Raw genomic sequence first — 57,671 nt, 5'->3', positions numbered from 1 at the left:
CCGTACGCGCCAGCGATGGGCTGCAGGTGACTCCTGATGCCTCTATGCAGACCCCGCTCTCGCTTGAGTGGGTGGTCGTTTGTGGCGGGGTAGGTCCGCAGCACAGCGTTACCCGTGACCACATACGCTGGCTTCAGTCGCAGTCACGCCAGTTAAAACGATTAGGCTCGGTATGTACGGGCAGTTGGGCGCTAGGGCAGGCCGGATTGCTGGATCACTATGAAACCAGTGTGCACTGGGAGTGTCTGGCCTCCATGCAGGAAGCGTTCCCCAACGTTATTCTGACCCCGCACCTTTTCTCTATTGATCGTGATCGATTCACCGCTTCAGGCGGCACAGCGCCGCTCGATATGATGCTCAACCTGATTGCTCACGACCATGGGCGCGAGCTTTCGGCAGGCATTTCCGAGATGTTTATCTATGAACGCGTGCGTAACGAGCAGGATCAGCAGCGGGTACCTCTTAAGCACGTGCTGGGCACCACTCAGCCTAAGTTGTTAGAAATTGTGGCGTTGATGGAATCCAACCTTGAAGAGCCCATCGAGCTCGACGAACTGGCAAGCTATGTGAATGTTTCACGGCGCCAGTTGGAGCGGTTGTTCCAGCGCTATTTGCTTTGTTCACCGTCTCGCTATTACCTCAAGCTGCGTTTAGTGCGCGCTCGTCAGTTGCTCAAGCAAACGCCTCTGTCGATTATCGAGATTGCTTCTGTTTGCGGTTTTGTGTCCACGCCCCATTTTTCCAAGTGTTATCGTGAATATTTTGGTGTGCCGCCGAGAAATGAGCGCTTGGGTGTGCACGACCGCCAAGGAAATAACCAAACTAAATCGCCATCGTTAATCAAACGATGGGGAGGCGAGCCTTATAAAAGCGAACCTCTTTCGAGTGCCCAGCAGGCGCTTGCCTATGCCCAGGGCGAGCCTACTTTTGCCAGCGTGCCGCTCTTGAACTGAGACTCACTGGGTAACCAACATTTGAAACGTGCTGCCCGCCTTCGGGGAGCGCGTTTTTTTATGAACACTACTCACTATTTTAATATTACTCCGCTGCAGTGCTTGCAGGAACATGTTTGCAGGAGCATGAGTAGTTGTCGTGTTCACGACACGATGACGCTTTTGGAATTTCCGCCGTCGTTTCCAAGAGCAGCTAAACCCAACGTCAGCGCTATGCTCGCTACATTAACCAATGTTGGAGCTTAGCTATGACCCCCTCTGAACTGCACAATGACGCTATCGTCATTGATGGCCTGATCATCGCCAAATGGAATCGTGAGTTGCTTGAGGACATGCGTCGCGGCGGTCTTACCGCTGCCAACTGCACCGTCTCCGTGTGGGAGGGGTTTCAGGCCACGGTCGATAATATCGTCAAATCCAACCAGCTGATGGCGGAGTGTAGCGACCTGGTGCGCCCTGTTCGTACCACTGCTGACATCACGCGGGCGAAAGAGGAGGGCAAGACCGGCATCATCTTTGGCTTTCAGAATGCTCATGCTTTCGAAGACCAAATTGGCTACGTAGAGATTTTCAAGCAGTTGGGCGTGGGCATCGTGCAGATGTGTTACAACACCCAGAACCTGGTGGGTACCGGCTGCTACGAGCGGGATGGCGGCTTATCCGGGTTTGGCCGTGAGATCGTCGCCGAGATGAACCGCGTGGGTATGATGTGCGACCTCTCCCACGTTGGTGCCAAAACCTCCGAGGAAGTCATTCTCGAGTCCAAAAAACCAGTCTGTTACTCCCACTGCCTGCCCTCCGGCCTCAAAGAACATCCGCGCAACAAATCTGATCAAGAGCTGAAGTTCATTGCCGACCACGGCGGTTTTGTTGGTGTCACCATGTTTGCGCCGTTCCTCAAGAAGGGCATTGACTCCACCATCGAAGACTACTGCGAGGCGATCGAGTACGTCATGAATATCGTCGGTGAGGACGCTATCGGCATCGGTACCGATTTCACCCAAGGGCATGGTCAAGAGTTTTTCGAGTGGTTGACCCATGACAAGGGCTACGCCCGTCGCCTCACTGACTTTGGCAAGATCATCAATCCCAAAGGGATCCGCACCATTGGGGAGTTCCCTAATCTCACCGAGGCACTTCTTAAGCGTGGCTTAAGTGAGACTCAGGTGCGCAAGATCATGGGCGAGAACTGGGTGCGTGTGCTTAAGGATGTGTGGGGCGCCTGAGGATACCGCCATAGCAAGGGACGGGCGCCAGAGGTAAAGCCGCAGTAGTGCCCTGACACGCGGCTTTACCGGCGATAGGCCTACGAGGGGGCGCTGTGAATCCATCCCTGGACGCTACTTTTGCCATCCATGGCAAAAGACCCCCTCTACGGCCTATCCCCGGCGTCGCTTCCCTTGCAGAACGGCTGCTTAGCTACTTCATAACAATCAGCAAGATTTGAGGAATACAACCGTGACCAAACTGGCCCCCGCACTGCCCATCGAAGTGGATAGCGAAACAGGCGTCTGGACGACCGATGCGCTGCCTATGCTCTATGTGCCACGGCACTTCTTTATCAATAACCACGTAGCCGTAGAAGAGGCGCTAGGTGCTGAGAAGTATGCCGAAATTCTTTATCACGCAGGCTACAAGAGCGCCTGGCACTGGTGTGAGAAAGAGGCCGAGCTACACGACATTAGCGGAGAGGCGGTATTTGAGCACTACATGACCCGCCTTTCCCAGCGCGGTTGGGGGCTATTCATTACTGAACAGATCGATCTCGACTCGGGCACTGCCCAAGTACGACTTGAGCACAGCGCTTTTGTTTACCAGCTTGGCAAAACCGGGAACAAGGAAGAGTACATGTTCACCGGTTGGTTCGCCGGGGCCATGGATCAAATCCTCGCTGCCTGCGGAAGTTCACTGCGTACCGTTGCCGAGCAGACGCAGAGTGCAGCCGAGCCTGGCTGTGATGTAGGCATCTTCGCCGTCCAGCCGCTGACCGACGCTGCCCGCTAACTGGGGTACGAGGAGAGACAAACATGGCATTCGACGCAATTTTCGAGCCGATAGAGATCGGTAAGCTGACCATCCGCAACCGTGTGGTCAGTACCGCTCACGCTGAGGTGCATGCCACTGACGGCGGTATGACCACTGAGCGCTACGTGGGGTACTACGAGGAGAAGGCCAAAGGTGGTTGTGGTCTATGTATTTGCGGTGGCTCATCGGTGGTGTCCATCGATAGCCCTCAGGGCTGGTGGAGCTCGGTAAACCTTTCCACCGATCGCATTATTCCGCACTTCCAGAATTTGGCCGATGCCGTGCATAAGCACGGCGGCAAGATCATGATCCAGATTACCCATATGGGACGCCGCTCCCGCTGGGACGGTTTCGACTGGTCGACCCTAGTATCACCCTCCGGTATCCGCGAGCCGGTGCACCGCTCGACCTGTAAGACCATTGAGGAAGAAGAGATCTGGCGTATTGTCGGCGACTTTGCCCAGGCCGCGCGCCGGGCAAAGGAAGGGGGCCTCGACGGCGTCGAACTCTCTGCCGTGCACCAGCATTTGATCGATCAGTTCTGGAGCCCACGGGTCAACAAGCGTGAGGACGAGTGGGGCGGTAGCTTCGAGAACCGTATGCGCTTCGGTATGGAAGTGCTTAAAGCCGTGCGTGCTGAAGTGGGCGACGACTTCTGCGTCGGCATGCGCATTTGCGGCGACGAGTTCCACCCGGACGGTCTTTCTCACGACGATATGAAGCAGATCGCCGCCTACTACGATGCCACCGGTATGGTGGATTTCTTCGGCGTTATCGGTTCTGGCTGCGACACTCACAACACCCTGGCTAACGTTATTCCTAATATGTCCTACCCGCCGGAGCCGTTCTTACATCTGGCGGCGGGGATCAAGGAAGTGGTGAACGTGCCTGTGATCCACGCCCAGAACATTAAAGACCCCAATCAAGCCCAGCGTATCCTCGAAGGGGGCTACGTAGACCTGGTGGGCATGACCCGGGCACATATTGCCGACCCTCACCTGATCGCCAAGATCAAGATGGGCCAGATCGATCAGATCAAGCAGTGCGTGGGCGCTAACTACTGCATCGACCGACAGTACCAGGGCCTTGACGTACTGTGTATTCAAAACGCCGCTACATCCCGTGAATACATGGGGTTGCCCCACATCATTGAGAAAACCGAGGGCGCCAAACGCAAAGTCGTCGTGGTGGGCGGTGGCCCTGGTGGCATGGAAGCGGCGCGCGTCGCCGCCGAGCGTGGCCATGACGTCACGCTGTTTGAGGCCGCTGACTCCTTGGGTGGGCAGATCACGATTGCCGCCCAGGCACCCCAGCGTGACCAGATCGCCGGTATCACCCGCTGGTTCCAGCTGGAGCTGGCGCGGCTAAAAGTCGACCTGCGTCTGGGCACCCGCGCCGATGAGGAAACGCTGCTCGATCTGCGCCCGGATATCGTGGTGCTTGCCACCGGTGGCCAGCCCTTCCTTAGCCAGCACCCCGAGTGGGGTTACTCGGAGAATGCTGAGGAGAGCCTGGTAGTCAGCACCTGGGATATTCTCTCTGGCAAAGTGGCACCAGGTAAAAACGTGTTGATTTATGACGCCATCTGCGAGTTCTCCGGCGTCTCGGTGGCGGATTTTATCGCCGATAAGGGCGCCAAGGTGGAGATCGTCACCGACGATATCAAGCCCGGTGCGGCGGTGGGCGGTACCACCTTCCCCACCTACTACCGCAGCCTCTACGAGAAGGAGGTGATCATGTCCTCCGACCTGATGCTGCATAAGGTTTACCGCGAGGGCGATGGCTTGGTGGCGGTGCTCGAAAACGAGTACACCGGGGCTCTGGAAGAGCGCGTGGTGGATCAGGTGGTCGTTGAGAACGGTGTACGCCCTGATGAGGCGCTTTATTACGCGCTTAAAGAGCAGTCCCGCAACAGAGGGCAGGTGGATCTGGAAGCACTCTATGCAATCCAGCCGCAGCCTTGTCTGAGCGAGTCAGGAGATGGTTTCCTGCTGTTCCGGCTAGGCGACTGCACGGCACCGCGTAACACCCATGCGGCCATTTACGACGCCCTGCGAATCTGCAAGGACTTTTGACTTAGGCGAAAGCCAACAATAATGCGGGGCGCCAGAGCAGCCCCGCCGCCGAAGCCAATGGCACCAAAGATGAGGTGAGCACCATGCTCGAAACGCTCTTGCCGATACTGATTTTTACTGCCCTGGCCCTGGCAGTAATCGGCGCTGTACGCCGTATACGCCTGTGGCGTCAGGGGCGCCCCTCGCGGGTGAGCCTGTTCAAGGGGTTGGTGGCCCTGCCGCGCCGCTATTTGGTGGATCTGCACCATGTAGTGGGGCGTGACAAAATGATCTCCAACACTCACGTGGCCACCGCCGGTGGCTTCGTGGCCGCTGCCGTGTTGATGATCCTGGTGCACGGTCTGGGGATCGCCAATCCACTGCTAGGCGGATTACTGCTACTGGCTAGCGCCTCCATGTTCGTCGGTAGCCTCTTCGTGGCGCGGCGACGGCTTAACCCGCCCGCTCGGCTCTCCAAGGGGTCCTGGATGCGCCTGCCCAAGAGTTTGATGGCGTTTTCGCTAGGCGTTTTCCTGATCACCCTACCCACGGTGGGCCTACTGCCCGAAGGCCTGCTTGAAGGCAGTGGTAGCTGGCTTTTGGCGCTGGTATTAGCGGGCGTCGTGGCCTGGGGCCTGGGGGAGATGTTCTTCGGCATGACCTGGGGCGGGCCCATGAAGCACGCCTTCGCCGGTGCCTTGCACCTGGCCTTCCATCGTCGCGCCGAACGCTTTTCCACCAAGAAAGGGGGCGCTGGCCGATCAACGGGCCTTAAGGCGCTAAACCTGGAGGATGAAGCGGCGCCCCTCGGGGTAGAAAAGCCTGCCGACTTTACCTGGAACCAGCTGTTGGGCTTCGACGCCTGCGTGCAGTGCGGTCGCTGCGAAGCGGTCTGCCCCGCGTTTGCCGCCGGTCAGCCGCTCAATCCCAAGAAGCTGATCCAGGACATGGTGGTGGGTATGGCGGGGGGCAGTGATGCTGCCTATGCTGGCTCCCCGCACCCTTCACAAGGGCTTGGGGGCAAGCCGGTAGGTGAACACGCAGGCTCTCCTCATGGGCCCATTGTGGCGCTGCAGGGGAAGGCTCTGGTCGACGCTGATACCCTATGGTCGTGTACGACCTGCCGTGCCTGCGTGGAAGAGTGTCCGATGATGATCGAGCACGTGGATGCGATTGTCGATATGCGCCGCCACCTGACCCTGGAGCGTGGCAAAACGCCCAACAAAGGCGCCGAGGTGCTCGACAATTTGATCGCCACCGACAATCCCGGCGGTTTCGATCCTGGCTCGCGGCTCAACTGGGCGGCGGATCTTAGCCTACCGCTCATGGCAGATCTTAAGCAGGTCGATGTGCTGTTGTGGCTAGGGGATGGCGCCTTTGATATGCGCAACCAGCGCACCTTGCGTGCACTGGTCAAAGTGCTGCGCGCCGCTGAAGTCGATTTCGCGGTGTTGGGTACCGAAGAGCGCGATAGCGGCGACGTGGCCCGGCGCCTGGGCGATGAGGCGACGTTCCAATCCCTGGCGAAGCGCAATATTGCCACCCTGGCTCAGTATCGCTTCTTGCAGATTGTTACCTGCGATCCCCACAGCTTTCATGTGCTGGGCAATGAGTATGGAGAGCTAGGCGGGCATTACGAGGTACGTCACCATAGTACCTTTATCGCCGAACTGTTTGATGCTGGTCGGTTGACCTTTGCCTCTTGGAAAGGCGGCAGCGTCACCTATCACGACCCGTGTTACCTGGGGCGCTATAACGGTGAATACGAAGCACCACGCAACGTGCTTAAGGCGCTGGGCATCGAGGTCAAGGAGATGGAACGCTCCAGTTACCGCTCGCGCTGCTGCGGCGGCGGCGGCGGGGCACCGATTACCGATATTCCCGGCAAGCAGCGGATTCCCGATATGCGCATGAATGACGTCAAAGAGAGCGGCGCCGAGCTAGTCGCAGTGGGCTGCCCTCAATGTACCGCCATGCTGGAAGGGGTGGTGGATGCCAGCGCCGAAGTGCGCGATATCGCCGAGCTGGTGGCCGATGCCCTGGTAGAGCGTCCCGCAGGTGATGCGTCTGATGGGCCCCGCCGACCTGCTGCAACGACGACGGCTGAAGAGGTGACCGTATGAGCGAGATTATTCGCCGCGACCCACGTCGTGAGTGGATCGCCCGAAATCGTCTGCACCCCGACAACGCCGCGGTGCTGGCCTCCCTGGGTGTAAACAGGGGCGGCGGAGCGGTCAGCGAATGGATGGGCCCCAACGGCGTGGTGCGCAAGGATCCTCGTGCCATCGGCTTTATCGGCCCCAATGGCGTCAAACGGATTGACCGCAGTGGCCTCCAGCAAGGGGGGCAGGCCACCGCGACCACCACGGCGGCCCGCGATAGCCGCCGCACGGTGACCATTGATCAGCCCGCCTTCCTGGTGGCCGTGGTGCCCGACCTGACCGGCGGGCGTCTCTCCGGACATGACAAGGATCTGCTGGGCCTGGCCCGGCGTGTGGCGGATGCCGACGCCGAACAGCCCGGCGCTGTGGTGGCGATCCTATTTGGTGAGTATAAGGGCGAGGGTGGCGGCGAGCTTAAGGAGCGGGCGCTGGGCGAAGCTGGGATCGATCGCGTCGTGCATCTTGATGATGAGTTTTACGCGGGGTTTGCGCCTGAAGCGCGTCTGGCGGCTTTAAGCGCCGTCGAACGGGAGATGACGCCGCGCTTCTGGCTGTTGCCAGACTCACCCCTGGGCGGAGCCGATCTGGGGCGGCGGCTTGCCTTACGCCTGGGTGAACGCGCTGCCACCGGGGTGTGGCAGGTGGAAGCTGATAATGAGGCCACTTTGGGTTGGCGCTGCACGGCCCGTGGTGCCGCTGGGAGCCTGGATATCCAGCGCCCTCTGCCGCGGGTTGCGCTGGCGCTGGCCGAGTGCGCCGAGCCGGTGGACGAGACGCGTCACGCGGCCGAGCACCTGAGTCTGGTGGCAACAATCCCCACCACCCTATCGCGTATAGAAGACCTGGGGCAGGTGGCCGTGGATCCCGCTGGCGTGGCGCTGGCCGAGGCTGAGTTCATCCTCTCCGGTGGCAACGGCGTCAAACAGTGGGACGCCTTCCACCATGCCGCGAAAGTCCTCGGCGCTACCGAAGGGGCGTCCCGTGTCGCGGTGGACGACGGCTTTATGGCCCGCGACCGTCAGGTAGGCGCGACCGGCACCTGGGTCACCGCTCGAGTCTATATGGCGGTGGGTATTTCAGGCGCCATCCAGCACCTCCAGGGCATTCAGCGCTGCGACAAGGTGGTGGCGATCAATCTCGATCCGGGGTGCGACATCATCAAGCGCGCCGACCTGGCGGTGATTGGCGACAGCACGCAAATTCTGGCCGCGTTAGTGGCCATGGTGGAACAGCAGCGGGGAGGTCAGCGCGATGCAGCCTGATCTACACCAAAAGCAACAACAGGGAATCGACGTGGCGGTGCTGGTCTCCATCGGCCGTCACCCTACCACCGGCCGTGCGAGGCGTGCTGAACAGGACGCACGGGGCCTGGAGCTTGCGCTGGCCATAGAGGCCGAGCTGCCGGGCACCCGGATCAGCATGCTCCACGCGGGTTCCCAGGACGATAGCAGCGAAGCGGCTCTGCGCGGCTACCTGGGCATGGGGCTCGAGTCCATGACCCTGCTCGAACAGCCCGAGGGCAGTGACGCCATTCCTGCTCTGGCGGCACACCTGGCCGCTACCTCGCCTCAGCTAGTGATCACCGGCGCCCGGGCAGAGCGCGGTGAAGGCTCTGGGCTTTTGCCCTATGCGTTGGCAGAACATCTCGGCTGGCCATTGGTTAATAGTTTGGCGTCGGTAGAAAAGGTGGAAAATGGCGTGGTAACGCTACTTCAGGCGTTGCCAAGGGGCCAGCGTCGCCGTCTCAAGGTGCGCTTGCCCGCCATCATCAGCGTGGATGATGCAGCGCCGGTGGCGCGCCAGAGCGCCTTCGGCCCGGCGCGTCGAGCCACCTTTGCGATCACGCCCACTACCCCTGAAGCCGACAGCGAGCTGGCCCAGTGGCATCTGTCCCCTGCACGTAAACGGCCTAAGCGTCTGAAAATTGTCAAAGCCGCTTCGGCCAGAGATCGATTCAAGGCGGCAGCGTCCAAGTCAGAGGGCAAAGGCGGGCAGGTGCTCACCGATGTGTCCCCCGAGCAGGGCGCCGAGGCGATCTACAAGCTGCTCAAGGAAGAGGATGTACTGCGCTGACGCCAGCCGGTGCATCACACCGCGAACCATCACTCAAGCCCACCTTTTTCAGGTGGGCTTTTCTATTGACCGATAAAGCCCGGATAAAGCCGTAGGCGCTGCCTTTCCAGACGCAAGCCTATCCAGGCATGCACTACCAGCACCAGGATAACCACAGCACCACCGAGTAACGTTGAGGTCGTGGGTGTCTCCGCTAACAACCACCATACCCACAGCATGCCCAATGCGGTTTCGACCAAATAAAACAGCGCCACCTCAGTAGACGACAGGTAACGGGTGGCGCTGTTGATCAGCACCGTGGCCAAGGGCATCTGCACCAGCCCCATCAGCGCCAGTACACCATAACGCTGGGCATCCAGCTCCAGCGGGGAGGCCATGGGCAGAGCAGCCGCTGCGGAGAGCAACCCACCACCGGCAATCACGGTCATTGGATCAATCGCTGGGTAGCGTCGCAGGAGGGTCAGATTGCCGCCGATGGCTGCTGCGGCCGCCAAGGCATAGAGGTTGCCTACCAGCATCCCCATGGCCCCCTCGCCCATAAACACCAGGCCCATGCCCAACATGCAGATGGCAATGGCCACCAGCGTTCGCAGTGCGACTTTTTCGCCCAGAAAAACTCGCGAAAACAGCGCAGCAAACAGCGGCGCGGTGCTCAGAATCACCACCACATTGGCCACATTGGCGTTCATGACCGCCAACACAAACAGACTGGATATCAAGCCCAGCAGCAGCGCCGAGGCCAGGGAGGAAAACGGGTGGCGTCTCAGCGTCGCCAGCCGATTACCTAACCAACACAGCAGCCCCAGTACACAGAACATCAATAAACCGCGCCAGAATACGATGGTCCAGCCATCGGTGGCTGCCAGGCGAATCAACAGACCGTCAAAGCTGAGAAACACTACACCCAGTATGACCATGATTAGACCGCGCTGGTAAGAACTTGCCTGCATTGTCTTGATCCTGGCTGGCAAAAAAAGAAAACCGCTCGCCGAGTAGGCGAGCGGTGCGTGAAGAAAACCGTTTAACTAGCGATTTTTGGCATCGCGTTGCTCTGCTGCCACTCCTTATGAAGCCCTTTGTAGAGGCTGAAACACATCAGCAAGAGAACCAACGTAAAGGGCAGCCCCGTGGCCACTGCGCCCGCCTGCAGTGCGCTAAGTGCGGTGCTTCCGCCGCCATACAGCAGCACGCCGGCAATCACGCCTTCAAGCGTTGCCCAGAATACCCGCTGGCTCTTGGGAGCATCGGTCTTGCCACCGGCGGTGATATTGTCGATGACCAGCGAGCCGGAGTCCGACGAGGTAATAAAGAACACCAGCACCAGAATAATCGCCAGCGTCGAGGTGATGCTGGTCATGGGCAGCTGTTCCAGCATATGGAACATGGCAAGCGAAACGTCACTGATACCGTTTGCCAATTCGCCTATCCCGTTGGTCGCTTGGAACAGCGCCGTGCCGCCAAAGGTGCTCATCCACACCAGAGTGACCAGCGTGGGCACCAGTAGAACGGCGATTAGAAACTCACGAACCGTGCGCCCCCGCGATACACGAGCGATAAACATGCCGACAAAAGGAGACCAGGAGATCCACCACGCCCAGTAGAAGATGGTCCAGCCGTGGTACCAAGTGTCATCCTCGCGGCCGATCCAGCTCGACAGTAGCAGCAAGTGGCTGGCGTAGTCCAGCGCCGTGGTGCCAATTCCCGTCAGAATCATCAGAGTTGGCCCCGCCACGACCACAAACAGCAGCAACGCCGCCGCGATGACCATATTGATATTTGAGAACAACTTCACCCCACCGTCGATACCCCGCCATACCGAGATCAGAGCAATCACCGTGACCACCACGATGATCGCCAGCTGGGTGCCGATGGTATTAGGGGCATCGAAAAGGTAGGCGAGGCCGCCAGCGGCTTGGGTAGCGCCAAAGCCAAGTGAGGTGGCCAAGCCAAAGATGGTGGCCAGCACGGCGAGGATGTCGATGACATGGCCTGCCCAGCCACGGGTGCGCTCGCCCAGAATGGGGTAAAAGGCGGAGCGAAGGGTCAGCGGTAGCCCTTTGTTATAGGAAAAGAATGCCAGGGACAGCGCCACCACGGCATAGATGGCCCAGGGGTGCAGCCCCCAGTGAAACATGGTCGCTCCCATGGCGGCGCTGGCGCCCTCCGGCGTCCCCGCTGGCGTATTCAGGGGTGTTCCATACCAGTCGGTGTAGTAGGCCACGGGCTCAGCAACGCTCCAGAACATCAAGCCGATCCCCATGCCCGCCGCAAACAGCATGGCGAACCAAGAGGTGCGCGAATATTCCGGTTTTGCATCCTTACCGCCTAACCGAATACGCCCGAGTGGCAAGCAGATCAGTACAAGGCAGAACACCACAAAAATATTGCCAGCGATCATAAACAGCCAGTCGAAGTGCTCAATCGACCAGTTTTTGGCAAGCCCTAAGTGCGTATTAGCAGCATCTGGATAGACCAGCGCGTAGATAATAAACAGTAGGATGGCGAGAGCTGAAAGCGGAAAAACGGGGTTATGAAAGTCCAACCCCAATATTTGGGTATTGTCCTGTCCAGGCGACAGAACCGGGTCGTCGTTGTTATTCATCAGGTTTCCTTGGTGGCTCTTGTTAGACGTCGGCGTTGCATTACATTGCCGACGTCGTGAATTGTTGGGCCTGTTGCAAAGGGGGAGTGTCGTGAAAGCGACCTCTAGCTATTCATCTTGGCTAGGATGTCTTGAATAGATACGTGAGTGCCTTTTTGGGGTAAGTCCCAAGGCGCGTAGGGGATAGGGTGGGATAGCGCAATCAACCATCATGAACAGAACAATAAGCCACAGGAGCCAGCCATGAATGCAGCTAACCGCGGAGTGGTCTACAAGGGGCCGGGAGAGGTCGCCGTTGAGTCCATTGCCTATCCTGAACTCGCCCTCGGCAATCGCAAGTGCGATCACGGCGTGATTCTCAAGGTAGTTACCACCAACATCTGTGGCAGCGACCAGCATATGGTACGCGGCCGCACCACCGCACCATCGGGCCTGGTGCTTGGTCACGAAATTACCGGTCTGGTTGTCGAGTGCGGGCGCGACGTCGAGTTTATTCAGCCCGGCGACCTGGTTTCTGTGCCGTTCAACATTGCCTGTGGTCGCTGCCGCAACTGTAAAGAGGGCCGCACCGGTATCTGCCTTAACGTCAATCCAGCCCGTCCTGGCGCCGCCTACGGCTACGTGGATATGGGCGGTTGGGTCGGCGGCCAGACCGAATATGTGATGGTGCCCTACGCCGACTTTAACCTGCTGAAGTTCCCGGATGCCGATCAGGCCATGGAGAAGATCAAGGATTTGACCCTGCTCTCCGATATCTTCCCCACGGGGTTCCACGGCTGCGTGACCGCCGGGGTCGGGCCGGGTAGCACCGTTTACATCGCCGGTGCCGGTCCTGTTGGGCTTGCGGCCGCGGTCTCAGCTCAGCTGCTGGGCGCGGCCTGCGTGATCGTCGGTGATATGGTCGAAGAGCGTCTGGCCCAAGCACGTAGCTTTGGTTGCGAGACCATCGACCTGACTCAGGACGGCGACATGGCCGATAAGATCGAGGTGATCCTCGGTGAGCGTGAGGTCGACGCCTTTGTCGACTGTGTCGGCTTCGAAGCCCACGCCTGTGGCTGCAACCACGGCAAAGAAGCACCCGCGACCGTGCTCAACTCGGCGATGTCGTTGACCCGTGCAGGTGGCCAGATCGGCATTCCGGGGCTATACGTGACGGAAGACCCCGGCGCGGCTGACGATGCCGCCAAGCAGGGGGCTCTGAGCATGCGTTTTGGTCTTGGTTGGGCCAAGTCCCACAGTTTCCATACTGGACAGTGTCCGGTGATGAAGTACCATCGCCCACTGATGCAGGCTATTCTGTTCGGCAAGGTCAATATTGCCGATGCGGTCAATGTCCAGATGATCACTCTGGATCAGGCACCCCAGGGCTATGCCGACTTCGATGGCGGCGCTGCTAAGAAATTCGTCATTGACCCCCATGGCAGCGTAGCTTAATAGTGTATTAACTCAATAAAGACCCTGCCCCAAAAGAAGGGCAGGTCAGTGCGACCCTAGACGGCGCCCCGCGGGGTGCCGTCTTCGTTCATTCGGCCTAAAGCTGATCAAGATAATAATGAGTACCCCATGACCGTCCAGACCGTGATCCCCAAACGCCGCTTCCGCGGCAAGCCCCGCGGCCGTGAACTCGACCCCCGTCTTCTAGAGGAGTTGCGTGAGCTGCTGGGCGACGAACGCCAGGACGCCTCGCTGCGCCGCCGCGACCTACTGATTGAACACCTGCATGCCATCCAGGATAACCGCGGCCATCTGCTGTTGGCGGAACTGCGTGCCCTGGCGGCTTACATGAACCTGCCCATGGCGGCCGTTTACGAAACCGCCACCTTTTATGCCCACTTCGATGTCATTCACGACGACCAGTTGCCGCCGCCCGCGGTGACCATTCGCGTTTGCGACTCCCTCACCTGCCAGTTGGCCGGTGCTGAGACGCTTAAGGCACAGCTGGAAGCGAATGTGGATATCGAGCAGGTGCGAGTGCTGCGCGCTCCTTGCATGGGGCGCTGCGACACGGCGCCGGTGGCGGAAGTGGGGCACTATCATGTGCCGTTCGCTACTCAGGAGCGTATCGCGTCGGTGATCGAGGAAGCACACTTTCATCCTGACCCCGTCGATTGGCAGCGACTGGACGACTATCGCCGCGAGGGCGGTTTCGCGTTACTGCAAGCCTGCCGCGAGGGAGAGGTCACGGTGGAAGCGCTGATGGAAGCGATGCAGCAGGCCAATCTGCGCGGCCTGGGTGGCGCGGGTTTCCCTACCTTCAAAAAATGGACGTTCGTGCGCCAGGAGGCCGGCCCCCGTTACTGCGCTATCAATGCCGACGAGGGCGAGCCCGGTACCTTCAAGGATCGCTATTACCTGGAAAATTCGCCCCACCAGTTCCTTGAAGGCGCCTTGGTCAGCGCCTGGGCGGTAGAGGCCGAGGCGCTGTATATCTATCTGCGCGATGAGTATCCGGCGTTACACGGCGTGCTGCGCGAGGCCATTGGCGAACTGGAGGCTGCTGGTCTGGTGGCGCCGGGTTACATTGTGCTGCGTCGTGGTGCGGGGGCTTATATCTGCGGCGAAGAGTCGGCGATGATCGAATCGTTGGAAGGCAAACCGGGCAAACCCCGCCACCGCCCGCCGTTTGTGGCTCAGAAGGGGCTCTTTGATCGGCCGACGCTGGTCAATAACGTCGAGACCGTCTACTGGATCCCCATGATCTGGCAGCGTGGCGCGGAGGCTTTCTCCAGCCAGGGTCGCCATGGCCGCGTAGGGTTACGCAGTTTCTCTGTCTCGGGTCGGGTCAAGCAGCCCGGTGTGTATTTGGCGCCCGCAGGGATAACCCTTCATGAATTAATTGACGAGTATTGCGACGGCATGGCCGACGGCCACCGCCTGGCGGCCTACCTGCCCGGCGGCGCCTCCGGCGGCATTCTGCCCGCTGCCAAGGCCGATATTCCCCTCGATTTCGACACCCTTCAGGAGCACGGCTGTTTTATCGGTTCCGCAGCGGTGATAGTACTCTCCGATCAGGACGATCTGCGCGGGGTGGCTACCAACCTATTGGCCTTTTTTGCCGATGAGTCCTGTGGCCAATGCACGCCCTGCCGGGTGGGCACGGAAAAAATGCTCACCCTGCTCGAGCGGAATGAGTGGGACGCCGGGCTGATGACGCAGCTCTCCCAGGTCATGATCGATGCCTCTATTTGCGGACTCGGCCAAGCGGCACCTAATCCGGTGCTGGGGCTGTTGAAGGATTTCCGCGGCGAGCTGGCCGCCCAGAACGTAATCGTCAAGGGGTAGGGGGATGAACATGAGCATGAGCGAACAAAACCCAGGCAAAAGCTTTACCTTGACGCTGGATGGCGTTGAGGTGAGTGCAACCCCCGGTGAAAGCCTCTGGCAGGTGGCCAAGCGCGCCGGCGAGACCATTCCCCATCTCTGTTTTAAGGACACAAGCGGTTACCGCGCCGACGGCAATTGCCGCGCCTGTATGGTGGAAATCGAGGGCGAGCGCACCCTGGCCGCCAGCTGTCTCCGTGAGGCAGCCCCTGGCATGGTGGTCAAGAGCGCCAACTCCGAACGGGCGCATACTGCCCGCAAGATGGTCATGGAGATGCTGCTGGTCGACCAGCCTGAGCGGGAAGAGAGCCCCGACAGCTCAAGCCACTTTTGGGCCATGGCTGACCAGTTGGCCATTGATGCCACGGCGGTGCTCCGTAAACTGCCCAGGCGCGAAGAGCGCGAGGCGCCCACCGTACATCATGTGGCGTCCCGGGTGGAAAGCCTGGAACAAGACAGCAGCCACTCCGCCATGCGCGTCAATCTTGACGCCTGCATCGAGTGCAACCTGTGTGTGCGCGCCTGTCGCGAAGTACAGGTTAACGACGTGATCGGCCTGGCCCACCGCGGTGCGGCATCCAAAATCGTGTTTGATTTCGACGATCCCATGGGGGATAGCACCTGCGTAGCCTGTGGAGAGTGCGTTCAGGCCTGCCCCACCGGCGCCCTGATGCCCGCTACCCTGGTCGATCAGGCGGGCCGCGGCGATTCTGCGGTGGCTGACCGCAAGGTCGATTCGGTATGCCCCTACTGCGGGGTGGGTTGCCAGCTTACCTACCATATCAAGGATGATGAGATCCTTTATGTGGAGGGTCGCGACGGCCCCTCTAACGAGAACCGGCTATGTGTCAAAGGCCGCTTCGGCTATGACTATCCGCGCCATCCATCCCGGCTTGTTACTCCGCTGATTCGTCGCGAGGGTGTCGCCAAGGGGCTCGACCCGGACTTCGATCCCGCCAAGCCGCTGACGCATTTCCGCGAGGCGAGCTGGGACGAAGCCCTTGAGGTTGCCGCCAGCGGGCTTGTGAACCTTAAAGCGGCCCATGGCCCTGATGCCCTGGCGGGATTCGGTAGCGCCAAGTGCTCCAACGAAGAGGCGTGGCTATTCCAGAAACTGGTGCGTACCGGCTTCGGCTCCAACCATGTGGATCACTGCACCCGCTTGTGCCATGCAAGCTCCGTGGCGGCACTCATGGAGTGTATTGGCTCAGGCTCGGTCACCGCCTCCTTTATGCAGGCAAGCCAGGCCGATGTGGTGATTCTTACCGGCTGCAACCCGGCTGTGAATCACCCGGTGGCGGCCACTTTCTTCAAGCAGGCCGCCAAGCGTGGCACCAAGATCGTGATCCTCGACCCCCGTGGCCAGTCGCTGGATGCCTATGCCCACCTGAGCGTACGTTTTTCGCCGGGCGCCGACGTGGCGCTGTTTAATGCCATGCTGAATGTGGTCATCAGCGAAGAGCTTTATGATACGGCTTATATCGCCGAGCATACCGAGGGCTTCGAGGCCCTGAAAATTCATACCGTCGACATGACCCCCGAAGCGATGAGCGGCCTGTGCGGCGTTGAGCCCGAGACCATCCGCGAAGTGGCCAGGCTCTATGCCAACGCCGAGCGGGCAATGATCTTCTGGGGCATGGGCATTTCCCAGCATACCCACGGTACCGATAACGCCCGGTGCCTGATTTCGCTGGCCTTGGCCTGCGGCCAGACCGGTCGCCCTGGCACCGGCCTGCATCCTTTGCGGGGGCAGAACAACGTTCAGGGGGCTTCTGATGCCGGGCTGATACCCATGGTCATGCCCGACTACCAGCCGGTCAATGATGATCAGGTTCGTGCGGCGTTCGAAGAACTGTGGAATACCAAACTGGATCCCACGCCCGGCCTCACCGTGGTGGAAATTATGGACGCTATCACCGCGGGCACCATTCGCGGCATGTATATCCAGGGTGAAAACCCGGCGATGTCCGACCCGGATCTCGCTCATGCCCGGGCCGCCCTGGCCAAGCTGGAGCACCTGGTGGTGCAGGATCTGTTTGTCACCGAGACTGCCCAGTTTGCCGATGTCATTCTGCCTGCCTCCGCCTGGCCTGAGAAAAATGGCACCGTCACCAACACCAATCGGCAAGTGCAGATGGGGCGCGCGGCGTTGCCGCTACCGGGCCAGGCCAAGCCGGACTGGTGGATTATCCAGGAAATCGCCAAACGCTTTGGCCTGGACTGGGATTACCAGCATCCGCGGGACGTCTTCTCCGAGATGAAGCAAGGCATGGCCTCTCTCGACCATATTTCCTGGGAGCGTTTGGAGCGCGAGCAGTCGGTGACCTACCCCTGCCCAGCGGAGGACGCGCCAGGGCAAGACGTGGTCTTCAGCGATGCTTTTCCCACCGCCAGCGGTCGGGCGAAGTTCGCCCCCACGCGCCCGCTGCCACCGGATGAGCCGGTCGATAACGACTACCCAACGGTACTGACCACCGGGCGTCAGTTAGAGCACTGGCATACCGGTTCGATGACCCGGCGCGCCAAAGTGCTTGATGACCTGGAGCCGGAAGCCGTAGCCAGCCTGGCCCCCGCTGAGTTTATTCGATTGGGAATGGCGCCGGGCGATGATCTGACGATCGCCACCCGGCGGGGTTCCATCACTCTCAAAGCGAGGACGGATCCGGGAATGCCGGAGGGGATGGTTTTCGTGCCCTTCTGTTACGGGGAAGCAGCGGCGAACTTGTTAACCAACCCTGCACTGGATCCTTATGGCAAGATTCCGGAGTTCAAGTATGCCGCCTGTCGCCTTGTTTCTGCCGGAAAAGAGCCCGTCGATGGAGGAGCAATGGAGGTGGAAAGTAGGACGCTGTATTAAATGTCCTTGACCAACCTGAGCGCGTCGTAGATGGCCGCGTGGGTGTTCCGGGACTCGACGGCATCGCCGATCCGGAACAGCTGGAAATGGCCATCCGGATTGTTGATGACGCGCTGAGGGTTGCCCACGATCAGGTCATCGTAGTTCACCTCGCCGCCATTGCTGGCGTGCGGTTTGAGCTCGAAATAGATGTCGGCCATGGGCGTGATGCCGTAGTTGACCACTACCTGGTCGATGCGCCGTTCGTGCTCCAGATCCATGTAGTCGCTGGTGATCTTGGCCAGTAGCTCGCTTCCATTACGCTGCACGGACTTCAGCCGGTAAGTGGTTGTGAAGGTGACGTTGGGGCGCTGTAGGGCACGCATGTAGGGCACCAGGTTCATGGCCATGATCTCTGCGGAGAAGGTGCGATCCGGCGTCATGATCTCCACTTCGCCCCCCGCGGCGGCAATGATCTCGGCCGCCTGCAGGGCGGCATGGTCGCCTGCATCGTCGAACAGCAATACCCGTTTGCCAGGCGGCACATGCCCTGAGAGGATATCCCAAGTGTTGACCACCAGATCGTGCCCGACCTCAGGCTGATCTTCCATGGGATAGCCGCCGGTGGCCACGATCACCACGTCCGGCAGCTCGGCGAGCACGTCCTCCACCTCGGCCCAGACGTTGTAGCGGATCTCGACACCCAGCGCGTCGCACTGCGCTAAGCGCCAATCGATGATGCCCAGCATCTCGCGTCGCCGCTCGCTCAGGGCTGAGAGTCGCACCTGCCCGCCTGCATCGCTGGCAGCTTCCAGTACCACCACCGAATGGCCCCGCTCGCCGGCGACCCGGGCGGCTTCGAGCCCCGCTGGCCCGGCGCCAATGATCACCACCCGACGTTGCTGCGCTGCCCTAGGGATAGTGTGGGGCATGCTGGTTTCGCGCCCGGTGGCGGCGTTGTGGATGCAGTAGGCGGCGCCACCCTGATAGATACGGTCCAGACAGTAGTTGGCACCGACACAGGGGCGAATATCTTCTTCGCGGCCTTCTATGATCTTGCGCACGATGTGCGGGTCGGCCATGTGGGCGCGAGTCATGCCGATCATGTCGACCTTGCCTGAGGCGATGGCATAACGGGCAGTGGCGACATCCTGGATCTTGGCGCCATGGAAGGTGGGAAAGTCGATCTCGCGACGTATTTTACCGGCGAAATCCAGGTGCGGGGCGCTGGGCATGCCCTGGATGGGAATCACGTCGGTGAGCCCCGCATCTGTGTCGATGTGGCCACGAACCACGTTGAGAAAGTCGACCAGACCGCTGTCCTTTAAGCGCCGTGAGATCTCCATCCCGTCGCCGGACGTCAGCCCACCCGGCAGCATCTCGTCGCCGGTGTAGCGCACGCCCACGATGAACGCCTCGCCAACCCGCTGGCGAATGGCGCGCAGCACCTCGAAGGTGAAACGCAGCCGATTATCGAGATCCCCTCCATAAGGCCCCTCAAGGGTATTGGTCAGTGGCGACCAGAACTGATCCATCAGGTGGCCATAGGCCTGCAGCTCGATGCCATCGAGGCCGGCGGCGTGCATGCGTTCGGCGGCATCGGCGTAGTCGCGGATCAGGCGCTCGATATCCCACTCCTCGACCTGCTTGGGAAAAGCGCGGTGGGACGCCTCGCGACGATGCGAAGACGATACCGCTGGCAGCCAATCGCCCTTGTCCCAACGGGTGCGCCGGCCCAGGTGGGTCAACTGGATCATCACTGCGGTGCCGTGCTCGTGGCAGGCGTCGGTCAGCTCGCGCATCCACGGCACCACTTCATCCTTATAGGCGAGGATGTTGTTGAACACGGGAGGGCTGTCCTTGGCCACCGCCGCGGATCCAGCGGTCATGGTCAGGCCAAGGCCTGCCTTGGCGCGCTCGACGTGGTAGGCACGGTAGAGTGCCTTGGGCATCCCGTCCTCAGGATAAGCGGGCTCATGGGCTGTCACCATAAGCCTGTTTTTCAGGGTCAGGTGCTTTAGCTGAAAGGGCTGCAGTAGCGGATCGTTAAACATGGACAGGACGCCATTTTGTTGTGTATTTGATAAATCTAGGCGCTAGTGTTCATTGATGTCAATATAATGTTCATCAATGTACATTGAGGGGCGAGCATGTTCGACCGTTAAGACGGCGGCGGGGTGGGTGGCGTTAGCCGATTAGGCTTGCCGTGGGCTAGCCGGTGCCGGTTGGAGAATATCCATGGCGGGCATAGAAGCGTTGCAATTCCCTGGAACCGGGCGGCTGGCCGGTGAAAATTTCGACATAGGCGGGGATGCGCTGCATGCGCACTTCGAGCGGTTCCTGGGTCTTCATCGAGATATAGCCGATCTGGGTTAGGTAGATGGTGCGGCCCCGAACGTTGGCCGCCAGCGGATCATAGCCGTAACGCTGGAACATCCGCGCCAGTGCTTCGATACGGGTGGCATCAGCCGTATCGATTTCACTCACTACTGATGCTGACTGTAGCGCCCAACTACGCATGGCGAACTCTAGCGGGGAGTCGAACAGCTTAGGATCCAGCCAACAGTCGAAGACATTGAGCATCGCCTCGACGATATTCTCGGCATAGGCTTCGGTCTGATTTACTAGCCCCTGGGTATTCTTTTCACGCCAGCGTGCGATCAGTGCCTCCAGTAGTGCCTCGCGATCCTTGAAGAACCAGTAGAAGCTGGTGCGAGAAAGCTTTAGTCGCTTGGCCAGGGGAAGAATGCGCACGCTGTCGACGCCCGATTCGAGTAGCAGCTCAAACGCCGCGTCGAGCCAGACGTCTTGAGAACCCTTGGCAGCGGGAATATCGGTGGATGGCATTGAGCAGGTCTCTAAGAATAGTCCAGGAATAGCGTGGCAAAGTGTACACAGGTGTCTCTTATGTGTACACGTTGCCAGCTACTCTGGCTAAGTCCTAGTGGCGGTAAACGTCGCTGCCTGGATCCTTCAAGTTTTAACCTTGGGCTAAGTGCAACGTCGGAGCCTCATATCCTAGGTTCTCAAGCACCCGGTTGGCGTACCAGTCGACAAAATCGATAACCCCGAACTCATAGGTTTCAGAGTAAGGGCCGGGTTGGTAGGCCTTGGAGTTGATGCCGCGCTGGTTCTCTTCGGCCAGTTGGCGATCCTGGTCGTTGGTGGCATCCCAGACGCGGCGCAGCTGTTCGGGGTCGTAGTCAACGCCTTCTACCGCATCCTTGTGAACCAGCCACTTGGTGGTCACCACGGTTTGCTGCGGGCCAAGGGGAAGTACGCGGAACACCACCGCGTGATCACCCATGAAGTGATTCCATGAATTGGGCAGATGCAGGATGCGCAGAGAACCCATGTCGGGACTTTTCAGGCGACCCATCAGCTTCTTGCAGCCGGGTTTACCGTCCATTGTCATGGAGACAATGCCATCCAACAGCGGCGTGCGGGTCAGACGGTTCTGATGGCCAAGCCGCGTCAGTTGGTAGGGCACCCGCTCCTGATCCCAATCTGCCTGCTTGCGGGCCACCAGCTCCTTGTAGGCAGGCGTTGCCCGCGGATCCTCGGTGTCATCAAACTCTTGCAATGAATTCAGCAGCTCAGGGTGTGCGCCGTTGCAGTGATAGCACTCGCGGTTATTTTCGATGACCAGCTTCCAGTTGGCTTGCTCGACGATACTGGACTCGGTGGCGACCTTAACGTTGTCCATCTGGTAGGGCTCAAGATAGTGCTCAAGCGTTTCCAGAAAGTCATCCATGGGAGGCGGGTTGTCGCTTAAGTTGATAAAGATGAAGCCGCCGGCGGTGCAAATGCTGACCGGCTTGAGGCCAAACTGATCCAGGTTGAAATCAGTGCCCATATCGCTGCCGGCAAACAGCAAGCGACCATCAAGCTCGTAAGTCCACTGGTGATAGGGGCAAACAAGTTTTGCCACTTTGCCTTTATCCTTTACGCAAAGGCGCGAACCGCGGTGGCGGCAGACATTGTGAAAGGCATGAATGGTACCTTCACCACCGCGTACGATGACAACGGGGTTGTCACCGATATCCAATGTCATGAAGTTACCCTTGGTGGGGATCTCGCATGTCATTCCTGCGAATAGCCACTCTTTCTCGAAAACCTCTTGCATATCAATCGCAAACAGGCGGGCATCGTTATAAAACGGCTGCGGAAGTGAAAAGGTGCGCTCCCTCGTTTGCAGCATATTGGCCGTTGACTCACGGGCCGCGACGAGCGGGTCATCCATTGTGTTTAACACGTACTTTTGCATACCAGTATCCTCGTAAACCACCGCTTTCCCCTCTAGGGCTGCGAGTCGGCCGTTAGTCAAGATTGTTTATCTTGTTGTTCTGTTGCGTAACCTGGCGTTTTATTCAAATGTGGTCTGACGTCAGGGACAGATTGTGTTGCAGGCTACTCCCTGCCAGTTATCTGCCCGCGACATTAGGTGGCGTAGTGGCGACGAAAAAAGAGGTTTCTAAGCGATAAAGAGTGGCACGAGGTAAGTGCGAGTCGCTGTCAGGTAAGTCGGTCGGCAGGCGCGTCCCCAAAATGCAGCTCAAAGGTGCTGACCGTATCGCAAATACGGTTCGGCGATGCATGGTGATGAAGGCTGGTCAGGCAGAGGCGACAATGACAACTAATTTTTTCAATCCGGTCACGACCCAAACCTGGACCAACGGCCGCCACCAGGTGCGTTGCGTCAAGGTGATTCAAGAAACCCAGGATGTGCGCACGTTCTGCTTCATGGCCGAGCAGCCTGTACTGTTCTTCTTCAAGCCCGGTCAGTTCGTGACGCTGGAGCTGGAGATTGATAATCAGCCGATCATGCGCTCCTATACCATTTCCAGCTCTCCCTCCATCCCTTACAGCTTTTCAATCACCGTTAAACAAGTGCCAGGGGGCAAGGTATCCAACTGGCTGCATGCGAACCTAAAAGTGGGCGACGAGCTGGTCGTGCATGGCCCGGTAGGCAACTTCAATTCCATTGATTTTCCTGCCGAAAAAGTGTTGTTTCTCTCTGGCGGGGTGGGCATTACCCCATTGATGTCCATGACGCGCTGGCTGTTTGATACCAACGCCGCTGTTGACGTTGAATTTATACACAGCGCCCGTGCCCCTCGCGATGTGATTTATCATCGTGAACTGGTGCATATGTTTTCGCGTATTCCCGAGTTCAAGCTGCATATTATTTGCGAGAACAAAGAGGATATCGGCGAGGCCTGGGCCGGCTACCGTGGCTACCTTACCCAGCCGCTGTTCGAACTCATTGTGCCGGACTTTATGGAGCGGGAGATATTCTGCTGCGGCCCGACCCCTTACATGAACGCCATCAAAAATATTCTTCGTGCCAACAACTTCAACATGGATCACTACCATGAGGAGTCGTTTGGCGCTACGCCGGTTGAGGTACGTGAAGATGTCCTTGAGCTGGCCGAACAGGCAGAGGTTGATGCCGAAAATGTCGACACCAGCGACTTGTTTAGTATCGAGTTTGCCTCTTCAGGGAAAAGTGTGCGTATTCAGCCGGGGGAGACGGTTCATGCGGCGGCGGCCAAGCTGGGTCTGCATATCCCCAAAGCTTGTGGCATGGGGATTTGCGGTACTTGCCGAGTGGAGCTCAAGTCGGGAGAAGTGGAAATGGAGCATAACGGCGGCATTACCGATGAGGATGCCGAAGAAGGCTATATCCTGTCGTGCTGCAGTCGGCCGAAGGGGGATTTAATCGTCGATTTTTAGCCCCGGCAAGCACCTTGCTGCCTAGTTTTAAGCGCCCTAAACGGTTAATTCCCGTCTAGGGCGCTTTGCTTTTTGGGCGGCGTCAGCCGTGTTATTGGCTAAATCTTGCCGATGTCGCAAATACATCGCGTGGTGACGTCGGCAAGCATCTTGGGCCCGGACTCCAACGATAGTATCGCGGTAAGAACGCGTTGATAGGGACTTTGGTTAGCGGCCGGGGTTTATCAGCATTAAAGAGTATATCCAGCACTTAATAAAAAAGTGACTAATGAGGAGGCGGTAATGCTTCAGAATAATTTTTCCCCCAATGCACGTTTGGCCAGTTACGACACGTTGCTTGCTGAAGCAATTGCTGAAGAAACGGTTCGCCAAGAAGCGCATATTGAATTAATCGCCTCCGAAAATTATACCAGCAAACTTGTCATGGAAGCGCAAGGTACACAGCTGACCAACAAGTATGCAGAAGGCTATCCAGGTCGCCGTTACTACGGTGGCTGTGAGTTCGTTGACAAGGTTGAAGCCTTGGCAATTGAGCGGGCTTGCCACCTTTTTAGTGCCAATTATGCCAATGTGCAGCCGCACTCCGGCGCCCAGGCCAATGCCGCTGTGTTCATGGCACTGGTATCGCCGGGCGATACGGTATTGGGTATGAGTCTGGCCCACGGCGGCCACTTAACCCATGGTGCTGCACCCAACTTTTCGGGTAAGCATTACAACGCCGTGCAGTATGGCCTCAAGCCGGAAACCGGCGAGATCGATTACGAAGAAGTCGAGCGCTTAGCTCGCGAGCACCAGCCGAAGATGATCATCGCGGGTTTCTCCGCTTACTCTCGCGTGGTGGATTGGCGGCGTTTTCGCGCCATCGCCGATGAGGTAGGCGCCTGGTTGATGGTCGATATGGCCCACGTCGCTGGCCTGGTAGCCGCTGGCCTCTATCCGAGCCCGCTCCCTTACGCTCATGTGGTAACTACCACCACCCATAAAACGCTGCGCGGCCCCCGCGGCGGCTTGATTCTCTCCGCCGATGGCGACGAAGCGCTGTATAAAAAGCTTAATGGCGCGGTTTTCCCAGGCCAGCAGGGCGGCCCGCTGATGCATGTTATTGCCGCTAAGGCGGTGGCGTTTAAGGAAGCCATGAACCAGGAGTTTGTGCGCTACCAGCAGCAGGTGATCGATAACGCTCAGGCCATGGCCAAGGTGTTTATGGAGCGTGGCTACGACGTGGTGTCCGGCGGCACCGACGACCACCTCTTTTTGGTTTCGCTTATCCGCCAGGGCATTACCGGTAAAGATGCGGATGCAGCCCTTGGCCGCGCGCATATCACCGTTAATAAGAATACGGTGCCTAATGATCCCCAAAGCCCCTTCGTGACTTCCGGCCTGCGTATCGGCACCCCTGCGGTCACCACGCGCGGCTTCGATGCTGAGGAGTGTAGCGAACTAGCGGACTGGATTTGCGACATCCTGGACGAGCTGGCTGCAGGCAAAGACACGGCTTCCATTGAAGCCGAGGTGCAAGCCAAAGTGACCGACGTGTGTGCCCAGCATCCTGTCTACGCTGAGTCCGCCGCTGAAGCCGTCGAATCCATTGCTTGAATCGGCTTGCCGGCAGGGCCCGGCGCGGCTGAACTGAGGAGACCACTATGCAACGCTATTCCGGCTTCGGCCTGGTCAAGCACGCGCTGAGCCACCACGAGAACTGGGAGCGCCAGTGGCGCAACCCCACACCCAAGAAGCAGTACGATGTAATCATCGTCGGTGGTGGCGGTCACGGCTTGGCCACGGCCTACTATTTGGCGAAAGAGTTCGGCGTCAAGAACGTGGTGGTGATTGAGAAAGGCTGGCTGGGCGGTGGTAATACCGCCCGTAATACCACCATTGTGCGTTCCAACTACTTATGGGACGAATCCGCTGCGCTTTACGAACACGCCATGAAACTGTGGGAAGGGCTTTCCCAAGACCTTAACTACAACGTCATGTTCTCCCAGCGGGGGGTGCTCAACCTGGGGCATACCCTGCAGGACATGCGCGATATCCAGCGTCGGGTGAATGCCAATCGGCTGAATGGCATTGACGGTGAAGTTTTAGACGCCAAAGGAGTGCAGGAGCTAGTGCCGATTATGGACTGCTCCAAAAGCGCGCGTTACCCGGTAATGGGTGCCTCCTGGCAGCCGCGCGCGGGGGTGGCTCGCCACGATGCCGTGGCCTGGGGCTATGCTCGCGGTGCCGATGCCCACGGCGTGGATATTCTCCAGCAGACCGAAGTCACCGGCTTCAAAATTCGTGATGGCCAGATCTACGGTGTACACACCAACCGTGGCGATATTGAAGCCAAAACCGTCGGTTGTGTGACTGCCGGTAACTCCTCCGTGCTGGCCAAAATGGGCGGCTTTAACTTGCCGTTGGAGTCCCATCCGCTGCAAGCCTTAGTCTCTGAGCCGATCAAACCTATTCTCGATACGGTGGTGATGTCGAACCAGGTGCATGGCTACATCAGCCAGTCCGACAAGGGCGACCTGGTGATTGGCGCAGGCATCGACGGTTATAACGGCTATGGTCAACGCGGCAGTTATCCCACCGTGGAGCACACGCTCCAGGCGATCGTTGAAATGTTCCCGATCTTCTCTCGGGTACGCATGAACCGTCAGTGGGGCGGTATCGTCGATACTTGCCCGGATGCCTGTCCGATTATCTCTAAAACGCCGGTGAAGGGTCTGTACTTCAACTGCGGCTGGGGTACCGGCGGCTTCAAAGCCACACCAGGGTCGGGGCATGTATTCGCTGCCAGCCTGGCCAAGGGGGAAATGCACCCCATCGCCGAGCCGTTCTCCATGTTCCGCTTCCATAGCGGTGCGCTGATCGACGAACACGGCGCTGCCGGCGTGGCCCACTAGGGTTCATACGAGAGGAGTATTCGCATGTTCTATATCTACTGCCCCTACTGCGGCGAACACCGTGAGGAAGAGGAATTCCACCCCAAGGGCCAGGCGCATATCGAGCGCCCCAAGGAGCCCGAGGCGTGTAGTGACGAAGAGTGGGGGGATTACCTGTTCTTCCGTGACAACCCCCGTGGCGTTCACCATGAAATGTGGGTGCATGCGGTGGGTTGCCGCAAGTTTTTCAACGTGACGCGTCACACCGTGAGCTACGAGATTCTCGAGACTTACAAAATGGGCGAGCAGCCGTCGATTACCGCTGATAGCCAGAGCCAGGCCCGCGAGGGCGCTGCGGTAAGCCAACAAGAAGGAGTGCGGGCATGAGCCAGTCCAAGCAACAAGTGTACCGCCTTAACACGGGTGGCCGTATCGATCGCTCCCGCACGTTGAGCTTTACCTTTAACGGCCAGCGATACCAAGGGCATCCCGGGGATACTCTGGCCTCGGCGCTGTTGGCTAACGGTGTGGATATCGTTAACCGCAGCTTTAAATACTCGCGGCCCCGCGGCATTGTCGCTGCGGGCGCCGAGGAGCCCAATGCCATCGTACAGTTAGGCAGCAGTGAAGCGGCCCAGGTGCCCAATGTACGCGCCACCCAGCAGGCGCTATATGACGGCCTGACCGCCAGCAGTACCAATGGCTGGCCGAACGTACAGCGCGACCTGATGGGCCTGTTCGGCAAGCTGGGCGGGCAGTTCATGCCGCCGGGCTTCTACTACAAGACCTTTATGGCGCCGGCCTCGATGTGGCTGACCTACGAGAAGTACATCCGCAAGGCGGCGGGGCTGGGTCGCAGCCCCATGGAAGCCGATCCGGATAACTATGATCACTTCAATCAGCACTGCGATGTGCTGGTTGTCGGCGCAGGCGCCGCAGGTCTTGCGGCAGCGCTGGCCGCCGCGCGCAGCGGCGCCCGGGTGATCGTTGCCGACGAGCAGGAAGAGATGGGCGGCTCGCTGCTGGCCAGCCGCGAAACCCTGGAAGGCAAGCCAGCGGATCAGTGGGTGGCCCGGGTGCTGGACGAGTTGGCGAGCTGCGAGAACGTCACGCTGCTGCCGCGTACTACGGCCAACGGTTATCACGATCACAATTTCGTTACCCTCCATGAGCGGCGCACCGAACACCTGGGCGATACGGCGCCGGTGGAAAATGGCCACCGTCAGGTACGTGCACGTCTGCACCGGGTACGCGCTGGTCAGGTGATCCTGTCCACGGGCGCCCACGAGCGTCCGCTGGTCTACGCGGGCAATGACGTGCCGGGCAACCTGCTGGCTGGCGCTGTGTCGACCTACATTCGCCGCTACGGCGTGGCGCCGGGCCGCAAACTGGTGCTCGCCACCAGTAACGACTATGGCTACCGCGCTGCCCTGGACTGGAAAGAGGCCGGTTGTGAGGTCGTCGCTATCGTCGATGCCCGCGAGGCACCGGCAGGCGACTGGGTCGATGCCGCCCGCGCCCAGGGCATCAACATTATTACGGGCAGCGCCGTTATCGAGGCCAAGGGTAGCAATCGGGTCACCGCGGCACGAGTCGCCAAGATCGATATTGACGCGTTCAAAGTGAGCGGCTCGGTTCAGGAACTGGCTTGTGACACCATCGCCAGCTCTGGCGGCTACAGCCCTGTGATTCACCTGGCTTCCCACACCGGGGCGCGGCCTACCTGGCGCGACGATATTATTGGCTTCGTGCCGGGGCTGGTGAAGGGCGTTCAGGCCTGTGGCGGTGCCAACGGCTGCTATGCCCTGGGTGACGTGCTGGCGGAAGGTGTCGAGGCTGGCATCAGGGCAGCGGCCGCCATGGGGCATGCCGTTCAGACGGTGACGCTGCCAAGCGCCGAGCGCCTTCAGCAGGGGCCAGCGGTGGCCCTCTTCCAAGTGCCCCACGAGAAGCCCACGCTGCGCGGGCCCAAGCAGTTCGTCGACCTGCAGAACGACGTCACCGCGGCGGGGATTGAGCTGGCGACCCGGGAAGGCTTCGAGTCCATCGAGCACATCAAGCGCTATACCGCGATGGGCTTCGGTACGGATCAGGGCAAGCTGGGCAACATCAACGGCATGGCAATTGCCGCCCGCTGCCTGGGTCGCTCCATTCCTGAGGTGGGCACTACGGTGTTCCGTCCCAACTACACCCCGGTTACTTTCGGCGCCATCGTCGGTCGTCACTGCCGTGAGTTGTTCGACCCTGAACGCTACACCGCGCTGCACCAGTGGCACGTGGAGCGCGGCGCCGAGTTCGAGGACGTTGGTCAGTGGAAGCGTCCCTGGTACTACCCAGAGAAGGTGAATGGCAAGACCGAGACAATGCACGAGGCAGTGGCTCGTGAGTGTCTGGCCGTGCGTGAGAAGGTCGGTATCCTCGATGCCTCAACGCTTGGCAAGATCGATATCCAGGGGCCAGATGCGCGTGAATTCCTGGCGCGGGTCTACACCAACAAGTGGGAGAAGTTGGCAGTCGGCAAGTGCCGCTACGGCCTGATGTGCAAAGACGATGGCATGGTCACCGATGACGGCGTGACCAGTTGTCTAGCCGAGAATCACTTTTTGATGACCACCACTACCGGTGGCGCTGCCGCGATCCTGGAATGGTTGGAATTATGGCATCAGACAGAGTGGCCGGAACTGGATGTCTACTTTTCTTCAGTGACTGACCACTGGGCCACCATGACCATCACTGGCCCGGAAGCACGCAAGCTGCTCGCTGAGATCAGTGATATCAATCTTGACCGCGATAGCTTTAAGTTTATGGATTGGCGATCCGGGAAAGTGGCGGGGGTGCCTGCCCGAGTCTTCCGCATCTCCTTTACCGGCGAGCTGACCTTCGAGATCAACGTTCAGGCAAACTACGCCATGCATGTGTGGCAGACCCTGTTCAAGCATGGCGAGAAGTATGGCCTGACGCCCTATGGCACCGAAACCATGCACGTTCTGCGTGCTGAAAAGGGCTTCATCATCGTGGGTCAGGAAACCGACGGCTCCGTTACGCCGGAAGACTTAGGGATGCAGTGGTGCGTTGGCTACGACAAGCCCTACTCATGGATTGGCAAGCGTGCCCTGACGCGCAGTGATACCAAGCGCGAGAACCGCAAGCAGCTGGTGGGGCTCAGGCCGAAAGACCCGAAGGTGATTCTCGAAGAGGGGGCCCAGATCGTGCTTGATCCCAAGCATGCGATCCCTATGCCGATGGTGGGGCATGTTACCTCCAGCTACTACAGCCCGGTTCTGGATTCAGGCTTTGCGCTAGCGGTGGTCAAGGGTGGCCATCAGAAATTGGGTGAAACGGTTTACCTGCCCATGGCAGACGGCCAGACCCATGAAGCTGAAATCGTCAGCACTGTTTTCTACGACCCTAAGGGAGAGCGCCAGCATGTCTAACGCGGCTACTTTCGACACACGTACTGATACCGCGATCCCGGTAGAGTCCCCGTTAGCTTATAGCTATCGTCACAGTGGCGCTCCTCGGGGCAGCGGTTACCGTCTTAAGCTACGCGAGCGGGCAATGCAGGGGCATCTGATTCTGCGCGGCGGCGCCATCGTGCTTGATGAGGCGGTGCGCGACGTACTGGGCATCAGCTTGCCTGGACAACCCCAGGCGTTGGTGCACGATGCCAGCGGTGAACGTTCTATCCAGTGGCTTTCCCCGGATGAGTGGCTGGTGATCGTACCCGGTGGTGAGGAGTTCCCGCTAGAGACGAAGTTGCGTGAGCGTCTGGGAGATGCCCACTTCGCCATTAGCGACGTTAGTGGTGGACAAACAGTGCTGGAGCTTTCCGGCGAGGCAGCCCGTGAGCTGTTGATGAAAACGGTGATCTACGATGTTCACCCCAGTAATTTCCCAGTGGGGAAAGGCGTCACTACCGTTTTTGCCAAGGCGACCACTATCCTTCGTCGCCCTAGTGAAGAGCGCTGGGAGCTAGTGGTACGGCGCAGCTTTGCCGACTACTGCTATCGCTGGTTACTGGATGCCGGTTCAGAGTACGGCGTTAACGTAGAACAATAAGCTGGCAGGCCGGAACACTGTTTCGGCCGCTACGATCTTTCGCGATGATCTGCCGCTACTAGAGATGCACTATGAGCCGAATGAGTGATACCTGGATACTTGCCGCCCAATGCCCGAGTCGCTTGGGAACGGTGGACGTCGTCACACGCTTCTTGAAAGAGCAGCAGTGCTATATCACCGAACTCAACTCTTTCGATGATCGACTGGGCGGGCGCTTTTTCATTCGCGCCGAGTTTCGCCCAGAACAAGATGAGTTTCATGAAGAGCGCTTTCAGGCCGATTTTGCAGCAAGAGCCAACGAATTCGATATGCAGTTCGAATTGACGGCCCCTGGCAAACGCACCGGCACCGTGATTATGGTCTCCAAGGCCGATCACTGCTTGAATGATCTTCTCTACCGTTATCGGACGGGCCAGCTTCCGCTGGATATCAAGGCGGTGATTTCCAATCATCCTGATCTGGAGCCGTTGGCAGCATGGCACGATTTGCCCTACCACTACCTGCCGATCACGCCCGAGACGAAACTGCAGCAGGAAGCGCAGATACGCGAAATCATCGCGGATACCGACGCTGAGCTGGTGGTGCTGGCAAGGTATATGCAGGTGCTTTCGCCCTCTATGTGTGAGCTGTTAGCCGGCCGGGCCATCAATATTCACCACTCGCTGCTGCCCGGTTTTAAAGGCGCCAAGCCTTATCATCAGGCGTATGAGAAAGGGGTTAAGCTAGTCGGCGCAACGGCCCACTACATTAATAATGACCTTGATGAAGGGCCCATTATTGCCCAAGGGGTCGAGCCAGTGGATCACACCCACTACCCAGAGGATCTGGTGGCCAAGGGGCGTGATATCGAGTGCTTAACCCTGGCTAGAGCGATTAGCTATCACTTGGAACGCCGTGTGTTCTTTTATTCAGGGCGTACGGTGGTGTTTGGTAACTAGTCGTTTTTGTAATTAATGCTTTTTATCTAATGCTGTTGTTAATAATCGCCAACAGTTTGGGCGCACTTTTATAATCGGGTTGCTGTCGTTGCTAAGCTTTTTTTAGAGCGATGCGTAACCCTTTGTTATTTTTGATAAGTCGTGCCTAAAAGTATCATTTTATAAATATAAAAAAATCATCAATAAAAGATAGCTTCGTTTTATTTTTTTTTGCCACATCAATAACTTATTAAAACTTTCAGGCGCCGCCTGATTTTCCCCTGTTTATACGTCAAGAGGTGCTCCAATGCCTATCAGTGTTTTCGACCTTTTTAAGATTGGAGTAGGCCCCTCCAGCTCCCATACCGTTGGGCCCATGCAGGCGGCTTTTAAGTATGTCACCACCCTGCGCGAAAACAGCCTGCTCAATGAAGTGGAGCACCTTGAGGTGCATCTATATGGTTCGCTATCAGCGACTGGGGTAGGCCACGCCACAGATTACGCGATTATTATGGGCTTGATGGGTGAACGCCCTAGCACAATCGATCCCTCAATTATTGAGCCAGCCATTCAGGCGCTTAAAGAGAGCCACTCATTACAGCTTGGTCGCCTAAAAGCAGTGACATTTGTGTGGGAGAGTGACCTCTATTTTCATGAAGAGAGCTTGCCGCACCACCCTAATGCCATGAAGCTGGCAGCTTTTTCCCACCAGGGCGACTTGGTGTATGAGAATACCTACTACTCGGTGGGCGGCGGCTTTGTGGTTGAACAGTCCCAGGTGGATATGCCACTGGATGATTTGGGTGGCGTTACCCTTCCTTACAACTTTGACACCGCTGACCAGCTCTTGGCGCTATGTAAAAAAGAGCAGCTTAGTGTCAGCCAGTTGATGCTGGAGAATGAGAAAGTCTGGCGGACGGAGGAGGAGGTCAGAAACGAACTGTGGCGTATCTGGCAAGTGATGTGTGAATGCATCGACAATGGATTAACCCACGAAGGGATACTGCCGGGCGGGTTGAAAGTTAAACGCCGGGCTAAGCTGCTTCATCAACGCCTTCAAGCGGCCGAGCAGAATGAGTGCCTGATAGCCTCGACGTTTTCAGCGATGGAGTGGGTGAATATCTTTGCCCTTGCCGTCAACGAAGAGAACGCCGCAGGCGGGCGTATGGTCACGGCGCCCACCAACGGTGCGGCAGGTATCATCCCCGCCGTCTTGCACTACTATATGAAGTTTCAGCCCAACGCCTGTGAGAAAAACGTGGTGGATTTTTTGCTGGCGGCAGGCGCCATTGGCATCCTCTGTAAGAAAAATGCCTCAATCTCCGGCGCCGAAGTGGGCTGCCAGGGGGAGGTCGGGTCGGCTTGTGCCATGGCAGCCGCTGGCTTGGCTGATGTAATGGGAGGAACGCCCGAACAAGTCGAGCATGCGGCCGAAATCGGCTTGGAGCACAATTTAGGATTAACCTGCGACCCTGTTGGTGGGTTGGTGCAAGTCCCTTGTATTGAGCGTAACGCTATCGCAACGGTAAAGGCGATCAATGCCGCTCAGATGGCACTGCGCGGCGATGGCACGCACTTTATCTCGTTGGATAAAGTGATTCGCACCATGCGCGATACAGGCCGAGATATGCTGGATAAGTACAAAGAGACGTCTAAAGGTGGCTTAGCCGTGAATGCCATTGAGTGTTAAAAAAGCACCTGCTTGATTAGTTAAAAACGCCGGATCTCCGCTGAGGCAGGAGTCCGGCGTTTTCTATTTAGGCGATAGGTGCATTCCTCCGATGACAGCCACTCTCTTAACGCTTTTGCGGACTGGTATAGCAGCTGTGTGGCTTCATCGGAACAGTCTAGTGATTGCTGTGTTGCATAACAGGCTCAGTCTTTAACTAAATAACCATATCAGTTGCCTGGAGACAGCGTCGGCGATCTTCGCTAAAAAAGGCTTAATAACCTGCCCAAGGTTTCCATGCCGCGCTCGCTGGATTGCGTCCATGGATGGCCATAGCTCAGCCGCACACAGTGGCGAAACTGTTGGGTCGCCGAAAAAATCGGGCCTGGCGCTAAGCTGACGCCGTGGTCGAGCGCGGTATTAAATAGCCGCAGCGAATCCACTTCTTCAGGAAACTCCACCCATAGGAAATAGCCCCCTGCGGGGCGGGTAATGCGGGTGTTGGCAGGAAAGTAGCGATCCGCCGCCGCCAGCATGCTGCCTTGTTGGGCTTCCAGGGCATGGCGGAGCTTGCGTAAGTGGCGGTCATAACCGCCGTGCTGCAAATAGTCAGCAATGGCTGCTTGGGCGGGTACGGAAGGTGAGATGGTGGTCATCAGTTTTAGCCGCGAGATGGCCTGTGCATAGCGGCCGCCCGCTACCCAACCGACCCGGTAGCCCGGCGCCAAGCACTTTGAGAAGGAGCTGCAGTGAATGACCAACCCCTCATCATCGAAGTTTTTTACGGGGGCGGGTGGGGTGCTGCCAAAGTACAGCTCGGCATATACATCATCCTCTAGCATCGGCACTTGGTGCTGTTTTAGCAGCTGATAGAGGTCTTGTTTGCGCTCTCTGCTCAGGCTGGCGCCGATTGGGTTCTGTAAATGGCTCATAAACCAGCAGGCTTTGATGGGCAGTGTCTCTAGTCGCTCTGCCAATACTTCAAGGTCGATTCCCTCCCGTGGGTGAACCGGAATCTCCACGGCGCGAAGTTTTAGTCGCTCCAATACCTGCAGGCTGGCATAAAATGCCGGTGACTCAATTGCCACCAGGTCGCCCGGCTGGGTAACACTCTGCAGCGCTAGATTAAGTCCCTCCATTGCACCATTGGTAATCACCAGCTCTTCCATCGGCAGTTGAATGCCGCCCAGCATGTAGCGCAGCGCAATCTGTCGACACAGGTCGGTATGCCCGGTGGTCATGTCGGCCACCACCTGTTGGGGCGAAAGCTCGCGTAACCCCCGTGTCATGCTAGTAGCCAGGCGAGAAAGCGGAAACAGCTCGGGGCTGGGGAACGCCGACCCGAAGGGTACCGTTCGGTCATCCTGAAGCGAGCCAAGCACCGAGAACACCAGCTCGCTGACTTCTACCTCTGCCGGATCGGTGGGCTGCAGTGGCACGCGCGGCTCGTCCAGCAAGCGCCGGGCGTGTTCACGAACAAAATACCCCGAGCGCGCCCGTGCAGTGATAAGTCCTTGGTTTTCCAGTAAGTAGTAAGCCTGAAACACCGTGGAGGGGCTAATGCCATGATGACGGCTAGCCTGACGCACCGAAGGAATACGCTCCCCAGGGCCAAGTACGCCCTGACGAATCAGTGTGGCTATCTCATCGGCAAACTGTTCGTAGCGTTTCATGGGATAAACCGTCGGTGCGTTAAGTGGAACGTCGGTGTGCTCACACATATTGTTAGCTGACACGGTGCGGCTCTCTGGTGTTGGAAAGCGTCACTGTGGGTTATATGAGGGAGGTAAAACAGAATCAAATAGAGTAATAAAAAGCATATCAGAAAGTCAGGGTATGAGTCATAGGGGGAGATCTGATACGGCTTATTTTTCTAAAACTGCGCCTGTTTGTGATTCTGCTCACTAGGCATAGTAGCGCCTAAATCAGTCGCTCTCTTAAAAAAGCATGATCGCCTACTTAGCGACGCCCCTCGACCGTATAGACCTCTACTCCCTCTTTTCTGGATATCGGTATGACGCAACGCATCCCACTGCAAGACCTGACCACTGAGGCAGCGGTTGAACACCATACGCCCCTACCTAAGACGCCTAGCACTAAGTCTCCCAGCAGCAAGCCGCCGAAGCTGGGGCATATTTATGTGCGCGAAATAGGCGGCTTTTTTCAGCGTATCCGGCGCCACTCAAACTGGCTGCTGATGGCGCTCTATTTTGGTTTGCCGTGGATCAATTGGGGCGACCGACCGCTGGTGTGGTTTGATCTCTCTGCCCAGGAGTTCCACCTGTTGGCGGCGACGTTTTATCCCCAAGACTTTATCTTGCTCACCTGGATCCTGGTGATTTGCGCCTTTGGACTGTTTTTGATCACGGTGGTCGCTGGGCGCGTGTGGTGTGGCTATAGTTGCCCGCAAAGCGTGTGGACGTTTCTATTTATCTGGTTTGAGCATCGCTTAGAGGGGCCACGCCACCGTCGCATACGCCGCGACCAAGCGCCACGCAAGTTCGATACGCTATGGCGAAAAACCACCAAACATGCAGCTTGGCTGCTGATTGCGGTGGCTACGGGAGTGGCCTTTGTCGGTTACTTCACGCCAATTCGGGCATTATTGGTGGATGTCGGCAGTCTGGACGCGCACCCTTTGGCACTCTTCTGGATCGGTTTCTTTACCCTGTTTACCTACTTGAATGCCGGTTGGCTCCGCCATCAGGTATGCCTGCATATGTGCCCTTATGCGCGCTTCCAGTCGGCGATGTTCGACGCCAATACGCTGATTGTTTCCTACGATGCCGCCCGCGGCGAGCCGCGTCGGAACTCTCCTCAAAAGGGTGTTGAGGCAACTCGGATCGGTGACTGTATCGACTGTGAACTCTGCGTCCAGGTATGCCCCACCGGTATCGATATTCGTGACGGCCTGCAATACGAGTGTATTGGCTGCGCAGCGTGTATCGATGCCTGCGACAGCGTTATGGCGCGGATTGATAAACCGCTGGGCCTGATTCGTTACACCACCGAGCGCGCTCTGGAAGGTAAAGCGACTCGTTTTTGGCGCCCCCAACTGTTGGCTTATACGGCGGCGTTATTCTCCATGGTGGTACTGTTAGTCGGTTTCTTGAACGCCCGGGTGCCCATTGATGTAGAGATTGCCCGCGACCGTCAGGCATTGTTTGAAAGCACGGCAGAGGGTCGCATTATCAATTACTACAACGTGACGCTGCGCAATCAAGATGGCCAAACCCATCATTACGCGGTATCAGCCGCGGGGTTGCCAGGGCTTCGTCTGCAGGGGGTGGATATCTTAGAGGTGGCGGCGTTTGAAACACGCAGCCTACGTCTAGCACTCACCGCCGATGCGAATGACCTAACGCAGCCTAGCCATCCTATCGAACTGCACTTTATCGCCTTAGATGACCCTTCAATAACGAAGGTCAGTGAAACACGTTTCCTGGGGCCTTCAGGGGAGTAGTGGGTACGGGTAGTCACGATCTAACAAGCGAAAAAACCTGCGATCAAAGCGGGTAACGATGCAGTAACCCTCTGATAGCAACCCAATGGCTAGTGTGAACCGCGTCAGGCTAACGCTTGCTCCGAGAGAGGTTGTAACGCCGCATCCTGTTGTCGCTGATAAGCTTTGATGCGTTCAACCAAGTATTCAGCGTCAGCCGCCACCCCAGAGAACCTCCCAGAGCCCCAGGTATGCAGCCATGGCAGGCCAATAAAGTAGAGGCCGGGCTGTTGGGTGACACCGCGTTTGTGTATAGGATGGCCCTGACCATTGAATACCGAAGCATCAAGCCAGTGAAAGTCAGGGCGAAAGCCGATGCACCAGATAACGGCGCTAATCCCTGCGTCGACCAGATTTAGCGCGGAACGCTCTTGGGTCGGTTCCCAGCACGGCGTGTACTCGGGCGCTGGTGGGGCCTCGATACCCTGGGATGCGATATAGGCATCAATTCGCTGATTGATATTGCAATAAACACTGTCGGCATGATCAAGGTTGGCTTGCAAATTATCGCGAAAGATAAAGTCCCCATTGCGGTACTCTTCTAATAGCCCGAATAGCTCCATACCTTCGAGAGCGAACTTACGCAGGTCGATCTCCCGGCCCCCGTCACGCCCTGTAACATAGTGGTTGGTGTTATCTCTTACTCCCTCACGTAATGGGTGCTGATCGACCGACATCTCGTAGTAGCCCATTTCATCAAGCCATTCGACAACATCTTTGCCGCGATATTGACGCGCCACGCGTGGGGCATCACCAGTGGCGAGGAAGACTTTTCGCCCAGCAATGTGCAGGTCTTCGGCAATCTGGGCGCCAGACTGGCCGGAGCCCACCACCAATACCGACCCCTCGGGTAATTGTTCAGGGCTTCGGTATTCCGCCGAATGTAGCTGGAACAACCGATCGGGCAATCGCTCTGCCATACGTGGAATGATAGGGAGATGATAACCGCCGGAGGCCACCACGATCTGATCCGCGCTAAACTCACCCGCGGAACTCTTCACTTCGTATTTCCCGTTGCTATTCAGACTGACGCGATTAACGGCAACGCCTTCGAGAGCGGGAGGCTGAACCTTGGTGGCAAAGCGGTCAAGGTAGGCGACCACCTCGTCACGCTTCATAAATCCTTTGGGGTCATCCCCGTCATAGGGATGGTCAGGTAGCTGACATTGCCAATTTGGCGTTACCAAGGTGAAGGAGTCCCATCGTGCGGACTGCCAACTATGCATCAAGCTATGTTTCTCAATAACGAGGTGATCGATCGCCTGGGCTTGAAGGTAATGGCTGACCGAGAGACCGGCCTGACCACCGCCGATGATAAGCACTGAGTAGTGTTGACGTAGATCTTTCATAGCACTCTCTCTTTGCAACGGTTCAAGAAATGTTTGGTGAGTTAGTCGATGCGGATAATTTCGACCATGCCCTGCGGACTATTGCCAAACTGCTGGGCTTTGGCCTTGATGACCGTCGACTGATCCATGGCACTGGAGCAGAAGAAACCGAATTTTTGTTCGACGCGCTGGCTGGCCGCCTCTAAGGCTGTGTTGGCGCGCTCCACAAAAGCATCGACGCTGAGACGCTCGCCGACCTGGAAGTACTCCTTTACGACGGTAGAGGGTGAGTAACACTGGTCTTCGCTGCCATCTGGCCAGCGAACGTGGAAGTGTATGGCTGGCATGCTCAAAGCTCCTGTTGGGGAATGGGCATTTGGGGGCGACTCAGCCCGGTTAATGGAGTGGTTGCAAGGTCATGGAACAACTGGCGATCATTGTCGGTTTCTACCCAGAGCTGCGGAGAGGAAGCGATCTCGCCGATCTGCGCGGCGGCGATGCCACGGGCACGGAAGCGCTCCAGCAGCATGGGGAGGTGCTCATTATCCGTGGTGAGCAGGTAACCGAAGCTAGGGAAGGTGCATAACCAGTCCTCCCAAGTGACTTTCTCGGGTTTCGGGATAGCGTCAAGGTTAATGCTCACACCTACATCAGCGCTCTCCATGAGCATTAAGGTGGTACCGAGGAGACCGGCCTGACTAATATCTTTAGCGGCGATAGCCAAGCCCGCTTCAGCAATACAGGGAAGTAGTTCGATGTCGCCACGCAAACGCTCAGCGGGCGCCGTTGTAGCCGCGTTCCAATTCAGATAGGGCGCTTGATAGGCGCCGCGCAGGTCGATAGCCGCCACTAATAATTGCCCGGGCCGCGCCGCAAAACTGCTCAGCAGGCATTGGGCTCGGCCCAGGATGCCGACCGCTAATTGCGGCTGATTGGAACGCAGGTTGGTGTGGCCACCGACGATGGGAATGCGGAAGGTGTCGGCGGCCTCGCGCATACCTTTGGCGATCAGTACGGCGCTATCTAGGTCATGGCTCCATAGAGCATTGACGATTGCCTGGGGCCGCCCGCCCATCGCGGCGATATCACTGACGTTCACCATCACCGAACACCAGCCAGCAAACCAAGGATCCTCGGCGACGAAGGCGGTAAGTAGCCCTTCCATCGCCAACAGTGTGTAGCCTTCGCCGCTGGGAATGGCCGCGGTATCGTCGCCGTTGGGATGCCAGCCATCGGGCAGTGCTGTCAGGTTGGGAGCGATCCGCGCGATATCGGCCTTATGGGCAAGACCACTATAATCGTGCACTTTCTGGAGCAGTTCTGTTAGGTCGAGTCGTTGCTTTTGGCTCATGATGCTTGTCTCAGTGCGGGGGCTGAAAGGATCTTAAGCAGCCCAGGCGCCAGCTCAGCGAGAGGTTGGCGTTGACGCCCAGGCACAACAAAGCCGCTAAGAGGAGAGTGGCAAGGGGGGTAGTGGGTAAGGTCGGCCTCCATGACGACATGAGGTCGATCAAGGATTAACTCCTCTCCAATGCTTCGCCAGTGCAGCTGTTGAAAAAGAGCCTCATTCTGGGCCTGTACCCGGGCCAAAAAGCGTTGGCAGCCCAATGCATGAGCGCTGGAGACGGCCAGCCGAATCAGCGTGGAGCCTAGGCGGCCTTGGGCGCGGAAGGCTGGGTCAACAGCAAGACGCGAACCATGCCAGAGTCCAGGTTCTGATTCGTGAATACGCACTGTCCCCACCACTTGCTCATACCATCCTCCTGTGCACCCTAAAGCGACGAGTAGGTGGGCTGAGTCATCGATGGCATCTCGGTCGTCCTGATCAAATATTGCCTGCTCATCGCAGAAAACGCGCCGCCGCAATGCCATTGCTTCATCGGTTTCCCAAGGCAGGCTCGCCCACTTGATCCGGTAGTTGGAATAGGCCGAATAGGCGTCGGATGTTGACATCATCGGGCACTCCTCTATTAAGCGTTTCGCGTGCTGTTAGCGCTCGTACTCAGACAACGTTGAACAGGCACCGCAACGCCCGCAGCCCGCTTTGATATCGCTAGAGCGCAACGCTGCGAGCTTGAGACGTCTGCCCAACGGCGCCAGGATCGACTCCATAAAGTCGGCGCTGGGCGGCTTATGATCTTCTAATGGCGTGCCGTTAATCGGCACGAACGGCACTACAAAGGGATAAACGCCGATTTCGATTAGGTGTTGGCAGGTTTCCAGAATGGCCTCGCGGGTATCCCCGAGCCCGGCAAGAATATAAGTGCTGACTTGCCCGCGGCCAAAGACGTCAACAGCATCGCGAAACGCCTGCATATACTCTTCGATGCCAACCTCTGCCTTGCCTGGCATTAGCGTTTTTCTTAGCGAAGGTGTGACCACTTCGAGATGCATGCCCAGGCTGTCAATGCCAGCTTCCTTCATGCGGGCATACCAAACGGGATCCTTCGGTGGTTCGCACTGCCCTTGCAGCGGAAGATCCACGGCCGCTTTGATGGCCCTGGCACTTTCGCAAAGGACGCTGGCTCCTCGGTCAGACGTGGCTGGCGTTCCGGTAGTCATGACCATATGTTTGACACCGTCGAGCTCGACAGCGGCCTTAGCCACCTCGGCCAGTTGGTCTGGGGACTTATGCGCAATGGTGCGCCCGGCTTGGAGTGATTGACCAATCGAGCAGAATTTGCAGGCTTTGCGCCTGCTCTCATAGCGGATGCATGTTTGCAGTACCGTCGTGGCCAGTACATCGCGGCTATGCAAGGTGGCGATATGCGTGTAGGGGACGCCGTCAGCGGTTTGCAGGTCGTAGAAGTGGGGCGTATCTGCAAAGGTAATATCGGCCATAGGAATCGTGTTTTCAGTCAGCCTATGCCCTTCATCACCTGACACTACGCTAAACGGTGAACGCCATGCCGACTGGGTATAGACGGGCACCATCATAGTGATTCCATCGATGGTTATTGCCTGATGGTCAGAAGGGCCAGCGCCGCCCCGTCGGCTGACATGCTCTTGTGATGCATCCTGCAGGCGTACGCCATGGGTTTGAAGTTCGGTGAACAAGCGTGAGCGATCGGCGAGCTTACTCATCTTCATCTCCTTGGGCATTATGGCCCTGAGCGGAAGTGGCCAGTGGCTGGCAGCAGTGGGCGGGCATATCGTTAATGGCTAAGCTCAACAGTTCAGGGCGCGCATAGTGGCCCACCGAATCCATCATTCGCTTACGCTTGGTAATCAGGGCGAAATCCAGGTCGGCAATAACGGTGCCTTCTCCTTTGCGCAGCGGCTCGGCCAAGTGCTTACCTTCTGGCGAGATAATGGCGGTGTTACAGCCATCACGCAGAGCACGTTGTAGCGTGGTGTCGGGGGTAATGGATTCGATTTGGGAGTCGGTTAGCCAGCCGGTGGCGTTAACCACGAAACAGCCCGCTTCAAGGGCGTGATGACGGATGGTTACTTCAATTTGATCCGCAAAGACTGGGCCGACCAGCGAGCCAGGAAACTGGCTGCAGTGGATCTGCTCGTGCTGGGTCATCAGGGCATAACGTGCCAACGGATTGTAGTGCTCCCAGCAGGCCAGGGCGCCAACACGGCCCACGGCGCTATCCACCACCTTCAAGCCCGAGGCATCGCCCTGGCCCCAAATCATGCGTTCGTGGTAGGTCGGCGTGAGCTTTCGGCGTTTCAGCAACAGACGCCCGTCGCTATCAAAGATCAGTTGAGTATTGTAGAGGGTGCCATGATCACGCTCATTAACGCCAAGCACGACGACGATGCTCAGGGTGCGAGCGCGCTCAGCGACAGCATCAGTGATCGGGCCTGGTACCACCACGGCCTGTTCATACAGCCGGAAGTGCTCGGCGCCACAGGCCACGGCGGGGTAGACAAATGAAAAGTACGGATAGTAGGGAACGAAGGTTTCGGGGAACACGATCAGCTCAGCCCCCTTGCTGGCCGCTTCGTCGATTGCATCCAGTACCTTGACCAGCGTGCCGCCAACACTCTCAAGATCGGGAGAAAGCTGAGCGGCAGCGGCCCGCACTATGGTCGTTCCTGTCATGTTTGCTTGTGCCATGACCGCTGCTCCCCTTAGACCGTCCAGGTATCGATGATCAGTGCATCGTCGCGCACGTGAAGCAGCTTGAGGTCAAGCACATCCAGTGGATTGATCGCGCGGATGCCCTCAATGAGTGACGGTTCGCCATGACCATAGAGTGCTTGAAGAGCAAAGCGGCAGGCGTAGACCTTGCCTCCCTCGGCCATAAACTTGGTCAACTGATTGTTGAAATTCATGTGGCCGGGAAACGCTTCATCGCCCAGGGTCGGGAAGCCACGCTGGACACCCAAAGTGACGCCAGGGCCATACAGTAAGATGGAGGTTTCAAAGCCTTTACGCAGCAAACGCGTTGCCTGCAGCATATTCACGAAGCCGATCGACCCCTCAAAGGCAACCGTATGAAAAGTTACCAGGGCTTTTTCGCCTGGTTTCGCTTTTACGTCTTCAAAAACCTTCTCTTCGTAGTCGACCAGAAAATCGCCTTTCTTGTTGAGTGGTTGCGTCACTGTAGGCATGTCTAAGCTCCGTTTATTGCGAGTGGGAGAGTCGTTAACCGCCGTGCTTACACAAGCGGTACGATCAATACGGAGCAATCGACGTGCCAATTGATATGCTTATTGATCCAATCAATTGTCGATCATGTAGGTCGCTCTAAGCCTAAAAATTGACCAAATTTTTAGGCTAAAAAAATAATAAAAGGCTAATGTTTCAAAAAAACTGTGTTTTTCACCTTATTTGTGCAATAAAAGTGTGTTTTGCACCATTAAGTGCATATGCAATCAATTTTTTATTTGTGCAATCTTTAGCCCATCAGTGATAAGTTTTGGTCGATAAGAAGAGTAGGTAACAATGTTTATTTAACGACGGGGAAGATATGCATACATCTGAGCTGGAACGCTGGCGAAAACGTTTAGACAAGGAGGTCAGCCAGCCAGCTTATCGTCTGGTCGCTGAATTGATTGCTGAAGATATCGGTAGTGGTCGGCTGCAGCCCCGCGAGCGACTGCCCCCGCTGAGAGAACTGGCGGGGGCTTTGAGTATCAATTACACGACGGCGGCGCGTGCCTATAACGAAGCTAAGCTGCGAGGCTTGATTGACTCGCATCCGGGCTCGGGCACTTTTATTAAAGGTAAGGCAGTGTCAGTGAAGCCGAGCAGTGGTTATGAGATGACCATGAACCTAATGATTGAGCCCGCGATACCGACGTTGATTGAACGAGTACGCGATAGCGCTATCTCGGTGTTGGCCCAGCGTGATCTTTACTCACTGCTGCGTTATCAAACCTTTGGTGGCAGCCATCATGACCGTGTGGCTGCGCTCCAATGGCTGGATCGGCGGCTGGACAACACGACACTGGAACAGGTCTTGATATGCCCCGGTATTCACAGCGGCCTGGTTGGGCTACTGATGCAGTTGGTAGCCCCAGGTCAGCTAATTTGTGTCGAAAGCCTGGTCTACCCCGGCCTAAAGGCTATTGCGGCCCAGCTCGGGCTGACCCTGCATTCATTGGAGCGTGACTCCGATGGCCCTCTTGTTCGCTCCTTCGAGGATATCTGTAAGCAGGGTCAAGTGGCCGTTTTGTACATTAATCCCACCATCCAAAACCCCACGACGACGACTATTCCCTTGGGGCGTCGTGAAGCTTTGGCCGATGTTGCCTTGCGCTATAGCATCCCGATTATTGAAGATGATGCTTACACCATGCTCAGCGAAGAGAAGATCGTCCCTATTGCTAACTTGGCCCCTGAGCTCACTTACTATCTGACGGGGACTGCCAAGTGTTTCGGTCCCGGTTTGCGATCAGGATTCCTACACGCCCCCACCAAGCGACAGGCGCAGAGAACCGCTGGCGCGCTTCGAGCCACCTCGGTGATGTCCAGCCCGCTGATTGATGCCCTGGTCACCGAGTGGATAACCGATGGGACGGCGGATGCCATGCTTAAAGCGATCCGTATCGAGGCCATTGCCCGCCTTGAAATAGCCGAGAAGATTCTGGGACGTCAGCGCATCGTGTCTGCCAAAGGTGCTTTCCACCTATGGCTTAAGCTGCCCAAGCACTCTGGCTGGAACCCTTCAGAGCTGGCGGTGCAATTACGTTCACATGGCGTTAGTGCGGTTGCCAGCGCTGCTTTTAGTACCGACAACCATCCCCCTGAAGCTCTGCGCTTGTGCTTCGGTGGTCAACTGACAAGAGAGGACTGGGAGGAAAGGCTGCATTATGTGGCGGATATCATCGACCAACCTGCCTATCTGTCATCTCTGACGATGTAACCTTGGTCAACTGTCCTAGTGACGGTTTGGTATTGATTAGCCAGACGAATAGCAAAAGTGGTTTAACGCCCATTATCTTCGGCGATAAGTGGCTAGGGGTTCTTATCTCCTTAGTTTAATGCACGCTGTGGAGCACTACCACGGTTGCGATCCGTCGTCTGATCCGGCTTTTTTGAGGCCTTCTGAGCCTGTACTTGTCAGCTGTGCATAGGCATAGTCCTTAAGTTAGTTTGAACGCTAACAAAGCTATTTATCGCCTAGCTGGTTCGGTTTCGTTTAGGAGGTGCCCGTTAATATGTTGATATATATTGTCTTTTTGATGATCTTTGTGGGCGTGACCGCAGCTCTGTATCAGGTGTATGAAATTCATTACAACATCAACGTCGGCAACGATAAAAAGTTGTCGAAGGCTGATAAAAGCCACTTACAAGCGCTTTCTGACCAAGCCAAAACCGCCACGCAAACCCATGCCCGGCCAGACTTTGATCAAGCGGCAGCCAATGCCTTGAGCCCTAATCTCGATCGGGATATCGCACTGAAGGCTTTTGCTGAAGAGGAAAAAGGCGTCTACGCGATCCCTTTGTTGCGGCGTAAAGCGCGGTTGTGTTTTAACGGCGATAGCAGTGCGAATGTAAACAGCGTAAAAGTGCGTCACTTGCCGTTTTGGAAAACAACGCTGCCGCATACCAATATACGCGCAGCGTTGATTACACTGGTTATTTTGAACTGTTTCTTGGTTCAGCTACTGGCTGCCATGAGTGTTTATACGCTGGGTTATCCAGTCTCGATGCCTTGGCTGGCTTGGCTAAACGACCCCATGGCAGTCATGCTGCTGATTTATGCCTTTATCGTTACGTCACTGCTTATTACGAAGTTTGATAGATATATGCACGACCTCTATCAACTCGGCAAGCTGTTTCAGAAAAAAGCTGTTTAGCCGTCAGTGCAGCGCGTAATCTCATCGGCCAACTGCTCCAGCAGCGCATCGTAGAGACCTGCATCCAGCGTCAGACCTACGCCCAAGGGATCCATGACGCCGATATAAGCGGACGTATCCCCAAAGACGTTATTGACCATCTGCGGATTGAACTGGGGTTCACTAAACACACACTGGATATTTTCATCATTCACCAGCGTTTGCAGCTTCTCGATACGCGCAGGGCTAGGTGAAGAGGCATCGCCAATGGAGATGGCCCCAGCCGCGTGCACATTAAAGGCCTCCTCAAAGTACTGGTAAGCATCATGGAAAACAATAAAGCGTGTGTCGGCGCTGCTGGCCAAACGATCCTGAATATGTTCCTGAAGGCTGGTTAAGTCCTCTTTCCCCTGGGCGGCGTTGTCGCGATAGTACGCTGCGTTATCAGGGTCGATCTCACTTAACTGTTCGGCGATGGCATCCAGCCAACGGCGGGCATTGGCAGGATCCAGCCAGGCATGGGGATTCGTGCCGGTATGGCTGTGATCATGGCCGTGGTGGTCATGATCGTGCCCACTTTCGTCATGGCTGTCTGCATAGTGGTGGTGTTCGTGATCGCCGTGATCATGGTGCCCGTGACCGTGTTCATCCCCATCGTTGAGCGCAAAGGTCGCGCCTTCGCGGTATTCCAATGTGGTGATGCCAGGCACATCCATTAGCTCAAGGTGGCGTGCATCACCCGCCAGGCTGTCGATGGCGCCGGATAGCCAGGGCGTCAGCGCGTCGCTTACCCATACCACCAGGTCCGCATCATCGAGGGATTGTGCTTCAGAAGGGCGTAGCGAATAACCATGCGGCGAAGCACCGGGCTGAATAAACAGCTCAGGATCGCCGCGCTCCCCCATCACCTTAGCGACAAGCGAATACACCGGCGGAATATCCACCGCCACATGCGGCACTTCTGCGGCGGCAACCAGCGGGAAAGCCGCTAATAGCGGCCAAGACAAACGAGCTAAACGGTTATTCATCAGGGTTCTCCTCATCATCAACTATGGCTTTTCTGGGTTCGAACATAGGCATCGACACTCGCCTATGCGATATAGACATGTTATAACATAACAAATACAGAAAAGACGACCTTCAATTATGCGGCTTGCTCAGCCTCCTGATCACGATGCGATTCTGAACGTTCGCCAACTGAACGTTCGTTTCGGCGGACAGCATATCCTCGAGAACATCAATCTCGATTTATATCGGCAACAGGTGGTGACCCTGATTGGCCCTAATGGCTCGGGGAAATCCACACTAGTGAAAACGCTGATCGGTGCGGTAACGCCCACCACCGGCCAGGTGACCATCGCCCCGCAGCAGCGCATCGGTTATGTGCCCCAGCGGCTTCACCTGGATCCTACCTTGCCCATGACGGTCAAGCGTTTTATCAACTTGCCCCGTCGCCACCCCCATCGCAGTGTGCAAAAGGCGCTGGAAGATGCCGGCGCCGAGGCATTGATCAAGGCGGCAATGAGCGAGCTATCGGGCGGCCAGTTCCAACGCGTGCTGTTAGCCCGGGCGCTGCTGGCAAAACCCGATATTCTGATTCTCGATGAAGCGACACAAGGGCTTGATCACCGAGGTACCGCTGAGTTCTACCAGCATATCGAAAGCGTGCGCCGCAGCTACGGCTGCGCTGTACTGATGGTCAGTCACGACCTCCACGTCGTGATGCGTACCGCCGATCATGTGCTGTGCCTGAATCGTGTTATCTGTTGCGAGGGCAAGCCCGAGCAGGTGGCCTCATCGCCGGACTATCAGGCGCTGTTTGGCGATCAGACCGCCCAGACCTTAGCCTTCTACCGCCACCATCAGCATGAGGAGGCCGCCAATGCTGGATGATTTTATGTGGCGGGCGATGATCGCCGGTGTATTAGTGGCCATGGCCGCCGCCCCGTTGGGGTGTTTCGTGGTGTGGCGGCGTATGGCCTACTTCGGCGATGCGACCGCCCACGCCGCCATTCTGGGCGTGGCGTTAGCGCTGTTATTGGACGTCTCCATCTTCTTAGGCGTACTGACGGTCGCCCTTGTGATGGCAAGCTGTGTGTCAATGCTCAGTGGGCGTGGCTATGCCATGGATACCTTGCTCGGGGTAATGGCGCACTCGGCTCTGGCCATCGGCCTGGTGGCGGTGTCGTTTCTGGCCGGCGTACGCATCGACCTGAGTGCCTATCTGTTTGGCGATATTCTGGCCGTTGGGAAAACGGATATCTGGATTATCGGCGGCGGAGTGGCGCTGGTGCTGACTCTGCTTTTCTGGCGCTGGTCCTCGTTATTGACCGCCACGTTGAGCGACGAGCTTGCTTATGCCAGCGGCATCCACCCACGGCGCGAACAGCTGGTACTCACCCTGGCACTCGCGGTGGTCGTCGCCGTGGCGCTGAAAGTAGTGGGCGTGCTGCTGATAGCCGCCTTGTTGATCATCCCAGCGGCCACCGCCCGGCCTTTTTGCCGTACGCCAGAAGCGATGACGGTTCTGGCCGCGGGGATTGCCATACTGGCGGTGACGGCAGGGCTGAGAACTGCATATGTGATGGATACCCCGACCGGCCCAACGATAGTCACGCTCGCCGCTGTGCTGTTTACCCTGGCGACGGTTGTGACCCAAGGCTGGCGCTTATTGCGTCAGCGCCTCCAGCCCGCGTCCTGTCATTCCGGTAAATAGTGCGGTGGAAGCAGTGACAACCTCCTTTGCCGTATACCCCCTTAGTTCATTAACAGCGCTTATGGAGTCATTGATGTCTTCGCTTATGCCTGCAGTACCTGCTGCTCAATTGACGTTGCCAGACCATGCCGCCAGGGGTCACGACATCAGCGTGTTGCCGCGTATCTTTGAAGACGCCATTAACATCGCGATCTTCCAGCGCCCGCTGCCCACCGATATTGCCTTTAGCGCCCAGGCGCAGTGCCAAACGGATCGTGCCTGGCAATATAGCTGGCTTGGTCACCCCGATGAAGCCTTCATCGCCGATTTGCGCCGTCACATGCCCGCCCCGGGCGCGGCTTCCTCGCTGATTGAGGATATGGCGACGATCGCCGAAGCCATCGCCTTTCTGTTTGACACCCAAACCGTCGGCATTCGCCTGCGCCTGCTCAATAGCGCCATGTGCCCGCGCTTTCACTGCGATAACCTCCCCGTGCGCATGGTGACTACCTATTTTGGGCCGGGCAGCGAATGGCTGCCCGAGCACGCCATTAACCGCGAGGGCCTGGGCGCGCCGCACCCCGAGCGACCCGATATCGCAACCGATACCAGCGCTATTCAACACCTTTCGCCGGGGGACATAGCGTTAATCAAAGGAAGCGGCTGGGTAGGCTGCGAAGAGCGGGGCCTGGTGCATAGAAGCCCTGCGCTGGAAAACGGTAGCAAACGACTACTCATGACCATTGAGCCTGCTTAATAGCCGCTATCTCAGCAGCTATCTCGACCACTGGGAACGATCATCGACGAGTGCAGTTATGTCTTGATCAGGTCAATATCGCGAGAACAATGAATGGGTAACCAAAGTATGAATGTGCAACATATGAGTAACCAAAATACGGATGAAAAGGCGGTCAACGTTGACTGGGAGAATGAGTCATCTGAAAAAGCATGGGAAGCCAAGCTATTAGCCATGCCCACCAGTGACTATATGAACGATGAACAGCTGCAGTTCTTTCGTCATCGTCTGCTTGCCGAGCGAAGTGAACTTGAGGTGCACTTAAAAGAGATCAAGACCGCAATTGCCTCCCATGAGCGAGATAGCGATGAAGCGGATCAAGCCTCGTTTGAAGAGGAGTTGCGTCTAGCTCTTCGCCAAGCCGATCGGGAAAGCCGCTTGCTTAGCAACATTGAGGCGGCATTAAAAAGAATTGAGAACGGCGAGTACGGTTACTGCGAAGAGACCGGCGAACCTATCGGGCTCCCAAGGCTGTTTTTTAGGCCTACAGCGAAACTATGCATTGAAGCCAAAGAGCGTCAGGAGAGTAAAGAACACCACTATCGTAAAGCCAGGTGGGAGTGAGCCGTTATGCGGGAGCCACCATTAATCCCGATCAATGTACTGACCGGTTTCCTCGGCAGTGGAAAAACCACGCTACTCAACCGCTGGGTACACCAAACCTCCATGGCCAATACCCTGATGGTGATTAACGAGTTTGGCGCCATCGGGTTGGATCATCAATTGATTACCCAAAGCGATGAGCAGGCGGTGATCGAAATGAGCAGCGGATGCTTGTGCTGCACGCTACGGGGCGACCTTAGTCGCACGCTACAACAAGCATTGGAAGATCTGGAGGCCCAAGACAAAGCCCTACCGTCTCGGGTAGTGATCGAGACCACCGGGCTGGCATCGCCTACCTCGCTGCTGCAACTATTGATGACGGATCACTGGCTGGCGCACCGCTTTAAGCTGGATAGTGTGGTGTGCTGCGTCGATGCGGCGAACGGCATGGGGACTCTTGATGCACACCGGGAGTCGCAGCAGCAGGTGGCGGTGGCCGAAAAGCTATTAATCACCAAAACTGACCTGGCCAGCGAGGAGACGGTTTCCCAGTTGGCTAATCGACTGGCTCGACTCAACCCAGCGGCTGAGCAGTGGCAGGTAATCAACGGCGAACTTTCGGCGGACTTGTTAGTGGGGGCAGGGCTGGCCCGCCATGCTCCTGATGCCGACACGGGCAACGACGCTCACAAGGATGCCCAGGCGTATCAGGTCGAGAAGTGGCTCAAAGCAGGCAGTTACACCGTGCATCAAGCAGCGCCTTTAACGCCCCGGCTGCTCACCGGCGCGCCGCTCGGTTCTTATCAGCCCGAAGGCAACTCCCACAGCGACAACATTAAATCGTTCTGCTTTAGTGTTAACGAGCTTATTGAGCCTGAGGTGCTGGAAAATTGGTTGGATATTTTGATGTCGCTAATGGGCGATAAAATGCTGCGCATTAAAGCCATTGTCCATCTTACTGACAGGGATACGCCACTCGCACTGCACGGTGTGCAACATATTTTTCATCCACCCGCGCCGCTGCCCAAGAACAGCGTGGGAGACCGTGTATCTCGCTTTGTATTTATTACCCAAAACGTGACGCCGGAAACAGAGGCTGAGTTGTACCGCTTTTTTCATGCATCCCAAGAGGTGGCCCAATGACTGTTTTAACCCTGCCTGATGTAGCCAGACAAACCGCCCGCTCACCGGCCGCTTTGACCTGGGTAGGCATGGAGGGCATCGCACTCCCCATCCGACTAGGCAGCCGCAGTGTGACGGCCAAACTCAACGCAGGGGTCAGCCTGGATGACGCTGATGCACGGGGAATCCATATGTCCCGGCTGTATTTGGCGTTGGCACCGCTTGAAGAAGCACCGCTGACACTTCCAGTGGTTAAGGGCGTATTGAATGCATTTTTAACCAGCCAAGATGGCTTATCGCAGCATGCTTATCTAAGCATCGAAGGCGAGCTTCCGCTTAAGCGGCAAGCCTTGATCAGCCCTTTAGCCGGGTGGAAAAGTTACCCCTTCACCTTGCGCTGCCAATTAACGCACGCTGGCTTTCAGGCTGAACTCGACCTTACAGTGTGGTATTCGTCCACCTGCCCCTGCTCGGCGGCGCTGGCAAGGCAGCTGATTCAGCAGGCCTTTGAGGAAGATTTTGCGGAAATCCCGTTAACCAAATCTGCGGTATCTGCGTGGCTAGGTAGCGAAGAAGGGATACTCGCAACGCCCCATAGTCAGCGCAGCAGTGTCGAATGCAGTTTGCGGTTATCTGAAAGCGAAAACGGAGAATGGCCCCTCGCGGATTCTATTGAAAACTCGATTGACCGTATCGAGCGAGCACTCGGTACCGCGCTGCAAACCGCGGTAAAACGTATCGAGCGAGCACTCGGTACCGCGCTGCAAACCGCGGTAAAACGTATCGATGAACAGGCCTTTGCCCTCGCCAATGGACAAAACCTGATGTTCTGTGAAGACGCGGCCAGGCGGCTGGATAAAGCACTACGGCAAGCGCCGGGGGTATCTGGGTTTCAGCTCAAGGTCGTGCATGCTGAAAGCCTGCACGCCCATGACGCGGTGGCGCGCAGTGAGTGGAATTGGTAAACGTGTTTGGACTGTTTCTGGCCTACTCGCGCTATGCAAAGCGCAAGCAGCAAGGGGAGCTCCAGATAATGGAGTATTCAGCATCAATGGGTCTAAGCTTGCATTTTTAGCGCTTGAAAGGGTAGGTCGCCTCTTAAAATACGCGTCAGAATATAGACAAGCGGGCGTTCTGATGTCCCGTTGGTGCGAAATACTTCCCCTTCGAGGGTCGCGCCTTCTTTTAACATGCGGTGCAGCATGTCGAGGTTTCCTCTCGGGACATAGCCCAGTTTGCACCCAGCGCTTTCGATGCGGATAGCATCAGCATCCACAGGGTTCTCAGGTTCGGGGACAAATTGAACACTGCTGCCTACCTGTAAATCTGTTATCTCAAGCTGTGATTCGTGCCGAAAGCCTGCTATTTCGATTAATACCTCGAAGGTTTCAGGTGGGTTGTCGAAAGGGTGAACAAGTTCAAAACCGTCATTGGGTAGCTTGGCGCCACTGTAACCCAGTAAAGCGAAGTCGCTAATGTTGGCATCCTCTGGGATAGCGCGCAGTTCCAGATAACGCCCAAAATCACGACGACTGCGTGGCGGCAAGCGGCGAGTGAAAGCTTCCAATACTTGATGATTGTGCTCTGCTTGCCTCATAGAAAATGCCGGGTAGCCTCGAAAGCCCAAAAGCTTTGCTTCTGCCATCTCTGAGCTATCCAGGGCATACACCAGAACCACGTTATTGTCCCGCTTGACCAATTCTCCCACTAGATAGCGAGAGCGCATTTTGCTCTCGCGTGCCTGCCAATAAAGCAGCAGCCGGTGTGGTTCCACCAAGTGTTCGATTAAGCGGGTCATATCAGTTCTCCAGAGCCTGTAAAAGGCGCTCTCTCCTTGTCAGAGTCAAAAACGCTATGAAGTCAGCACGTTCTTGGGTAATGGGATGTGGGGTGTCAAAGTAAGTTAAGTCATTCAGGATGTCTCTAAGGTCATCATCGCACCAACGTTGTAAGCGTTCTATCAGTATTGGTCGAATAGCAGGGAATTGCTGACAATACTGAGTAACACCCTGAATAAGCGGCAGGCGCTTTTTGTCGCCTTTGGCCCAGCGCATGTGGTGCTGCCCTCTGTTAAGGTAGGCATTGAATTCATTATGGTCGCGCATCATGCGCTGCATTTTCTGGGGCTGCAACTCGTGACCGAGGCTGGTGCCATTATCAAAGTAGGGCGTGTAACGGGCAGTTGGGCCGTTTTCTCCCCAAATCAATCCCCAATTCTCTTGATGGCGATCAGTGTTGCCAATTAACGCATCAAAACATAGGCAAAGCCCCCAGTATTGTCGCCAATCATGGGTAAGCCATCCGCCTCTCTCTAGCACACGGCTTAGTTCGATAATGGATGTTAAATTATGCTGCCTGCCTTTATCTATATCAAACGCTGGTATAAGCCGTTGCAAGTAATCTACGCCAGCAACATAGCGATCTTCCCTGCTATCGGCATAGCCAATAAACCACTCGTTGACTGTACCTGGCTCGTTTCGAGACGAGTCAAAGGCAACAAAAACGGGTGGTAGGGTAAGGCCCATTAATCGGCCGATATGAAAAGCGATTACCTCCGCCCAATATTGATCGGGGTATCGTGGCTCAGAGCTTTTCGCGCTTTTAATAGCTTCTTTAAATAAATATCGATGTCCAGGAACACAGAAATCATATGGGGCGGGGTCGGGACAGACGCGGAGTGATTTGTCACGAGCGCCTACTGGGAAGACTTCATAATCTTGGTGAACATCCCAGCCTGTGATGTCAATCACCTGGTCTGGTCGTTGATGAATGTCTTCACGGTTAATCATGGTGTCATTCCTCTTCACCTGAAAATAAAAAAGTCCTCCCGTAGCTTCACCATATTGCAGATCAACTGATCGAGGGCACGATACCTTTAACCTCACTTAAACACTAAATTAAACATATAGCGTACAACCATGAAATACCCTCAGACGCCGCAAGGCGGAGGAATAAAACGCTTCGTTAGATGCCTAGCGTAGCCAGGGATACAGCTTAAGGTTGTGCATACGGGAAGCTTGCACGCCAACAATGCAGTGGCGCGCAGTGAGTAGTGTTGGTTAACGTGTGTGGTCTCGCCTGGTAGATCGGAGACGAACGATTGTTGGCCTTCCTCGCAGCGCTTGTTTAGGATCAATAGCGGATCTCAACAAAAACTAGCGAGCCGTTCTCATGAAGCCAGAAACCATTGCCCTCCACCATGGCTATTCGCCTGATTCACAAAACGCCGTGGCGGTGCCGATTCATCAAACCACGTCGTTTTCCTTCGACAACGCGCAGCACGCGGCGGATCTCTTTGATCTTAAAGTCGAAGGAAACATTTACTCGCGCATTATGAACCCGACCTGCGCCGTGTTGGAGCAACGGGTAGCCGCGTTGGAAGGCGGTATCGCTGGGCTAGCGGTGGCATCGGGAATGGCAGCGATCACCTATGCGATTCAGACCATTGCTGAAGCGGGCGATAACATTGTCTCGATCAGCGAGCTGTATGGCGGTACCTACAACCTGTTTGCCCACACCTTGCCGCGCCAAGGCATTCAGGTGCGTTTTGCCGACAAAGACGATATTGATGGCATCGAAGCGCTGATCGATGAGCGTACCAAAGCGGTTTTCTGCGAAAGCATTGGTAACCCCTCGGGTGGCGTGGTCGACCTAACAAAGCTCGCCGAAGCGGCGCATCGTCATGGGGTGCCGGTAATAGTTGATAACACCACGGCGACGCCGTTCTTATGTCGGCCGATTGAGCACGGGGCGGATATTGTCGTCCACTCGGCGACCAAATATATCGGCGGCCACGGCACCACGGTGGGCGGTGTGATTGTTGATTCAGGCACCTTTCCCTGGGCCGAGAATGCCAGCCGCTTTCCGCTACTCAACGAGCCTGATGTCTCCTATCACGGTGTGAGCTATACCCGTGATGTGGGCGATGCGGCCTTTATTGCCCGCGCCCGGGTGGTGCCGCTACGTAATATGGGCGCGGCGCTTTCTGCTCAAGCGGCCTGGAACCTGCTCCAGGGATTGGAAACGCTGTCACTACGGATTGAGCGTATCTGTGCCAATGCCTTAGCGGTTGCCAAGCATCTGGAAAGTCATCCGTTGGTCACCTGGGTGCATTATGCTGGCTTGGAAAACCATCCCGATCATGCGCTGGCCCAGCGTTATATGAACGGCCATGCCTCGGGGATTCTTAGTTTTGGCATTGAAGGTGGGCAGGCCGCTGGTGAGCGCTTCTACGATGCGCTGGCGCTGATTCTTCGCCTGGTGAATATCGGCGATGCCAAAAGCTGTTCTTCCATTCCCGCCTCTACCACGCACCGCCAACTCAACGAGCAGGAACTAAAAGCCGCTGGTGTCACGCCGGATATGGTGCGCCTATCGATCGGCATCGAGCATATCGACGATCTGCTGGCGGATATTGATCAAGCGCTGGCGGCCTCTCAAGGGTAGCGCAGAACTGATTCAAAACCCGTCCAATAACAAGTGGCGTTAGGTGTAGGCCTAGCGTCATGTTGTTTACGACATCAGCTTACAATAGTTAGAATCATTAAGCTGGCTTAACCTCCGCAATCAACTCTGCCTAGCGCTAGCATCTGCTCGACTGCGACCAGTATCTCGAGCCAGTTCTGCTCGTTTTAGCATATGTACAATGCTTATTGCGACGTTTGAGTTGATGAAGTTTCTTTCGGTGCTGAATTCGAACTAATGGCCAGTACTTCAAACGAGAAAGTTGTAGCGGAAGAGCTGCGCGGTTTCGAGATGACTGTTAATTTACAAGGAGAAATGCCATGAAAAAGCTACCTTCGTACTGCGGGATGCTGCTTGCTAGTGCTTTGGTGCTGCCCGTATCGACTGTCGCGGTGGCCGATGAGGTCGTCGAACAGATCGAGTTGGGTCTTGAACTCTATCAGGAAGAGGATTATGGCGGCGCCCTCACCGAACTCGAGTTCGCGATAAGCGACATTCGCAAACTGCAGTCGGGCCGTCTCGCCGAGACCTTCCCCACGCCGCCTGAAGGTTGGGAGGCTGAGGATGCCGAATCCGATGGCGGTGGCGCCGCGGCTATGATGGGCGGCGGAGCCATGCTTGAACGCCAGTACAGTGAAAGCGATGGCAGTGGCCGGCTTAAGGCAAGCATAATGATCGACAACCCCATGGTTCAGGGCATGGCTGCACTGTTCAACAACCCGGCCATGTTGACCGCCCAACCTAATACCGAGCGGGTTCGCATGGGCCGTGAATCGGCCATCGTCAAGTGGGAGCCCAACCGCTCTCAAGCTGAGGTCACCATGTTGCTTGATGGGCGCATTCTGATCCAGGTGGAGGGGGAGAACTTGGCATCCCAGGATATGGCGGTGGAGCTAATGCGCAGTTGGGATATCGACGCAGTGCGTGAACAAGCCGGTCGCTAGCATTGCTGAGGCGATCGATAACCCAATAGCAGGTGCTAGAGCACTAATGGCGCCCTTTACGTTCAGCCATCAAGCGCTCTTAGATGCTGCCAGCGTATACAAAAATTCCAGCCCTAATGTCGCGGCGGCAAGCGAGGTAATGTCGCCGTGATCGTAGGCGGGGTTCACTTCCACCACGTCCATACCGACCAGTTCCATGCCTACCATGCCACGGATCACTTTCAGCATCAGGTCGGTGGACATGCCGCCGCACACCGGTGTACCGGTACCAGGGGCGTAGGCGGGGTCGAGGCCGTCAATATCCAGGGTAACGTAGGCCGGGTGATAACCGACGCGGGCACGAATGCGCTCAAGCACGGCCGCGGCACCGTGGTCATTGACCCAGTCCGCATCCAGCACCTCGTAAGGGTGGTTGTGGCGGTCGTAGCTGGTGCGAATGCCAATTTGCAGCGAGTGCTCGGGCACAACTAGTCCTTCTTTGAGGGCGTGGTGAAAAATGGTGCCGTGGTCAAAGCGCGTGCCTTGCTCGTAGGTGTCTGTGTGGGCGTCAAAATGGATCAGCGCCAGCGGGCCGTGTTCCCGGGCGTGGGCGCGCAGTAGCGGCAGGCTAATGTAGTGGTCGCCACCCAGGGTAAGCATCTTTTTACCCGCGCTTAACCAACGATTGGCGTGAGTCTCCAGGTTATCGACTAGACTTTCGGGCTCACCATAAGCGTAATCAACGTTGCCTGCATCGCACACCTTGAGGCGCTCTTCCAAAGCAAAGTCCCATGGCCAGCGCTTGCCTTCCCAGATCAGGTTAGCGGTACTTTGACGAATAGCATTCGGCCCCATGCGGGTGCCAGAACGGCCAGAACAAGCAAGGTCAAAAGGAACGCCACTCACCACAACGTCGGCGTCGGTTGCCTTAGGATCCGTTGCTTTTGCTACGCCCATAAAGGTAGAAATCACATCGCCATAAAGGCTGGGCATGGTTTGTGTTTGTGGGTGGGTCACCGGTGTGCTTCTCCTTGCGTGCTGGATTATCGTTGATAGTCGCGTGTGGCGAATAAGCAGCAGACAATAAGCAATTACCAGTGATAAATTAAATGAATGTTTAGAATTTAACCATTCGTGATATGAATAATGAGAAGCTATGCGCTCGCTACGCCATTTCGACCTAAATCTACTGCTGGTATTTGAGGCGCTGATGCACGAGCGTCACGTCACTCGCGCGGCAGAAACGTTGCATTTAAGCCAGCCAGCCTTGAGCCATGCCTTAAAACGGCTGCGTGAATCGCTGGATGATCCACTGCTAGTGCGCACCGAAAACGGTATGCAGCCGACACCCCGAGCACTTGAGCTGCTGCCCGTGGTGCAACAGGCGCTAGCGATGCTACGCCAAGGTCTTGCGCCCCCCGCGATGTTTACGCCTGCCAACAGCACACGACGCTTTACGCTCGCCACCACGGATTACTTTGAAGAGGTCATGTACCCGCTCTTTTTAAGTCAGCTGTTGTGTTATGCGCCGGGCATTAGCTTTTCCATTGAGCTGATTACCCCGGATGTGCTGAGTGAGGGGTTGGAACAGCGCCAAATTGATATGGTGGTAGGGCTGGATAGCCAAAGCGCGTTGCCCAGTGGCGTGATTCAGACCCCCTGGATGGATGAGGAGCTGGTCTGCTTGGCTGCTACCCATAATGATCGCGTGGGCGATGGGCTGAATATTGGTCAGTTTGCGAATGCGCTCCATGTGGAGCTGGCGGATATTAGCGGACT

General features: G+C 57.0%; 47 protein-coding genes (2 of these 47 cut by a window edge). 30 read left to right on the top strand and 17 right to left on the bottom strand.

The features are described 5' to 3' along the window. The 7 genes from gbdR to etfB all read left to right on the top strand — a co-directional run. Positions 1-953: the 3' portion of a choline metabolism transcriptional regulator GbdR gene (gbdR, locus tag LMS44_RS21100; RefSeq protein WP_022521465.1), read on the top strand. 193 nt of this gene lie to the left of the window's left edge; only the last 953 of its 1,146 coding nucleotides appear in the window; its start codon lies off the left edge, out of view; the stop codon is at positions 951-953. Between the two features lie 248 nt (positions 954-1,201). Continuing rightward, the gene (locus LMS44_RS21095) at positions 1,202-2,179 is read left to right on the top strand and encodes a dipeptidase (protein ID WP_022521466.1); all 978 of its coding nucleotides are present in this window, start codon (positions 1,202-1,204) and stop codon (positions 2,177-2,179) included. Between the two features lie 232 nt (positions 2,180-2,411). Continuing rightward, positions 2,412-2,957, top strand: a complete 546-nt coding sequence (locus LMS44_RS21090; protein WP_022521467.1) for a DUF5943 domain-containing protein — start codon at positions 2,412-2,414, stop codon at positions 2,955-2,957. A gap of 23 nt (positions 2,958-2,980) precedes the next feature. Beyond that, positions 2,981-5,053, top strand: a complete 2,073-nt coding sequence (gene dgcA, locus LMS44_RS21085) for a dimethylglycine demethylation protein DgcA (RefSeq protein ID WP_022521468.1) — start codon at positions 2,981-2,983, stop codon at positions 5,051-5,053. 83 nt (positions 5,054-5,136) lie between these two features. Further along, positions 5,137-7,155 carry a (Fe-S)-binding protein gene (locus LMS44_RS21080; protein ID WP_022521469.1) on the top strand — a complete coding sequence of 673 codons (2,019 nt, stop codon included), beginning with the start codon at positions 5,137-5,139 and terminating at the stop codon, positions 7,153-7,155. Beyond that, positions 7,152-8,456 (top strand): electron transfer flavoprotein subunit alpha, encoded by a 1,305-nt coding sequence (gene etfA / locus LMS44_RS21075; protein ID WP_138800655.1) that lies wholly within the window; start codon positions 7,152-7,154, stop codon positions 8,454-8,456. The genes LMS44_RS21080 and etfA overlap by 4 nt, the downstream gene beginning before the upstream one ends. Beyond that, positions 8,446-9,267, top strand: coding sequence for an electron transfer flavoprotein subunit beta (gene etfB, locus LMS44_RS21070; RefSeq protein WP_278369215.1), 822 nt, complete (start codon positions 8,446-8,448; stop codon positions 9,265-9,267). The genes etfA and etfB overlap by 11 nt, the downstream gene beginning before the upstream one ends. 62 nt (positions 9,268-9,329) lie before the next feature. Here the strand turns inward: etfB and LMS44_RS21065 are convergent, their stop codons facing one another. Together LMS44_RS21065 and LMS44_RS21060 are read right to left on the bottom strand one after the other, a co-directional pair. Next, positions 9,330-10,217 carry a DMT family transporter gene (locus LMS44_RS21065; protein ID WP_498946364.1) on the bottom strand — a complete coding sequence of 296 codons (888 nt, stop codon included), beginning with the start codon at positions 10,215-10,217 and terminating at the stop codon, positions 9,330-9,332. Positions 10,218-10,288: 71 nt separating this feature from the next. After that, positions 10,289-11,869 (bottom strand): BCCT family transporter, encoded by a 1,581-nt coding sequence (locus LMS44_RS21060; RefSeq protein WP_498946362.1) that lies wholly within the window; start codon positions 11,867-11,869, stop codon positions 10,289-10,291. Between the two features lie 243 nt (positions 11,870-12,112). Here LMS44_RS21060 and fdhA point away from each other — a divergent pair, with 243 nt between their 5' ends. From fdhA to fdhF, 3 genes are all read left to right on the top strand, one after another. After that, entirely contained in the window at positions 12,113-13,303 is a 1,191-nt protein-coding gene (fdhA, locus tag LMS44_RS21055; protein WP_022521474.1) for a formaldehyde dehydrogenase, glutathione-independent, read from the top strand. Positions 13,304-13,432: 129 nt separating this feature from the next. Continuing rightward, the gene (locus tag LMS44_RS21050) at positions 13,433-15,151 is read left to right on the top strand and encodes an NAD(P)H-dependent oxidoreductase subunit E (protein WP_022521475.1); all 1,719 of its coding nucleotides are present in this window, start codon (positions 13,433-13,435) and stop codon (positions 15,149-15,151) included. A 10-nt stretch (positions 15,152-15,161) separates the two neighbouring features. Next, positions 15,162-18,047 carry a formate dehydrogenase subunit alpha gene (fdhF, locus tag LMS44_RS21045; RefSeq protein WP_278369222.1) on the top strand — a complete coding sequence of 962 codons (2,886 nt, stop codon included), beginning with the start codon at positions 15,162-15,164 and terminating at the stop codon, positions 18,045-18,047. On the opposite strand, the gene LMS44_RS21040 is transcribed toward fdhF, so the two are convergent. The 3 genes from LMS44_RS21040 to gbca form a co-directional block, all read right to left on the bottom strand. Beyond that, on the bottom strand, positions 18,044-20,080 hold the full coding sequence (locus LMS44_RS21040; protein WP_022521477.1) for an NADH:flavin oxidoreductase: 2,037 nt from the start codon (positions 20,078-20,080) through the stop codon (positions 18,044-18,046). The genes fdhF and LMS44_RS21040 overlap by 4 nt on opposite strands. 157 nt (positions 20,081-20,237) lie before the next feature. After that, entirely contained in the window at positions 20,238-20,873 is a 636-nt protein-coding gene (locus LMS44_RS21035) for a TetR/AcrR family transcriptional regulator (RefSeq protein WP_022521478.1), read from the bottom strand. A 133-nt stretch (positions 20,874-21,006) separates the two neighbouring features. After that, positions 21,007-22,293, bottom strand: a complete 1,287-nt coding sequence (gene gbca, locus LMS44_RS21030) for a glycine betaine monooxygenase oxygenase subunit (protein WP_053856948.1) — start codon at positions 22,291-22,293, stop codon at positions 21,007-21,009. A 362-nt stretch (positions 22,294-22,655) separates the two neighbouring features. Between gbca and gbcB the strand changes: the two genes are divergently transcribed. From gbcB to LMS44_RS20990, 8 genes are all read left to right on the top strand, one after another. Beyond that, complete coding sequence (gene gbcB / locus LMS44_RS21025) at positions 22,656-23,762, top strand: glycine betaine monooxygenase reductase subunit (protein ID WP_053857164.1); 1,107 nt, start codon at positions 22,656-22,658, stop codon at positions 23,760-23,762. Between the two features lie 282 nt (positions 23,763-24,044). Then, positions 24,045-25,358 carry a serine hydroxymethyltransferase gene (glyA, locus tag LMS44_RS21020; RefSeq protein ID WP_022521481.1) on the top strand — a complete coding sequence of 438 codons (1,314 nt, stop codon included), beginning with the start codon at positions 24,045-24,047 and terminating at the stop codon, positions 25,356-25,358. Positions 25,359-25,405: 47 nt separating this feature from the next. After that, complete coding sequence (locus tag LMS44_RS21015; protein ID WP_022521482.1) at positions 25,406-26,656, top strand: sarcosine oxidase subunit beta family protein; 1,251 nt, start codon at positions 25,406-25,408, stop codon at positions 26,654-26,656. 24 nt (positions 26,657-26,680) lie between these two features. Then, positions 26,681-27,022, top strand: a complete 342-nt coding sequence (locus LMS44_RS21010) for a sarcosine oxidase subunit delta (RefSeq protein WP_022521483.1) — start codon at positions 26,681-26,683, stop codon at positions 27,020-27,022. Further along, positions 27,019-30,069, top strand: coding sequence for a sarcosine oxidase subunit alpha family protein (locus tag LMS44_RS21005; RefSeq protein WP_278369226.1), 3,051 nt, complete (start codon positions 27,019-27,021; stop codon positions 30,067-30,069). Before LMS44_RS21010 ends, LMS44_RS21005 begins: the two co-directional genes overlap by 4 nt. Next, entirely contained in the window at positions 30,062-30,694 is a 633-nt protein-coding gene (locus LMS44_RS21000) for a sarcosine oxidase subunit gamma (RefSeq protein ID WP_278369227.1), read from the top strand. Before LMS44_RS21005 ends, LMS44_RS21000 begins: the two co-directional genes overlap by 8 nt. A gap of 71 nt (positions 30,695-30,765) precedes the next feature. Beyond that, the gene (purU, locus tag LMS44_RS20995; protein WP_088699585.1) at positions 30,766-31,632 is read left to right on the top strand and encodes a formyltetrahydrofolate deformylase; all 867 of its coding nucleotides are present in this window, start codon (positions 30,766-30,768) and stop codon (positions 31,630-31,632) included. A gap of 286 nt (positions 31,633-31,918) precedes the next feature. Beyond that, positions 31,919-33,301, top strand: a complete 1,383-nt coding sequence (locus tag LMS44_RS20990) for an L-serine ammonia-lyase (protein ID WP_226246619.1) — start codon at positions 31,919-31,921, stop codon at positions 33,299-33,301. Positions 33,302-33,543: 242 nt separating this feature from the next. Here LMS44_RS20990 and mapR read toward each other — a convergent pair whose 3' ends face one another. Further along, positions 33,544-34,953: a GntR family transcriptional regulator MpaR gene (mapR, locus tag LMS44_RS20985; protein ID WP_278369305.1), complete on the bottom strand. Its 1,410-nt coding sequence runs from the start codon at positions 34,951-34,953 to the stop codon at positions 33,544-33,546. A 341-nt stretch (positions 34,954-35,294) separates the two neighbouring features. Here mapR and ccoG point away from each other — a divergent pair, with 341 nt between their 5' ends. Beyond that, positions 35,295-36,743 (top strand): cytochrome c oxidase accessory protein CcoG, encoded by a 1,449-nt coding sequence (ccoG, locus tag LMS44_RS20980; RefSeq protein WP_278369230.1) that lies wholly within the window; start codon positions 35,295-35,297, stop codon positions 36,741-36,743. A gap of 104 nt (positions 36,744-36,847) precedes the next feature. On the opposite strand, the gene LMS44_RS20975 is transcribed toward ccoG, so the two are convergent. The 7 genes from LMS44_RS20975 to LMS44_RS20945 are packed head-to-tail and all read right to left on the bottom strand — an operon-like array spanning position 36,848 to position 42,676. Beyond that, positions 36,848-38,131, bottom strand: coding sequence for an MSMEG_0569 family flavin-dependent oxidoreductase (locus tag LMS44_RS20975; protein ID WP_278369231.1), 1,284 nt, complete (start codon positions 38,129-38,131; stop codon positions 36,848-36,850). A 41-nt stretch (positions 38,132-38,172) separates the two neighbouring features. Next, positions 38,173-38,457, bottom strand: coding sequence for an MSMEG_0570 family nitrogen starvation response protein (locus tag LMS44_RS20970; RefSeq protein WP_226246622.1), 285 nt, complete (start codon positions 38,455-38,457; stop codon positions 38,173-38,175). Between the two features lie 2 nt (positions 38,458-38,459). Beyond that, positions 38,460-39,461: a sll0787 family AIR synthase-like protein gene (locus LMS44_RS20965; protein ID WP_278369234.1), complete on the bottom strand. Its 1,002-nt coding sequence runs from the start codon at positions 39,459-39,461 to the stop codon at positions 38,460-38,462. Beyond that, positions 39,458-40,066, bottom strand: a complete 609-nt coding sequence (locus LMS44_RS20960; RefSeq protein WP_101146436.1) for an MSMEG_0567/Sll0786 family nitrogen starvation N-acetyltransferase — start codon at positions 40,064-40,066, stop codon at positions 39,458-39,460. Before LMS44_RS20960 ends, LMS44_RS20965 begins: the two co-directional genes overlap by 4 nt. 33 nt (positions 40,067-40,099) lie before the next feature. Next, positions 40,100-41,194, bottom strand: a complete 1,095-nt coding sequence (locus LMS44_RS20955; RefSeq protein WP_035581372.1) for an MSMEG_0568 family radical SAM protein — start codon at positions 41,192-41,194, stop codon at positions 40,100-40,102. After that, positions 41,187-42,179, bottom strand: coding sequence for a Nit6803 family nitrilase (locus tag LMS44_RS20950; protein WP_278369239.1), 993 nt, complete (start codon positions 42,177-42,179; stop codon positions 41,187-41,189). Before LMS44_RS20950 ends, LMS44_RS20955 begins: the two co-directional genes overlap by 8 nt. A 14-nt stretch (positions 42,180-42,193) precedes the next feature. Further along, the gene (locus LMS44_RS20945; RefSeq protein WP_022521498.1) at positions 42,194-42,676 is read right to left on the bottom strand and encodes an MSMEG_0572/Sll0783 family nitrogen starvation response protein; all 483 of its coding nucleotides are present in this window, start codon (positions 42,674-42,676) and stop codon (positions 42,194-42,196) included. 359 nt (positions 42,677-43,035) lie between these two features. On the opposite strand from LMS44_RS20945, the gene LMS44_RS20940 reads away from it, so the two are divergent. Both LMS44_RS20940 and LMS44_RS20935 read left to right on the top strand, forming a co-directional pair. After that, positions 43,036-44,433 carry an aminotransferase-like domain-containing protein gene (locus LMS44_RS20940; protein WP_022521499.1) on the top strand — a complete coding sequence of 466 codons (1,398 nt, stop codon included), beginning with the start codon at positions 43,036-43,038 and terminating at the stop codon, positions 44,431-44,433. Between the two features lie 295 nt (positions 44,434-44,728). After that, positions 44,729-45,370: a hypothetical protein gene (locus LMS44_RS20935; RefSeq protein ID WP_159177553.1), complete on the top strand. Its 642-nt coding sequence runs from the start codon at positions 44,729-44,731 to the stop codon at positions 45,368-45,370. Here the strand turns inward: LMS44_RS20935 and LMS44_RS20930 are convergent. Then, complete coding sequence (locus LMS44_RS20930; RefSeq protein WP_159177552.1) at positions 45,367-46,377, bottom strand: zinc ABC transporter substrate-binding protein; 1,011 nt, start codon at positions 46,375-46,377, stop codon at positions 45,367-45,369. The two genes, LMS44_RS20935 and LMS44_RS20930, sit on opposite strands and share 4 nt — an antisense overlap. 118 nt (positions 46,378-46,495) lie before the next feature. Between LMS44_RS20930 and LMS44_RS20925 the strand changes: the two genes are divergently transcribed. From LMS44_RS20925 to LMS44_RS20900, 6 genes are all read left to right on the top strand, one after another. Further along, positions 46,496-47,242 (top strand): metal ABC transporter ATP-binding protein, encoded by a 747-nt coding sequence (locus LMS44_RS20925; RefSeq protein WP_022521502.1) that lies wholly within the window; start codon positions 46,496-46,498, stop codon positions 47,240-47,242. Further along, positions 47,232-48,065, top strand: coding sequence for a metal ABC transporter permease (locus LMS44_RS20920; RefSeq protein ID WP_159177551.1), 834 nt, complete (start codon positions 47,232-47,234; stop codon positions 48,063-48,065). The genes LMS44_RS20925 and LMS44_RS20920 overlap by 11 nt, the downstream gene beginning before the upstream one ends. A 73-nt stretch (positions 48,066-48,138) precedes the next feature. Further along, positions 48,139-48,801: a DUF1826 domain-containing protein gene (locus tag LMS44_RS20915; protein ID WP_236557387.1), complete on the top strand. Its 663-nt coding sequence runs from the start codon at positions 48,139-48,141 to the stop codon at positions 48,799-48,801. 123 nt (positions 48,802-48,924) lie between these two features. Further along, positions 48,925-49,404 (top strand): RNA polymerase-binding protein DksA, encoded by a 480-nt coding sequence (gene dksA, locus LMS44_RS20910; RefSeq protein WP_084625482.1) that lies wholly within the window; start codon positions 48,925-48,927, stop codon positions 49,402-49,404. Positions 49,405-49,410: 6 nt separating this feature from the next. Then, a complete protein-coding gene (locus LMS44_RS20905) occupies positions 49,411-50,526 on the top strand; it encodes a CobW family GTP-binding protein (RefSeq protein ID WP_041159028.1) in 1,116 nt (371 codons plus the stop codon). Then, entirely contained in the window at positions 50,523-51,470 is a 948-nt protein-coding gene (locus LMS44_RS20900) for a GTP cyclohydrolase I FolE2 (RefSeq protein WP_278369254.1), read from the top strand. The genes LMS44_RS20905 and LMS44_RS20900 overlap by 4 nt, the downstream gene beginning before the upstream one ends. Before the next feature lie 92 nt (positions 51,471-51,562). Here the strand turns inward: LMS44_RS20900 and LMS44_RS20895 are convergent, their stop codons facing one another. Together LMS44_RS20895 and LMS44_RS20890 are read right to left on the bottom strand one after the other, a co-directional pair. Beyond that, entirely contained in the window at positions 51,563-52,303 is a 741-nt protein-coding gene (locus LMS44_RS20895) for an HIRAN domain-containing protein (protein ID WP_022521508.1), read from the bottom strand. 1 nt (position 52,304) lies between these two features. After that, positions 52,305-53,294, bottom strand: a complete 990-nt coding sequence (locus tag LMS44_RS20890; RefSeq protein ID WP_022521509.1) for a HipA domain-containing protein — start codon at positions 53,292-53,294, stop codon at positions 52,305-52,307. A 382-nt stretch (positions 53,295-53,676) separates the two neighbouring features. Between LMS44_RS20890 and LMS44_RS20885 the strand changes: the two genes are divergently transcribed. Together LMS44_RS20885 and LMS44_RS20880 are read left to right on the top strand one after the other, a co-directional pair. Then, entirely contained in the window at positions 53,677-54,951 is a 1,275-nt protein-coding gene (locus LMS44_RS20885; RefSeq protein ID WP_041159026.1) for an O-acetylhomoserine aminocarboxypropyltransferase/cysteine synthase family protein, read from the top strand. A 338-nt stretch (positions 54,952-55,289) separates the two neighbouring features. Then, complete coding sequence (locus LMS44_RS20880) at positions 55,290-55,913, top strand: hypothetical protein (protein WP_041159025.1); 624 nt, start codon at positions 55,290-55,292, stop codon at positions 55,911-55,913. 69 nt (positions 55,914-55,982) lie between these two features. On the opposite strand, the gene speB is transcribed toward LMS44_RS20880, so the two are convergent. Next, the gene (gene speB / locus LMS44_RS20875) at positions 55,983-56,885 is read right to left on the bottom strand and encodes an agmatinase (RefSeq protein ID WP_041159024.1); all 903 of its coding nucleotides are present in this window, start codon (positions 56,883-56,885) and stop codon (positions 55,983-55,985) included. A gap of 163 nt (positions 56,886-57,048) precedes the next feature. Between speB and LMS44_RS20870 the strand changes: the two genes are divergently transcribed. Continuing rightward, positions 57,049-57,671 carry the 5' portion of a LysR family transcriptional regulator gene (locus LMS44_RS20870; protein WP_041159023.1) on the top strand. It continues 331 nt past the right edge of the window, so only the first 623 of its 954 coding nucleotides appear in the window; its start codon is at positions 57,049-57,051; the stop codon falls past the right edge of the window.

Origin of the sequence: Halomonas profundus, from assembly GCF_020865425.1 — a bacterium.
Taxonomy (GTDB): Bacteria; Pseudomonadota; Gammaproteobacteria; order Pseudomonadales; family Halomonadaceae; genus Vreelandella; species Vreelandella titanicae.
The sequence above is the reverse complement of the archived record's forward strand: the minus strand, read 5'-3'. Positions and strand labels throughout refer to the sequence as shown.

Excerpts from the sequence above, each read along its gene's own strand:
- LMS44_RS21095 (WP_022521466.1), top strand. The coding sequence starts at position 1,202 with ATGACCCCCTCTGAACTGCACAATGACGCTATCGTCATTGATGGCCTG.
- dgcA (WP_022521468.1), top strand. The coding sequence starts at position 2,981 with ATGGCATTCGACGCAATTTTCGAGCCGATAGAGATCGGTAAGCTGACC.
- LMS44_RS21080 (WP_022521469.1), top strand. The coding sequence starts at position 5,137 with ATGCTCGAAACGCTCTTGCCGATACTGATTTTTACTGCCCTGGCCCTG.
- etfA (WP_138800655.1), top strand. The coding sequence starts at position 7,152 with ATGAGCGAGATTATTCGCCGCGACCCACGTCGTGAGTGGATCGCCCGA.
- etfB (WP_278369215.1), top strand. The coding sequence starts at position 8,446 with ATGCAGCCTGATCTACACCAAAAGCAACAACAGGGAATCGACGTGGCG.
- LMS44_RS21065 (WP_498946364.1), bottom strand. The coding sequence starts at position 10,217 with ATGCAGGCAAGTTCTTACCAGCGCGGTCTAATCATGGTCATACTGGGT.
- LMS44_RS21060 (WP_498946362.1), bottom strand. The coding sequence starts at position 11,869 with ATGAATAACAACGACGACCCGGTTCTGTCGCCTGGACAGGACAATACC.
- fdhA (WP_022521474.1), top strand. The coding sequence starts at position 12,113 with ATGAATGCAGCTAACCGCGGAGTGGTCTACAAGGGGCCGGGAGAGGTC.
- LMS44_RS21050 (WP_022521475.1), top strand. The coding sequence starts at position 13,433 with ATGACCGTCCAGACCGTGATCCCCAAACGCCGCTTCCGCGGCAAGCCC.
- fdhF (WP_278369222.1), top strand. The coding sequence starts at position 15,162 with ATGAGCATGAGCGAACAAAACCCAGGCAAAAGCTTTACCTTGACGCTG.
- LMS44_RS21040 (WP_022521477.1), bottom strand. The coding sequence starts at position 20,080 with ATGTTTAACGATCCGCTACTGCAGCCCTTTCAGCTAAAGCACCTGACC.
- LMS44_RS21035 (WP_022521478.1), bottom strand. The coding sequence starts at position 20,873 with ATGCCATCCACCGATATTCCCGCTGCCAAGGGTTCTCAAGACGTCTGG.
- gbca (WP_053856948.1), bottom strand. The coding sequence starts at position 22,293 with ATGCAAAAGTACGTGTTAAACACAATGGATGACCCGCTCGTCGCGGCC.
- gbcB (WP_053857164.1), top strand. The coding sequence starts at position 22,656 with ATGACAACTAATTTTTTCAATCCGGTCACGACCCAAACCTGGACCAAC.
- glyA (WP_022521481.1), top strand. The coding sequence starts at position 24,045 with ATGCTTCAGAATAATTTTTCCCCCAATGCACGTTTGGCCAGTTACGAC.
- LMS44_RS21015 (WP_022521482.1), top strand. The coding sequence starts at position 25,406 with ATGCAACGCTATTCCGGCTTCGGCCTGGTCAAGCACGCGCTGAGCCAC.
- LMS44_RS21010 (WP_022521483.1), top strand. The coding sequence starts at position 26,681 with ATGTTCTATATCTACTGCCCCTACTGCGGCGAACACCGTGAGGAAGAG.
- LMS44_RS21005 (WP_278369226.1), top strand. The coding sequence starts at position 27,019 with ATGAGCCAGTCCAAGCAACAAGTGTACCGCCTTAACACGGGTGGCCGT.
- LMS44_RS21000 (WP_278369227.1), top strand. The coding sequence starts at position 30,062 with ATGTCTAACGCGGCTACTTTCGACACACGTACTGATACCGCGATCCCG.
- purU (WP_088699585.1), top strand. The coding sequence starts at position 30,766 with ATGAGCCGAATGAGTGATACCTGGATACTTGCCGCCCAATGCCCGAGT.
- LMS44_RS20990 (WP_226246619.1), top strand. The coding sequence starts at position 31,919 with ATGCCTATCAGTGTTTTCGACCTTTTTAAGATTGGAGTAGGCCCCTCC.
- mapR (WP_278369305.1), bottom strand. The coding sequence starts at position 34,953 with ATGAAACGCTACGAACAGTTTGCCGATGAGATAGCCACACTGATTCGT.
- ccoG (WP_278369230.1), top strand. The coding sequence starts at position 35,295 with ATGACGCAACGCATCCCACTGCAAGACCTGACCACTGAGGCAGCGGTT.
- LMS44_RS20975 (WP_278369231.1), bottom strand. The coding sequence starts at position 38,131 with ATGAAAGATCTACGTCAACACTACTCAGTGCTTATCATCGGCGGTGGT.
- LMS44_RS20970 (WP_226246622.1), bottom strand. The coding sequence starts at position 38,457 with ATGCCAGCCATACACTTCCACGTTCGCTGGCCAGATGGCAGCGAAGAC.
- LMS44_RS20965 (WP_278369234.1), bottom strand. The coding sequence starts at position 39,461 with ATGAGCCAAAAGCAACGACTCGACCTAACAGAACTGCTCCAGAAAGTG.
- LMS44_RS20960 (WP_101146436.1), bottom strand. The coding sequence starts at position 40,066 with ATGATGTCAACATCCGACGCCTATTCGGCCTATTCCAACTACCGGATC.
- LMS44_RS20955 (WP_035581372.1), bottom strand. The coding sequence starts at position 41,194 with ATGAGTAAGCTCGCCGATCGCTCACGCTTGTTCACCGAACTTCAAACC.
- LMS44_RS20950 (WP_278369239.1), bottom strand. The coding sequence starts at position 42,179 with ATGGCACAAGCAAACATGACAGGAACGACCATAGTGCGGGCCGCTGCC.
- LMS44_RS20945 (WP_022521498.1), bottom strand. The coding sequence starts at position 42,676 with ATGCCTACAGTGACGCAACCACTCAACAAGAAAGGCGATTTTCTGGTC.
- LMS44_RS20940 (WP_022521499.1), top strand. The coding sequence starts at position 43,036 with ATGCATACATCTGAGCTGGAACGCTGGCGAAAACGTTTAGACAAGGAG.
- LMS44_RS20935 (WP_159177553.1), top strand. The coding sequence starts at position 44,729 with ATGTTGATATATATTGTCTTTTTGATGATCTTTGTGGGCGTGACCGCA.
- LMS44_RS20930 (WP_159177552.1), bottom strand. The coding sequence starts at position 46,377 with ATGAATAACCGTTTAGCTCGTTTGTCTTGGCCGCTATTAGCGGCTTTC.
- LMS44_RS20925 (WP_022521502.1), top strand. The coding sequence starts at position 46,496 with ATGCGGCTTGCTCAGCCTCCTGATCACGATGCGATTCTGAACGTTCGC.
- LMS44_RS20920 (WP_159177551.1), top strand. The coding sequence starts at position 47,232 with ATGCTGGATGATTTTATGTGGCGGGCGATGATCGCCGGTGTATTAGTG.
- LMS44_RS20915 (WP_236557387.1), top strand. The coding sequence starts at position 48,139 with ATGTCTTCGCTTATGCCTGCAGTACCTGCTGCTCAATTGACGTTGCCA.
- dksA (WP_084625482.1), top strand. The coding sequence starts at position 48,925 with ATGAGTAACCAAAATACGGATGAAAAGGCGGTCAACGTTGACTGGGAG.
- LMS44_RS20905 (WP_041159028.1), top strand. The coding sequence starts at position 49,411 with ATGCGGGAGCCACCATTAATCCCGATCAATGTACTGACCGGTTTCCTC.
- LMS44_RS20900 (WP_278369254.1), top strand. The coding sequence starts at position 50,523 with ATGACTGTTTTAACCCTGCCTGATGTAGCCAGACAAACCGCCCGCTCA.
- LMS44_RS20895 (WP_022521508.1), bottom strand. The coding sequence starts at position 52,303 with ATGACCCGCTTAATCGAACACTTGGTGGAACCACACCGGCTGCTGCTT.
- LMS44_RS20890 (WP_022521509.1), bottom strand. The coding sequence starts at position 53,294 with ATGATTAACCGTGAAGACATTCATCAACGACCAGACCAGGTGATTGAC.
- LMS44_RS20885 (WP_041159026.1), top strand. The coding sequence starts at position 53,677 with ATGAAGCCAGAAACCATTGCCCTCCACCATGGCTATTCGCCTGATTCA.
- LMS44_RS20880 (WP_041159025.1), top strand. The coding sequence starts at position 55,290 with ATGAAAAAGCTACCTTCGTACTGCGGGATGCTGCTTGCTAGTGCTTTG.
- speB (WP_041159024.1), bottom strand. The coding sequence starts at position 56,885 with ATGCCCAGCCTTTATGGCGATGTGATTTCTACCTTTATGGGCGTAGCA.